Raw genomic sequence first — 56,836 nt, forward strand, 5'->3', positions numbered from 1 at the left:
CAGGACCGTGAAACGCCTTCGCGCCGATGATAGTGGACGTACGTCTGTGAAAGTAGGTCATCGTCAGGCTCTTATTGTGCAACACCCCCCGCCCCTCCATAGGCGGGGGGTGTTGTTTTTTATGCGGCCGAAAAACAATCAACCCGCCCCGATGGCCGTGCCCCGGCTATATATAACAGCGGCAAGTCAGGGGGCTTGGTCTGAGCCTTCCGCGTAGACAGCCTGGCCGGGAGCCCGTTGCACCAGTTCGTCCAGGCGGCGAATGATGAAGCTGGAAAATTGTTCGATGGCGTCGGGCAGTATCCGGCCGCGCATGACCTGAACCTGCACGGTTCGAGCATGCATCTCGGGGTTCTTCAGTGGAACCGCCACCAGCCTGCCTGGTTTCAGGCGTTCGGCGATCGATACATAGCTTGCAAACAGAATGGCCTGGCTTTCGCGCACATAGGCGTGCAGGGCTTCGGCGTAATTGCTATAGACCTGGGGCTCAACCCAGGTACCGGTCATATTGGAAGCCAGTTGATAAAGCTTGTAGGTGGACGACAGTTCATCGGTCAAGGCTATGGGGTAGCCGGACAGATCGCGGATATCCAGACGGCGTCTACGCGACAAGGGATGATCCCGCGACATGACGGCCAGGGCGGGAGCGGGGCGGGCATACAGGACCTTCACTCCGCTTTCGCTTGCGTTGGGCGCAATGCTGAAGGTCAGAGCCATGTCGACTTCGCCCGCCTCCACGCGCTGGGTCGCCGGCTTTGCGCTATCCACCCAAATGCGGAAGCGGACCGAAGGCAACTGGCGGCCAAATGCCGCCAGCGCCGCGGGGACGAGCTCGTTGGCCAAACCTTGGGTGCAAGATATCCGTATTGGGTTTTGCTCGCCGCCTTGCAAGGCGGCGATGGATTCGAGCACGGCGCCTGTCTCGAGCACGGATCGTCTGACGTGTCTTAACAGGATCTGGCCCGCCTCTGTCAGGACCATTCCCCGGGCGCTACGTGTGAACAGACTGGCGCCCACCTCTTCTTCCAGGCCCGTGATCTGTCGGCTTATCGCAGATACGGCAACATGTAAAGAGTCCGATGCAGCCGTAAGGCTGCCTTTCAAAGCGACTTCATAGAAGTATTTTGTGGCCAGGCTTTGCATTGATACGACTCGCGTTCAAAGGTTTGTTTAGGAAAGATGACGGGTAATATTAAGGGTTAACCCTGATCTATCGTGCTAATTTAAGCAAAGAGTTCTCGATTTATTCTAATTGTATAGAAAGGTTTGAGTGTCTAGAATGGCCGCTTCGTCGAAGGGCGTAAATGCCCGCGATTGCAGCCGCCGCACAGTAAGGCACGCGCGATCTTGCGGCGAATGCACAACGCGGTATCGAGCTTTCGCTCCGCGTCGATTCAGAGACAAACCTAAAGGAATTACAGAATGCCGACGGTAAACCCTATGATCAAAACAATCGCTGTCGCCCTGGCCTGCGCATTCGCGGGACTGTCCCAGGCTCAGACATTGAAGATAGGCCTGGCTTCAGAGCCCACCGCAGTAGATCCGCACTATCATCAGACCACGCCCAACGAGGCGCTGATCTATCATATATTTCAACCGCTGGTCGCGATGGATGCCGATCAGAAGCTTCAGCCGGCGCTGGCCAAATCCTGGGAAGCCACAGACGACACCACCTGGACGTTCAAGCTGGATGAGAAGGCCCGTTTTTCCAACGGCGAACCCTTCACCGCGCAAGACGTGGTGTTTAGTTTCTGCCGGATCCTGAACAACGAAACAGGCATAGGCAGCGGCGGAACCAACACCGTACGCCGCATTGCCTCCATCGAGACTCCCGACGAACGCACGGTGCTGCTCAAGACCGCGGCGCCTCAGCCCGTCCTGCCCAATGAGCTGGCCCGCATACCCATGATCTGGAGCGGCATCGTCAAGCACGGCAAATTGACCTATGCGCCCAAGGAAGGTTGCGGCGTGACTTCCCCCTGGCCGGCCGTCAACGATTTCAACAGCGGAAAGGATGTCATCGGTACGGGTCCTTACATGCTGAAGTCCTATGTCAAGGGCTCGGGCATCGTGCTGGAACGCAATGAGAAATATTGGGGCGAACTGCCCGCCTGGAAGGAAGTCAGGATGACGGCCGTGCCCAGCGCGGGTCCGCGCTTGACGGGTTTGCTGGCCGGCGACTTCGACCTGATCGAGAACCCTGCCGCGCGCGACCTGAAGCGCATCAAGGAAAGCGGATTCGGCCATACGGTGAAGCCGTCGGTACGTATCATGTTCTTTCAACTGGATGCCGGCCGCGAGCAAAGCCCGCTGGTCAAATCCCCCAAGGGCGACAACCCCTTGCAAAATGCCAAGGTGCGCCAGGCCATGTCATTGGCCATCGATCGCAAGACCATTGTGGAACGCATCATGGACGGCGTAGCGCTGCCCGCGAACCAGTTCATCCCGGCCGGCATGTTCGGCTCCATCGACCAGGCCCCTGCGCTGGAATACAACCCCAAGAAGGCGAAAGAGCTGCTGGCCGAAGCGGGCTATCCCGACGGTTTCGAACTGACGCTGTCGGCCACCAACGACCGCTATATCAATGATGCGCAGGTGACGCAGGCTGTGGCGCAATACCTTAGCCGCATCGGCATCAAGACCCAGGTCGATACCGTGACCAGTTCGGTGTACTTTCCCAAACGCGCCAAGCGTGAAATGAGCGCGGCCCTGGGCGGCTGGGGCCAGGAAACCGGTGAAGCGGGCAATTTCCTGCAGTATTGGGTAGCCACCAACAACAAGGACCGCGGCGTCGGCAGCAGCAACTACGGCCGCTATTCGAACCTCGAGCTGGATCAGCTGTATTTTCAGGCCATGGGCACGCTGGACGATGGCAAGCGCAGCCAATTGCTGCAGCAGGCCGTGAAGATTGCACTGGCCGACATGCCGAATATTCCGCTGCATTGGGAAAGCGGTGTATGGGCTTTCCGCAGGGGCATCGCCTATGAAGGCCGCGCCGACCAGCGCACCATGGCCACCGCCGCGACACCGGTCAAGTAAGCCGGCCCAAGGTTGACGAAGGAGTAAGATTTTGGCTCTGTTCATTGTGCGCAGGTTGCTGCAAAGCCTGCTGGTCGTCCTGGCCGTATCGGTGGTGGTGTTTTGCGCCGTGTACGCGATCGGGGATCCCATCGAACTCCTTGTCAGCCCCGATGTGGCCCAGGCCGAGCGTGACGCGCTGATCGCCCGGCTGGGCCTGGACCTGCCCTTATGGCAGCAGTACGGCGTCTTCCTTTGGCGCGCCCTGCACGGCGACCTTGGCAATTCCTTCGTGCATGGAATGCCGGCTGTGCAGTTGATACTGCAACGTTTTCCGGCCACGCTGGAACTGGTCTTCGTGGCGATTACGCTGACCTGCGTCATCGGCATATCCATGGGGCTGATCGCGGGCCTGTACCGCGATCGCTGGCTGGGCCGGGGCATCATGGCCGGTTCCATCTTCGGCTTTTCCGTGCCGAATTTCTGGCAGGGCATGGTTTTCATTCTGTTCTTCGCGGTATGGCTGGGCTGGCTGCCCGCATCGGGTCGCGGGCCCACCACGGAATTCCTGGGGGTGCCGCTCAGTATCTTCAGCGCCGACGGTTGGCGCCACATCGCATTGCCGGCGGTCAATCTGGCCATCGCCAACATTGCGCTGGTCCTGCGGATGACCGCCACCGGCGTAAGCGAAGCGCAAAGTCAGGACTATGTGCGTTTTGCGCGTGCCAAGGGCGTGAAGCCCGGCCGCATCGTGCGTCGCCATATTCTGCGCAATATCCTGATTCCCGTCGTCACCGTGATCGGCATGGAGTTCGGCACACTGATCGCCTACTCCACCATTACCGAGACTGTATTTTCCTGGCCCGGCATGGGCAAGCTGCTGATCGACAGCGTCTACAAGCTGGATCGCCCGGTGATCGTGGCCTACGTGATGCTGGTGACCTTGCTGTTTGTGATCATCAATCTGGTGGTCGATTTACTGTATGCCGTGCTGGATCCGCGCGTGCAGCTTGTGGAGGCGCGGGCCTGATATGTTTTTTTCTATGTTCTCATTGTTCAAAAGGGCTGTGATGCCGGGCCAGCCCTCGATCCAGGCCGCCGGGCCGTTGGCAGCGACCTCCATGGAAGCGTCTCCCGAAGCGGCCGCGCCGCTGTCCGGAGTAGCTGTGCCCCATGTGGCGCCGCTGCTTGAAACGCCGGCCCGGAAGAAAATTTTGCGCAAGCTGCGTTCCCGGCCGTCCACCAAGAAGTCGCTGCTGGCGCTGGGCCTGTTGATTTTGGCTATCGTGGTCCTGCCGTTCTTCGCACCGCAGAATCCCTACGATTTGATGGCTCTGGACATCATGGACGGACGGCTGCCGCCGGGCGCCACCAATTTCGACCAGAGCATGACCTACTGGATGGGCACCGATGCGCAGGGACGCGACATGCTCAGCGCCATTCTTTACGGCCTGCGCATCAGCCTTTTCGTCGGCCTGGGCGCGGTGCTGATTTCCGTGGCCATAGGCGTGACACTGGGCCTGGCGGCGGCCTATCGGGGCGGTTGGGTCGACACGCTGGTAATGCGGGCCGTGGACTTCATCCTGGGTTTTCCGACCATACTGGTGGCGCTGGTGCTGCTGGCGGTGCTGGGCCGGGGTATCGACAAAGTCATTGTCGCGCTGGTGGTGGTGCAATGGGCGCACTATGCGCGCATCATGCGCGGCCGCGCGCTGCAGGAGCGCCGCAAGGAATACATCGAAGCCGCGCAGAACCTGGGCTTCCCGGCGTGGCGCATCATGCTGCTGCATCTGATGCCCAACTGCATCGGCCCCGTCATGGTGTTCGCCACCATACAGATCGCCACGGCGATCACCCTGGAAGCAACACTGTCCTTCCTTGGCGTCGGAGTGCCCGTGACCGAGCCATCGCTGGGCCTGCTGATTGCCAGCGGCTTCGAATATTTGCTGTCGGGCGATTACTGGATCAGCATTTTTCCGGGTGTCGCACTGCTATTGCTCATTCTTTCCATCAACATCGCCGGCGATCGCCTGCGAGACAGTCTGGACCCACGACGATAATGGATGATTCTCACGTATTACTGGAAGTGCGAGGCTTGCAAACCGCATTTCACACCGAAGCCGGGGCATGGCTGGCGGTCGACGGCGTCGATCTGACGGTCGGTCGCGGCGAGATATTGGGCCTGGTGGGCGAGTCGGGTTCGGGCAAGTCCGTCACCGGGTTTTCGCTGGTAGGCTTGATAGACCCGCCGGGCGAAGTGGTGGCCGGCTCTGTGCGCTTCGACGGCATGGAATTGTGCGGCATGGACGAGGCGCAGTTGCGCACCCTGCGCGGCAACCGCATCGCCATGATCTTCCAGGATCCGCTGATGACGCTCAATCCTGTGCTCAAAGTCGGCGAGCAGATGGCCGAGGCCATCTACACCCACGATCCGGCCGCAAGCCGGGCGCGGATACGCGAGCGCTGCGTGCAGGCATTGGCGCAGGTGGGCATACCTGCGCCCGAAAGCCGTCTGGACAATTATCCCCATGAGTTCTCGGGCGGCATGCGGCAGCGGGTGGCGATTGCCATCGCCATGCTGAACAAGCCCGACCTCATCATTGCGGACGAGCCGACCACGGCTCTGGACGTGACCATACAAGCCCAGATTCTTTTCGAGATGCAGAAGCTGTGCGCCGAGCAGAATACGGCCCTGATCTGGATCACGCACGACCTGGGCGTGGTGGCGGAATTGGCCGACAAGGTGGCGGTCATGTATGCCGGGCGCATCGTCGAGTACGGGACCGTTGAACAGGTATTGTCCCAACCCATGCATCCTTATACTCGTGGCCTGTTAAGTTCCATGCCGGGCCAGGCGGCGCCGGGCAGCAGGCTGGCGCAGATCGACGGCATGGCGCCCACCTTGACGGGACGCGAAACGGGTTGCGCATTTCGTCCGCGCTGTTCCCGAAGCGCCGATGTCTGTGCACGCCAGTCGCCTGATATAGATCGGCAAGGCGAACGGCAGTATCGCTGCCATTTTCCGATACTGGAGCTTGCGGCATGAGCAACACGATCACACCCGAGCGCGATGCCGTCCACCATGCCGGGGACGGCGTTCAGGAGTCCCCGGTTATTGCATTGCAGGGGCTATTCAAGCAGTTCCGCAGCAAGCCCGATCTTGCACAGCGCCTGCTGAGCCTGGCTGGCCGGAATGCGGAGCCTCCCACCGTGCATGCGGTCAACGGCGTGGACCTGGAGATCAGGCACGGAGAGGTACTGGGCCTGGTGGGCGAGTCGGGCTGCGGCAAATCGACGCTGGGACGCATGGTCGCCGGACTGATCAAGCCCAGCCGGGGCAAGATACTGTTCAACGGCCAAGATACCGCCGGCTTGCGCGGCGCGCAAAAGCGCGACTACACGCTGGGCGTGCAGATGATCTTCCAGGATCCCCAGGCATCGCTGAACCCGAAGCAGAAGCTGAAGCAGATCCTGGCCGAAGCGCTGTATGTGCACAAGCTGGCGCCGCGTGCCCAGATTGCGGGCCGCGTCGAACAGGCGCTGCTGGAAGTGGGGCTGGATCCGGAATACAGCACACGGCTGCCGCACCAGATTTCCGGCGGCCAGCGCCAGCGCATCGGCATTGCCCGGGCGCTTATGGTGCAGCCGGCTTTCCTGGTATGCGACGAGCCCGTGGCGGCGCTCGACGTATCGATACAAGCGCAGGTGATCAACCTGTTCATGGATTTGCGCGACCGGCATCGGTTCACCTATCTGTTCATCAGCCATGATCTTGGCGTGGTGCGCCATATTTCGGACAGAGTCGCCATCATGTACCTGGGCCGCATTGTCGAGATTGCATCGACGCGCGACATCTATGGCCATGCCGTGCATCCTTACACGCAGGCGCTGCTGGGCGAAATGCCCGATGTGCAGCGCCGCCGGCGCACATTCGTTCCGATCAAGGGAGAGATTCCCTCGCCGCTGGCCCCCCCGCCGGGTTGCACCTTTCATCCGCGCTGCCCGCATGCCATGGATATCTGCCGGCGCCAGGCGCCCGAACTGCGCCAGGTCGCCCCTGGACATCAGGCCGCATGCCATCTCAACTTTAGCTGAACTCTCGACGATACAGACACAGGCCATGAACCGCTCAGAAAATACGATGAAAGAATCCTCCGGCTCCGCGCAGATTTCCAGCCAGCTGTTGCCCATGATCGAGCGCTGGGTGCGCTTCGAGTCGCCGTCCTACAGCGAAGAAGCATTGTGCGGGATGGCGCGGATCATCGTGCAGGATGCGGTGAACCTGGGCTTGCGGGCCTTGACGCAGCCGCTGTCCACAGACGGCGCACCCCTGGTGCATATCCATAATCGGCGCGACGGCGATACGCGGCCAGGCATTCTTGTGCTGGGCCACTACGATACCGTGCACCCCATCGGGACGATAGAAAAAAACCCCTTCCGCATTGAAGGCGACAAGCTGTACGGTCCGGGCATTTACGACATGAAGGCGGGCATCTGCCTTGCTTTGGAAGGGCTGGCACAGGTCCAGGCCGACACGCAGTTGCCCGTGGACCTGGTGATACTGCCGGATGAGGAAACAGGCAGCCACCGTTCACGCCAGGTGATCGAGGATTTTGCGCGGCGCTCGCTTTATGCCTTGGTGTGCGAACCTGCGCGAGCCGATGGAGGCCGCTGCGTGACGGCGCGCAAGGGCACCGGCTTCATCACTGTGAAGGCGCACGGCCGTCCCGCCCATGCCGGCATGCAGCATCAAAAAGGCCGCAATGCCATCGAGGAAATTGCCCATCAGGTCTTGGCCCTTCAGGCCATGACGGACTACGAGCGCGGCATCACTGTAAGCGTGGGCGGGATTCAGGGCGGCACCACGGTCAACGTGGTTCCTGAGCACTGCCGGATCACTGCGGATTTCCGCTTGCCCGATCCGCAGGCAGCGGACGAATTGAGGGCCAAGGTGGAAGCCTTGAAGGCCCGCGTGCCCGATGTGACGCTGGATGTGGACTTCAAGCTGAATCGTCCGCCCATGCCGCGCACCGAGGCTGGCGCCAAGCTGCTGCGCAGCTGCCAGGCGTTCGCCGTGCGCGCCGGCTTTGTCCTGGACGAGGCGCCCATGACGGGAGGCGCCAGCGACGCCAATTTCACGGCCGCATTGGGCCTGCCTACCCTGGATGGGCTGGGCGCGGATGGCGATGGCGCGCATACGCTGCATGAGCATATCTTGCTGTCCACCCTGAATCTGCGCCAACGGTTTTGGGCGGAAACGCTGCAAGGGCTGGCATAAGGCGCAACGCGCCATTGACGCCGGGACGTTATTCAGCCGTCGCGCAGCGCCCTCTGCAGTACGCGGGCGACATGCTCGGCGCGCAGGCCGCCTTCGGGCTGGGTGCCGTCGGCGATCTGGTGGCGGCAACTGGTGCCGTCCGCGACCAAAAGCGTATCGGGGCCGGCCTTGCGCACGGCCGGCAATAACGAAAGCTCGGCCATCTTCATGGACGTTTCATAGTGCGAGGCCTCGTAGCCGAAGCTGCCGGCCATGCCGCAACAGCTCGATTCGATCAGCTCGACCTTCAAATCAGGTATCAGCGCGAGTACCTGCTGGATCGGCTTGACGGCATCGAAAGCCTTTTGGTGGCAGTGGCCGTGCAGCAGGGCGCGCTTTTCAGGCAGAGGCCCCAGCTTGAGGTTGAGGCGGCCGGCCTTCAGTTCGCTTGCCAGGAACTCCTCGAACAAATAGGCATTGCCGGCCAGCGCGCGCGCTTCCTCGCCCAGGCCCATGACCAGGAATTCATCACGCAGCGTCAGCAGACAGGAGGGCTCCAGGCCAACGACCGGAACGCCGCGGGCGATGAAGGGACGCAGGGCGTCGATGATCCGGCGGGCCTCGGCCTTGGCCTGATCGACCATTCCAGCCGACAGATAGGTCCGTCCGCAGCATAAGGGCCGCTTGGCCTCGGCATCGTTCGCCGCCGGTCTGGCAATGTGGACCTTGTACCCAGCCGCCTGCAACACCTGCAGGGCGGCGCGTGGATTCTCGGAGTCAAAATAATTGTTGAAGGTGTCGGCAAACAGGACGACGTCCGCTGTGTCGGCCTGCGACGGGGCGTCCTGGCGGGTGAAGATGTCGCTGCGCCATTTCGGCAAGGATCGTTTGGCGGAAAAGCCCAGCAGGCGTTCCGACAGCCACGCGGCGCCGGGCAGAGTATCGCGCAGGTTGAACAGGAAAGGCAGGCGCGCCGCCCACGGCGCCCAGCGCGGCATGGTGGCGATAAGCCGGTCTTTCAGGGCCAGGCCGCGCTTTTGCCGCCATTGATTCAGGAATTCGATTTTCATGCGCGCCATATCGACGCCCGTGGGGCAGTCGCGCTTGCATCCCTTGCAACTGACGCATAAGTCCATGGTCGCGCGCATTTCGTCGGAGGTGAAGGCATCGGGCCCCAACTGGCCTGACAGGGCCAGCCGCAACGTGTTGGCCCGGCCTCGGGTCAGGTGCTGTTCGTCGCGCGTGACCCGATAGCTGGGACACATGGTCCCTGCATCGAACTTGCGGCAATGCCCGTTGTTGTTGCACATTTCGACGGCCTTGGCAAAGCCTTGGGCGGGATCGCCGCCCGTGCCCGGCGCGCCGATCGAGTCGGCGGCGGGGTCGTTCTGAACATTCCAGGCCGACCAATCCAGCGCCGTCTCCAGGGGTTCGGCGCGGTAGCCGGGCTTGAAGCGGAACAGCGAGGCGTCGTCCATTTTGCTGCTGCGCACGATCTTGCCGGGATTCATGAGCCGGTCGGGATCGAAGAGGTCCTTGATCTCTTCGAAGGCGCGCGTCAGCCGGGGGCCGAACTGCCAGGCCACCCATTCGCTGCGCACCAGTCCGTCGCCGTGCTCACCGGAAAACGCGCCCTTGTATTCGCGCACCAGGGCGCCCGCCTCTTCGGCAATGGCCCGCATTTTCTCGGCGCCGTCGGTGCGCATGTCCAGGATGGGACGCACATGCAGCGTGCCCACCGAAGCGTGGGCATACCAGGTGCCGCGTGTGCCGTGCCTGCTGAATACGTCGGTCAGCTTGCTGGTGTACTCGGCCAGGTGTTCCAGCGGGACGGCGCAATCCTCGATGAAAGAAACGGGCTTGCCGTCTCCCCGCATGCTCATCATGATGTTCAAGCCGGCCTTGCGCACCTCCCACAAGGCTTTTTGGGCCGCGGCGTCGGGCATTTCCACGACGGAGCCCGGCAGGCCCAGTTCGCCCATCAGATCCACCAACTGCGCCAGCAGGGCCAATTGTTCGTCTTTCGATTCGCCGGCGAACTCCACCAGCAGGATGGCTTCGGGTTCGCCGATGAGCGCCTGGTCTATGACCGGACGGAAAGCGGGATTGCCGCGCGCCAGATCTATCATGGTGCGATCGACCAGCTCCACCGCACAGGGGCCCAGCTTGACGATATGGCGGGTCAAGTCCATGGCCTGGTAGAAAGTGGGGAAATTGACCACGCCCAGCGCCTTGGCGGCGGGCAGGGGCGCCAGCTTCAAGGTGATCCTCCGGGTATAGGCCAGGGTTCCCTCGCTGCCGACCAGGATGTGCGCCAGATTCACCTTGCCGTCGGGATCGTAGGGCCGGGGGCTTTGCGGATGGAATACATCCAGGTTGTAGCCGCCCACGCGGCGCATGACGCGCGGCACGGCGCGCTCGATTTCATCCCGTTCGCGCTTGGCGATCAGCCGCAGCCGCGCTGCGATGTCGCGCAGGCGGACCGGCTCGTTCGCCATTTGGCCTTCGTCGGCGAATCGGGCCTCGGTGCCATCCAGCAAGAGCGCATCGATGCTGATGACGTTGTGGACCATATTGCCGTAGGCGATGGAGCGCGAACCGCAGGAGTTGTTGCCGGCCATGCCGCCCAGCGTGCATTGGGCCGCCGTGCTGACATCGACGGGAAACCAGACGCCATGCGGTTTGAGCCATGCGTTCAAGTGATCGAGCACGATGCCCGGCTCCACCGTGACAGTCATGGCGTCCAGGTCGAAGTCCAGGACGCGGTTCAGATATTTGCTGTTGTCGATGACCAGAGCCGCGCCCACCGTCTGGCCGCATTGCGAGGTGCCGCCGCCGCGCGCCAGCACGGGCACGGACATTTCCCGGCAGATGCCCAGCGCGGCGGCGACGTCCGCAACCGTCCTGGGTACCAGTACGCCCACGGGTTCGACCTGATAGATGGAGGCATCGGTGGAGTAGCGTCCGCGCGCGCCCCGGTCGAACAGAACCTCGCCTTGAGTTTCTTTGCGAAGCCTTGCGGCCAGCTCCAGGTGTATGGGATTCAGGTCGGCGTGAGCCTGATGGGGCAGGGGCGCGTTCATGAGTTTCCTGTGTGGGGCGCGGCGGAGGGCATCAGGCCTCGCCGGCGGGTTTGGAAGAAGAAAGCCTCAAGGTTTCAAGCACGGCTTCGCCCTTGCGCCGCAAGTGCGTCCGCATGATGTCGGCCAGGCGGGGGCCGTCGCGCGATGCCAGCGCGTCGACCATGTCCAGGTGCTCCTGCATGGCCTTGTCCCATTTGTCATGGTTCAGATTGGAGCGGAACCGCAGATTCTGCAGCCGCAGGTTGATCGTTGTATAGACCTGGGACAGGAGATTGTTGTGGCCGGCCGCGTTGATGCGTTCGTGGATGGCGCGATTGACGTGATAGTAGGAGGAAAGATCCTGCCTGGCATGGCAGGCCTGCATTTCGAATGTCAGCGCCCTGATCTCGGCGATTTCCGAGTCGCTGATCCGTTGGCAGGCCAATTCGCCCGAAAGGGCTTCCAGCGCGCCCATGACTTCGAAGCTTTCGCGTATGTCTTTTTCCGACAGGGCCACGACCTGCGCGCCGCGGTTGGGCTTGATTTCCACCAGGCCGTCGGCCGACAGCAGGCGGAAGGCTTCGCGCAAGGGCGTGCGTGAAACATGAAGCCTGTCGCACAGCGCGCGTTCATTCAGGCGTGTGCCGGCGGGCAGTTCTCCTTCGATGATCATTTCGCGCAGGCGGTCGGCGACAGCGGTGGGTAGCGTGCGCCGGTCCACGGCTTCCGAAGGAAGCGCCGGCGGCGATGGCGCCTGATCACGGCTGCTGATGTCGCTGGCGTTGTCAATTTTCATTTGGTATACAAAATAAGCATTTCGTTTTTGAAGCCGGCCCTATAAGCCCGCTTTGCCCCGGAAGGTAGCGTGTTTCCTATTCTAACCGCATTCCAGCTGAAGGTAATGCTGTGCCGCCGCATAAATATCGCTTGCACAAGAGCCGGGTTGCTGCTTATTATTCCTGAATCATTGTATTTTGTATACCAAAAAGTCAGGAGCGCTTTTATGATCCCCTTGCATTCCCATCCGTCCGGCCGCCATTTTTTGCAAATCCCCGGACCCACCAATGTGCCGGATCGTGTGCTGCGCGCCATCGATAACGTCACTATCGATCACCGGGGGCCTGAGTTCGGCATGTTGGGCAAGTCGGTGCTGGCGGGGATGAAAAAGGTGTTCAAGACGCAAGGCCATGTCGTGATCTATCCTTCGTCGGGCACCGGGGCCTGGGAAGCGGCGCTGGTCAATACGCTGTCGCCGGGAGACCTGGTGCTGATGGCGGAGACAGGGCATTTCGCCGCGCTGTGGAAGAAGATGGCGGTCAAGCTGGGGCTGGAAGTCGAATTCCTGGATGGGGATTGGCGGCATGGGGTCGATGCGGCGCAGGTGCAGTCGCGGCTGGCGGCCGACACGCAGCATCGCATCAAGGCTGTCTGCGTCGTGCATAACGAAACCGCCACCGGCGTGACCAGCGACATCGCGGCGGTGCGCAAGGCCATCGATCGGGCCACGCATCCGGCGCTCCTGATGGTCGACACCATTTCATCCTTGGGCTCGATCGACTATCGGCACGATGAATGGGGGGTCGACGTGACTGTGGCGGGCTCGCAAAAAGGCCTGATGCTGCCGCCTGGCCTGTCCTTCAATGCCATCAGCGACAAGGCCCTTGCGGCGGCCGAGAAGGCTGGATTGCGCCGCTCGTATTGGGATTGGAAAGAAATGATCGCGATCAATCCGACCGGCTATTTCCCGTACACGCCGGCCACCAACTTGCTGTATGGCCTGCATGAAGCCCTGGACATGCTATTTGCCGAAGGCCTGGAAAATGTTTTCGCGCGTCACAGGCGCCATGGCGAAGCGACCCGCAGCGCCGTTCGGGCCTGGGGCCTGGAGATCCTTTGCAAGAAGCCCGAGGAATACAGTCCGGCGCTTACCGCCGTCCTCATGCCGGAAGGGCATAGCGCGGATGCTTTCCGCAAGATCGTGCTGACGCATTTCAATATGTCCTTGGGCCAGGGCCTGAGCAAGCTGTCGGACAAGGTATTTCGCATTGGACACCTTGGCGATTTCAACGACTTGACCTTGTGCGGCACGCTGGCCGGCGTTGAAATGGGCCTGGAACAGGCCAAGGTGCCGCATCGGAAGGGCGGGGTGCAGGCCGCCATGGACTACCTGGCGCAGACCAGCGCGCCGATTGCCGCCAAAGAGGTGAAGGCCGCCTAAGGCAACGATGAAATTTGGCGCTGGCCCGGCGTGCGCGTGTAGCGGCCCTGGCCTTTGCCGAACACGAGGGGGAAAACAACAGGGCCGGCAGTATCGACAGGAAGGCTCAGACAACAGGCGTTCGATATCGGACGTTTTCGTAGCACCAACCGGAGGAGATACAAATGAAGCAATTAGCTCGCAGGCTGTTAAAGAAATCTTGCCTGGTGACGCCGCTGGCCGCCCTGGCCGCGTTCGGCGCCATGCCGGCCAATGCCGCGGGGTGGGAGCCTACCCGCTCGGTGGAGATCATCGTGCCGGCAGGCGCCGGTGGCGCATCCGATCAGATGGCGCGCACCATCCAAAGCATTATCCTCAAGCACAAGTTCATGGACCAGTCCACGCTGGTGCTGAACAAAGGAGGCGCCAGCGGGGCCGAAGGCATCATGGACACCAAGGAGTCGGCGGGCAACCCGCACAAGCTGATGGTGGCGTTCTCGGCCATCTATACATTGCCCATCGCCGTCAGCCTGCCGTTCAACTGGCGCGACCTGAACCCGGTCGCCATGATCGCGCAGGACGAGTTCCTGTTGTGGACCAATGCCGAAGCGCCCTACAAGACGGCGGCCGATTACCTGAAGGCGGTGAAAGCGGCTGCGCCGGGCACCTTCAAGATGGGCGGCACCGGGGCCAAGCGTGAAGACCAGATCATCACCGTGGCGCTTGAAAAGGCCGCTGGAGTGAAGTTCACCTATGTTCCCTACAAGAGCGGCGGCGAGGCGGCGACGCAATTGGTGGGCAAGCATACGAACTCCAACGTCAACAATCCCAGTGAAAACATCGCCCAGTGGCGTGCGGGGCAGGTGAACGCGCTTTGCGTCTTCTCTGAACAGCGCATGGTCTACAAGGACAAGATCACCAAGGATCAGTCCTGGGCCGATATCCCCACCTGCAAGGAAGCCGGCTATGACGTGCACTACCAGATGCTGCGCGCTTTCTTCCTGCCGCCCAAGACCACCGCGGAACAGGCCAAGTACTACGCCGACCTGATGAAGAAAGTCAGCGAAACCCAGGAATGGAAGGACTACCTGGCCAAGCAGGCGCTAAAGGGCGATTATCGGACCGGGGCCGATTTCGTCAAGTTCCTGGAGAAGGACGAGGCGAATCACAAGACGCTCATGCAGGAAGCCGGTCTGGCTGCCAAGAAATAAACCGGAGGGTCATGCATGGATAAGGATCAACCACAAGCCAGTCCGCCGGAAGGCGGGCTGTCCTACAGCAACGTCGACGCCATCGCCGCGGCGGCCGTCTTCATCATCGGCGTCGTGATGATGGTAGACAACCACCGCATTGGCGTCTCCTGGGCCGTGGATGGTCCGGAGTCCGGTTATTTTCCGTATCACATCGGACTCATTCTGTGCATCGCCAGCGTGGCCGTGCTGTTCAAGTCGCTGTTCGGCAAAAGCCGGAACCACGAGGTCTTTGTCAGTTGGGAGCGGTTCCGGCTGGTGTTGCTGGTACTGGTGCCCACCGGGGTGTATGTGCTGTTGATACAGTTCCTGGGCATTTATGTCGCCTCGGTGCTGTTCATTGCAGGCTTCATGCGCCTGCTGGGCAAAATCGGCTGGCTGAAGACCGTGCTGGTCAGCGTCGGCGTCAACGTACTGCTGTTCTGGATGTTCGAGGTTCAGTTCATGGTACCCCTGCCGAAAGGGCCGCTAGAAGCCCTGTTCGGCTACTGAAACTGGGCAGGAGAACATAAGTGGATGAACTCAACGCTTTATTCCAAGGCTTTTCCACGGTACTGAGCTGGTACAACATCGGCATGATGTTCATCGGCCTGGTGCTGGGGGTGGTCATCGGCGTGCTGCCCGGACTGGGCGGCCCGAACGGGGTGGCCATCCTGCTGCCTCTGACCTTTACCATGCCCCCCACGTCGGCCATCATCATGCTGTCGTGCATCTATTGGGGCTCGCTGTTCGCGGGGGCCATTACCTCTATTCTTTTCAACATTCCGGGGGAAACCTCGTCGGTGGCAACCACCTTCGATGGCTATCCGCTGGCCCAGCAAGGCAAGGCGGGCAATGCGCTGACGGCGTCCTTCACGGGCTCGTTCTTCGGCGCCCTGTCGGGCGTCCTGCTCATTACCTTCCTGGCGCCCATGGTGTCGCGCTTCGCCTTGCGCTTCGGTCCGCCCGAGTTCTTCGCCGTCTTCCTGCTGACCTTCTGCAGCTTCGTGGGCACGGACAAGAAAACGCCCTTCAAGACCATCATCTCCATGATGCTCGGTTTCGGCCTGGCGGCCATCGGCATGGATACGGTCAGCGGCGGATTGCGCATGACCTTCGGCTGGTCGGAGCTGTTGCGGGGCATCGATTTCCTGGTGGTGGTCATCGGTTTGTTCGGCATCGGCGAGATCCTGGTCAGCATGGAAGAGGGCCTGAAGTTCGAAGGCAAGAGCGGCAAGATGAACTTGCGGGTCGTATTGCAGACTTGGGCCCAAATGCCCAAGTATTGGATGACCCTGATCCGCAGCACGCTTGTCGGCTGCTGGATGGGCGTGACGCCTGGCGGAGCAACGGCCGCATCGTTCATGGGCTATGGCCTGGCGCAGCGATTCTCGCGCAACGGCCATAAGTTCGGCACCGGCGAACTTGAAGGCGTGATCGCGCCCGAAACGGCCGCCCACGCATCGGGCACTTCGGCCCTGCTGCCCATGCTTGCGCTGGGCATACCGGGGTCGGCGACGGCGGCGGTGCTGCTGGGCGGCCTGATGATATGGGGCTTGCAGCCCGGACCCTTGCTGTTCGTCGAACAGAAGGAATTCGTCTGGGGCCTTATCGCCAGCATGTACCTGGGCAATTTCGTGGGCCTGATCATCGTGCTCAGCACGGTGCCCCTGTTCGCGGCCATATTGCGCATACCGTTCGCCATTGTGGCGCCCATCATCATCGTGGTTTGCGCGATCGGCGCGTATTCGGTCCATAACGCCATGCTGGACGTATGGTTCATGCTGCTGTTCGGCGCGATCGGCTATGTGCTCAAGAAGCTGTCCTATCCCCTGGCGCCCATGATACTTGCGCTGGTGCTGGGCGACCGGATGGAGGACGCTTTCCGCCAGTCGATGTTGGGACCGGGGACGGGCCTGCATGTCTTTTGGTCGAACTCGCTGGTCGGCACCATCACGACCCTGGCGCTTATCATGCTGTTCTGGCCCCTGGTTCCGCTGGCCTGGCGCGGTGTCCGAAAATTGGCATCGAACCAGGGCGGCGGCGGTGGCCATGCCGAAGAAGCGGATACAAGAGCGGCTAAGTGAGCGATTTTGCCTGGCCGGCGGGCGAGACTGGGGAGGCCATGGATTGCAGCAATCGCCCGGTTTCGAATATGGGCAATCCCATGACGCCGGTATAGCTGCCCGAGATATGCTGGATGAACATGCCGGCCTTGCCTTGTATGCCGTAGGCGCCGGCTTTGCCCATGGGCTCGCCGGTGGCGCAATAGTTGTCGATCTCGGTTGGGGTAAGCGGCTTGAAGCGCACTTCGGTGATGGAAACGTCTTCCAGCAACTTGCCCTTGCCGGCCAGGGCCACGGCGGTATGCACGGTGTGGCTTTGGCCGGACAGGCGCGCCAGCATGCGCCGCGCATCGTCAGGGTTTTCAGGCTTGCCCAGAATGTCGCCGTCCAGGATGACCGTGGTGTCAGCCGATAGGATCGGGGCGTTGGCATCAAGTTGCAGGCCCCGGCCCGCTTCCCTTTGCGCGGCCAGCCAGGCGGCCGCGCGCAGGGCTTTCTCGCGGGCTGTGCGGCGCACGTAGAGCTCGGGAGACTCACCCGCCAGACGGGGCTCATCCTCGCCGGGCGGAGCGGGCACGTTCAGCACCTCGTGCCTGACACCCATTTGCAGCAGTATCTCGTGGCGGCGCGGGCTGGCCGAAGCCAGGTAGACGAAGGGCAGGGTAAGCGTCCAGGGCACTACGACACCTTGAGTATTTTCATCCCGTTGGTGCCGCCGCTGTTGCTATAGAAATCGCCCTTGGTAAGGATGATCCAGTCGCCTTTTTTAAGCAGGGACTGTTCTTTCAGCAGTTCGATCGCCTTGTCGCTGACTTGCGCAGGGTCGATCTTGGCCGCGTCGAATGGCACGGTGTAAACACCGCGGAACATGGCGGCCCGACGCTGGGTGGCGGGATGGCGGGTATAGCAGTAGATGGGCACGCCCGAACGTATGCGGGACATGATCAGCGGCGTGTGGCCGCTTTCAGTCAGGCTGATGATGGCCTTGACGCCCGGGAAGTGATTGGCGGCATACATGGTGGCCAATGCGATGGTTTCATCGCAGCGCGTGAAAGTTTCGCCCAGGCGATGCTGGGACCGCGTGGATGTGGGCTCCTGCTCGGCGCCCAGGCAGACGCGGGCCATGGCGGCCACGGCCTCGACGGGGAACTGGCCGGAAGCGCTTTCGGCTGACAGCATGACCGCGTCGGTATAGTCCAGCACGGCGTTGGCCACGTCCGATACCTCGGCCCGCGTCGGCATGGGGCTGGAGATCATGGATTCCATCATCTGCGTGGCGGTGATCACCAGCTTGTTGTGCGTGCGCGCGTGCTGGATGATGCGCTTTTGTATGCCCACCAGCCGGGCGTCGCCGACTTCCACGCCCAGATCGCCGCGGGCGACCATGACCCCGTCGCTGACCTTGATGATGGCGTCCAGCGCGCGGTCGTCGGCCACGGCTTCGGCGCGTTCTATCTTGGCGATGATCCAGGCCTTGCTGCCCGCGGCCTGTATCAGCTTGCGCGCCTCCTGGATGTCGCTGCCATAGCGGGGGAAAGACACGGCCACATAGTCCATGTCGAGCTCCGCCGCCAGCTTGATGTCTTCCCTGTCCTTGTCGGTCAGGCTGGGAGCCGAAATGCCGCCTCCGCGCCGGTTGATGCCTTTGTTGTTGGACAGGGGGCCGCCCACGGTAACCACGGTATGCACCGCGTGTTCATCGACGTTCTCGACCACCAGGACGACCCGGCCATCGTCCAGCAGCAGCTCGTCGCCGGGGTGGCAGTCCTGCACCAGGCTGGGATAGTCGATGCCGACTATGGTTTCATCGCCTTCGTCGTTGGGATGCTTATTGGACAAGGTAAACGCCTGTCCCACCTTCAAGGTGACCTTGGTGTCCTTGAAGCGTGCGATCCGGATCTTGGGGCCTTGCAGATCTCCCATGATGGCCACGTACTTGCCATGCTTTTCAGCCAGGGAGCGGACCAGCTCGGCCCGTTCGCGATGATCCTCCGGCTTTCCGTGCGAAAAATTCAGGCGGGCCACATCCATGCCGGCCAAGATCAATTGTTCGATTTTTTCAGGGCTGGTGCTGGCTGGCCCCAGTGTGGCGACGATTTTGGTGCGGCGTTTTGTCATGGCGGGAAGTTAAGGTGTTATGTGCTCAAGCGCGGTGATAGGGATGCCCGGTCATGATAGCCCAGGCTCTGTAAAGCTGTTCGGCCAGCACGATCCGGACCATGGGGTGCGGCAATGTCAGGGACGATAGCCGCAGCAGGCCCTGGCAATTACGTTTCAGGTCGGCATCCAGGCCGTCCGGGCCGCCTATTAAAAAGGCGATATCCTGCCCGCCGCCACGCCACTTTTCAAGCTCGTGGGACAGGTCCATGGTGCTCATGTCTTTGCCGTGCTCATCCAGCGCGATGCGCAAGGAGCCGGATGGGATGGCGGCATCGATGCGCCGGGCTTCGGCCTGCATCATCTGGGCGGGCGTCTTGCCCGATGTGCGCGGTTCGGGCTTGACTTCCTTGAGCTCGAGCACGCAATCCTGCGGAAGACGCCGCGCATAATCGCGCCAGGCGGTCTCGACCCAGTCCGGCATCCGCGTGCCCACGGCGACCACGATCAGTTTCACCAGCCCCGCCCCATTCCTATTCGTCGTCGTAGCTGTACGATTCGGGAATGCCGGGCTGAGTCGATTGAGGCAGTAGCTTCACACGTACAGGCTTGCCTCCCCAGATTTCCTCCAGATTGTAGTACTGGCGAACCATGGGTTGCATGCAGTGCACGACGATGTCGCCCAGGTCGACCAGCACCCATTCGCCGGTATCCTCGCCCTCGAAGGCGATGATGGGAATCTTGTGCTCGCGCGCGCGATCGGCCACGCTGGATGCAAGGGAGCGGGTCTGGCGATTGGAGGAGCCGCTGGCGATGACGACGCGATCGAACAGGCCGGTGATATGAGACGTATTGAAGACCTTGATGTCTTGCGCTTTCACGTCTTCCAGAGCATCTATGACCAGGCGTTGCAGTTTTTGAATATCCATGTAATGACTATACCGTGAGACGTTAGGCGACAGGGGCTTGGTAAAGCCCATTTTGTTCAATATAGTGCGCGACAGCAACATCCAGCAGCCCGTCGGTGGGTTCGCCGCGCGCAATTCGTTGGCGTATGAGGGTGGAAGAGATGGCGACGGGCTCGAAAGGCAGGGTCACCAGGCTGCGCTTCAAGCCGTCCAGGTGCCGCCGCAAGGGCAGAGGAGGCTCCAGGGAGGCGCCCGGGCGCTGGGCCACTACCAGCCGGACCCGTTCGGTGATTTCCCGCCAGTCGCGCCAGGAGCAGAAATTATCCAGCTGATCGGCACCCAGTATCCAGTAATAGTCGGCGCCCGAAGGCAGGCTTCTTAAGGTGTCGATGGTATAGGTATGCCCGCCGCGCCGGATTTCCATCGGGTTCGCATGCAGGCCGGGATGCCCGTCCACCGCCAGTTCCAGCATGGCCAGCCTGTGCTCGCCGCTTGCCGCCAGGGGGCGGCGCTGCCAGGGCTGGGCTGCCGGTATCAATTCGACGCCAGCCAGGCCGAGCGCCTGCATGGCGGTGTCGGCCAGCGCGATATGGGCCAAATGGATGGGGTCGAAGCTTCCGCCCAGCAGGCCGGTCTTTATAGCCATTCGCGCGGTTTCAGGTAATCGGAAAGCGCCGCCTCGGGCGTGCCTTCCTTGGGCGTCCAGTTGTAGCGCCAGTTGGCCGCGGGCGGCATGGACAGCAGGATGGATTCGGTCCGTCCGCCCGATTGCAGGCCGAACAGCGTGCCCCGGTCGAAAACCAGATTGAATTCCACATAGCGGCCGCGCCGATAGGCCTGGAAATCGCGCTGCCTGTCGGTGTATTCCATGCGCCGGCGTTTTTCGACGATGGGCATGTAGGCGTCCAGGAAGCAATCGCCCACCGAGCGGGTAAGGGCGAAGCAATGGTCGAATCCGCTTTCGTTCAGGTCATCGAAGAACAGCCCGCCCACGCCGCGTGTTTCGTCGCGGTGCTTCAAGTAGAAATAGTCGTCGCACCATTTTTTGTAAGCCGGATACTTGTCCTCGCCGAAAGGCTGGACGGCGTCGTGGCAGACTTGGTGGAAATGGCGGGCGTCTTCCTCGAAGGGGTAGAAAGGCGTCAGGTCCAGCCCGCCTCCAAACCAGAACACGTCCTGGTCCTTGCTGCCGGAAGGCGCATGAGCCACGAACAGCCGCACATTCATGTGGCTGGTGGGCACATAGGGATTGCGCGGATGCAGCACCATGGAGACGCCCATGGCTTCCCAGGAGCGGCCCGCCAATTCTTTGCGGTGGGCGCTGGCCGATGCGGGCAAGGTCTTGCCCTGCACATGGCTGAACAGCACGCCCGCCCGTTCGAACAGCGGGCCGCCTTCCAGATAGCGCGACAGTCCGCCGCCGCCTTCGTCGCGGGTCCATTGATCGGATTGGAAACGGCTGCCATCGGAACTTTCCAGGGCTTCCACGATGCGTGCCTGAAGATCCAGGAAATAATCGTATGCGGTGGAAATGGGTACGGTCATTCAGCTTCCTTGCCGCTCGTGGCGCGGAGCGGCGCTTGTATTCAGGCGGCCGCGCCCGGCAGGGCGCGCCACCCGATATCGTTGCGGTATTGCCGCCCGTCGAAGTGTGTCTGGGCGACAGCGGCGTAAACGGTGGCCTGGGCGCGCTTGACCGAATCGGCAAGCACCGTCACGCAAAGAACACGCCCGCCGGATGTCTTGAGCACACCATTATCCAGGGTCGTGCCGGCATGGAACACCATGCATTCGTCGGTGTCCTCGGGTAAAGAGCTGATGACATCGCCAGTGCGGGGCTTGCCCGGATAATCCTTGGCGGCCAGGACCACGCCCAGCGCGGTGCGGCGGTCCCAGTCTATGCTGGCCTGGTCCAACCGGCCCGAGACGGCCAGCTCGAAGACCTGGGTCAGGTCGTTCTTGATGCGCATCATGATAGGCTGGGTTTCGGGATCGCCCATGCGGCAGTTGAATTCAAGCACCTTCAGCGATCGCGTCGAATCGGCGCCCGGCCCGATCATGAGCCCGGCATACAGAAAACCGGTGTAGGGAATGCCGTCTTTGGACATGCCGGCCGTCGTGGGCTGTATGACTTCGCGCATGATGCGGTTATGCAGGGCCGGCGTGATGACCGGGGCGGGAGAATAGGCGCCCATTCCGCCGGTATTGGGGCCCTGGTCGCCGTCTTTCAGGCGCTTGTGATCCTGGCTGGTGGCCAGCGCAAGCACGTGCTGGCCATCGCACATCACGATAAAGCTGGCTTCTTCGCCCATCAGGCATTCTTCGATGACGACGCGGGCGCCCGCGTCACCGAGCGAGCCGTCGCCCAGCATTTGATCGATCGCCTGCTGCGCTTCGGCTACGGTTTCCGCGACCACGACGCCCTTGCCGGCGGCCAAGCCGTCGGCCTTGACCACAATGGGCGCTCCCTGGTCCTGCACATAGGCTTTGGCAAGGATCGGGTCGGTGAAGGTCTGGTAGGCCGCGGTGGGGATGTTGTGGCGCACCATGAAAGCCTTGGCGTAGTCCTTGGAACTTTCCAATTGCGCCGCCGCCTGGGTCGGGCCGAATATTTTCAGGCCCGCCGCGCGGAACGCGTCGACCACGCCGGCCGCCAGCGGCGCTTCGGGGCCGACCACGGTGTAGGCAATGCTTTCTTGCTGTGCGAAAGCCACGAGCTCGTCAATGGCGGTGATGTCCACATTCTTGATATGCCCCGATCGGGCGGTACCGCCGTTGCCGGGGGCGACATATACGGTTTGAATGCGGGGGGATTGCGCCAGGCGCCATGCCAGCGCGTGTTCGCGGCCACCGCCACCGATTACCAGTAATTTCATAGTGAGGGCCAAAGTTTCCGTAAGGCGAAGTAAAGTGGAAAAGAAACGTGCGGAATCGCTTGGGTCAGTCGGATTCGTCGAATGCGGCGGTAGTGTATACCTCTTGCACGTCGTCCAGCCCTTCGAGCGCGTCCAGCATTTTCTGCATCTTGACCGCATCCTCGCCGGCCAGCTCGGTTTCGCTCAGCGCCTTCATGATGACGCCTTGCACTTCCGGCGTCAGTGATGCCTGCTCGAAGGCCTCCTTGACGGCGGCATAGTCTGCCGGGGCGCAAACGACCTCGATCATGCCCTCGTCGTCAGTCTGGATGTCTTCGGCGCCGGCTTCCAGGGCGGTTTCCATGACCTGCTCTTCAGAGGTGCCGGGCGCGAACAGGAATTGGCCGCAGTGCTTGAACATGAAGGCGACCGAGCCTTCCTGGCCCAGGTTGCCGCCGTTCTTGCTGAGCGCGTGGCGCACTTCGGCCACCGTGCGGATGCGGTTGTCTGTCATGCAGTCGATGATCACGGCGGCGCCGCCCACGCCATAACCCTCGTAGCGGACTTCCTCGTAATTGGCGCCGTCGGCCCCGCCCGCGCCGCGCAGGACCGCGCGCTGGATGTTTTCCTTGGGCATATTGGCCGCCATGCCCTTGTCCCAGGCCATGCGCAGGCGTGGATTGGAGTCGGGGTCGGCGCCGCCGGCGCGGGCCGCAACCGTGATCTCACGAATGATTTTTGTCCAGAGCTTGCCTCGTTTGGCGTCTTGGCGACCTTTTCGGTGCTGGATGTTCGCCCATTTACTGTGACCGGCCATAAAGTGTCATCAATTAAAGATAAAGAAGCTCATTTTACCCGTGCAGAGTAGAGAGCGTCGAATTACACTTGGGCTTCCCTTCAGCCCGCGTCCGGAAAGGTAAGAATATGGCCGACCCCATCCTCATTGCAAAAAATGCAAGCACGGCATCGATGCTGCTTCCTGAATTGGCGAATCGCCACGGCTGCATTACCGGTGCGACCGGAACCGGCAAGACCGTAAGCCTGCAGGTCCTCGCCGAGGCCTTTTCCCGCCTGGGAACGCCGGTGTTCATGGCAGACGTCAAAGGCGATCTCAGCGGCATATCGCAGCCGGGCGCCAGCAGCGCAAAGCTGCAGGAGAGGCTGGTCAAGCTGGGCCTGCCCGAACCCGCATGGGGGAACTGCCCCACCGTCTTGTGGGACATCTTCGGCGAGCAGGGACACCCTGTGCGGGCCACGGTATCCGATATGGGACCTTTATTGCTGTCCCGCATGCTGGAATTGAACGACACCCAGGAAGGAGTCCTGGCGCTGGTCTTCAAGGTGGCCGACGACGAGGGGCAATTGCTGCTCGATCTGAAAGATTTGCGCGCCATGCTGCAGAACGTCGCCGACCGCTCGTCCGAGCTGCGCACGCAGTACGGGAATGTGTCGTCGGCTTCCATCGGCGCCATACAGCGAAGCTTGCTGCGGCTGGAATCCCAGGGCGCGGCCCAATTCTTCGGCGAACCCATGCTTGATATCTTCGACCTGATCCGCGTCGATGAAAAAGGCCGGGGCATCGTCAATATCCTGGCTGCCGACAAGCTGATGCAATCGCCGCGCCTGTATGCGGTTTTCCTGCTCTGGATGCTGGCGGACCTGTACGAAGGCCTGCCCGAAGTGGGCGATCCCGAGAAACCGAAATTCGTCTTCTTTTTCGATGAGGCTCATTTATTATTCAATGATGCCCCCAAGGCGCTGCTCGAGAAAATCGAGCAGGTCGTCAGGCTGGTGCGCTCCAAGGGGGTCGGGGTCTACTTTGTGACCCAGAACCCGCTGGACATTCCCGAGACCGTGCTGGGGCAATTGGGCAACCGGATTCAGCATGCCTTGCGGGCGTTCACGCCGCGTGACCAGAAAGCGGTCAAGACGGCGGCCCAGACGATGCGGCCCAATCCCGGCCTGGACATCGAGGCGGCCATCACCGAGCTGGGCGTGGGCGAGGCGCTGGTTTCCCTGCTCGACGCCAAGGGGCGCCCCACGGCCACGGAGCGCGTCTGGATGATGGCGCCAGGCAGCCGCATAGGCCCGGCCTCGGAAGCGGAGCGCCAGGCCTTGCGTTCGGCTTCGGTGCTGGGCGGCAAGTACGAGCAGATCATAGACCGCGAATCCGCTTACGAGGTTTTGCAGAAACGCAACACGGCCGCGGTGGCGGACTCCGGACAAGGGGCGGCGGCCGGCGGCGGAAAAGGTGATCAGGGCGATGCCGGGCTGATGGGCACGGTCAACGATTTCCTGTTCGGTTCCACCGGCCCGCGGGGCGGGCGCCGCGAGGGCGTCGTGCAATCCGCCGTGAAAAGCGCCATACGCAGCACCGCCACGCAGTTGGTCCGGGGGGTGCTGGGTTCCCTTATAGGCCGCCGCAGGTAGGGCGGAAATTTTTCATTCATCGAGGATGCTGTGTCGATCAGGATAGTTGTTGCAGGAAATACGCCCGAAGTTACCCGGAAATGGCATGAACGCTTCGTTCGAGCCAGCAAGGCGGCGCAATTCATTGAATGGGCGGATGGCCAGGCGCCGGTGGATGCCGATTACGCCATCGTCTGGAAACCGTCCGGCGCGCTGTTCCGACAAGAGCGCCGCTTGAAGGCCGCGTTCAACCTTGGAGCCGGCGTGGACAGCGTCATGCGCCTGCCGGAACTGCCCCGGGACCTTCCCGTGGTGCGCCTTGAGGACGCCGGCATGGCCCGGCAAATGTCGGAATACGTGCTGCACGGCATCGCCCACGCCTCGCGCCGGTTTTCCGATTACGCCGACTTGCAGCAGGCGGGGCAGTGGCGGCAATTGACGCCCATTTGCTACGATGATTGGCCGGTCGGCGTCATGGGTCTGGGCGCCATTGGCAGCCAGGTCGCGCAAGCGATCGCGGCAGCCGGTTACCCAACGGCGGGCTGGTCGCGCAGCGTCAGGCGGATCGACGGGGTCCAGGCCTTTGATGGATCCGATCAGCTGTCGGCTTTCCTGGCTCGTACCCGTGTGCTGGTCAATGTGCTGCCTTTGACGCCCGATACCGAGAACATACTGGATCGGCGGAATCTGCAACAATTGCGTCCCGGCGGTTATGTCATCAACGTTGCGCGGGGTCCGCATGTGGTCGATGAAGACCTCCTGGCCCTGATCGACGAAGGGCATTTGCAGGGGGCGCTGCTGGACGTGTTTCGCGTCGAGCCTCTGCCCGCCGGCCATCCCTATTGGAAGCACCCAAAGATCCGTATTACGCCGCACGTTGCCGCCATGACCCTGGAGCAGGAAACCGTGGGGCAGGTTTTGCGCAAGATCGATCTCCTGGAGCAAGGCCGTCCGGTGACGGGTGTCGTATCCAGAGGCCAGGGATATTGATTACATCATCAATCAGATAAAAAGGAATCACGTGTCCGATATTCATAAAATAGCCGTCATAGCCGGCGACGGTATTGGTAAGGAAGTCATGCCCGAGGGCTTGCGGGTGCTGGATGCCGTCGCCAGCCGCCACGGCATTCGTTTCGACTGGGATGTCCTCGACTGGAGTTCCGATTACTACGCGCAGCACGGGCGCATGATGCCCGTGGACTGGAAAGAGCGCATAGGCGGTCACGAAGCCATCTTTTTCGGCGCCATCGGATGGCCGGCCACCGTGCCGGATCACGTCGCATTGTGGGAATCCCTGTTCAAGTTCCGCCGCGAGTTCGATCAGTACATCAATTTGCGGCCTGTGCGGCTGATGCCAGGCGTGACATCGCCGCTGGCCGGCCGCAAGCCGGGCGATATCGACTTCTATATCGTGCGGGAGAACACCGAGGGCGAATACTCCAACAGCGGCGGGCGGCTGTTTGAAGGCACCGAGCGCGAAGTGGTGATCCAGGAAAGCATCTTTACCCGCATCGGCGCCAATCGCGTCCTTAAGTTCGCTTTTGAACTGGCGCGGAAACGCGGCAAGCACCTGACGGCCGCCACCAAGTCCAACGGCATTTCCATATCCATGCCCTGGTGGGATGACCGGGTGGCCGAGATGGCCGGCAATTATCCCGATGTGCGCTGGGACAAATACCATATCGACATCCTCTGCGCGCATTTCGTGCAGCATCCCGATTGGTTCGACGTGGTGGTCGCATCGAATCTTTTCGGCGATATCCTGTCCGACCTGGGGCCGGCTTGCACGGGCACCATAGGCATAGCGCCATCGGCCAACCTGAACCCCGACCGACTGTTCCCTTCGCTGTTCGAGCCGGTCCACGGATCGGCGCCCGATATCTACGGCAAAGGCATCGCCAACCCCATAGGCCAGATCTGGAGCGGTTCCATGATGCTGGATTTCCTGGGCTATCCGCAGGCGGCGGCCGATGTGCTCAAAGCCATCGAGACCGTGTTGGAGCAAGGCCCGCGCACGCCCGACATGGGCGGCAAGGCCACCACGCAAGACGTGGGGCGCGCCGTGGCCGAGTTGGTCGCGCGCGGCTGATGCGGGCTCAGGCCGGCTTCTTGCCGGCCTGGCGCAAGCCCGACCATACGATGGCGCCCACCATCAGCGCGCCGCCGAACAGCGCGCGCAGAGAGGGGTATTGGGCGAAAAGCACCGCCGCAAAGAAGATCGCATAAACCGGTTCCAGGGCGATCACGATGCCTGCGCTGCGGGCTTTCAGCACCATCAGGCTGGACACCAGCAGGTAATGCGAGAGGGCGGTGCAAAGTATGCCCAGCATGGCCATCCATACCCAGTCCAGGGCACCCAGCTGGGTGATGGCCGGAAAGGCGAAGGGCAGGGTCATCAGGGCCACGAACAGGTTCTCCCAGCATGCCACCTGCTGGGCAGGTATGCGCGAGGCCGCGCGCCGGTTGATGAGCGTGAAAAGCGCGAAGGTCAGTCCCGACAGGATCGCCCACGCCAGACCCAGGGTGGCGTCGTCCTGGAAATCGAAGGAAGGCGTGACCAGCACAAGGCCCAGCGTGACCAGCAGCAGGATCAGCCATTCGCCCATGCTGATCTTTTCCTTGAAGAACACGCATTCGCACAAGGTGATGAAGGCGGGAAAGCTGGCAAAGCCCAGGGTGGCGATGGCCACTCCGCTGATCTTCACGGCCAGGAAAAAGGTCACCCAGTGGACGGCCAGCATGAAGCCGGCCAGGGCGAGCACTTTGATGTTCTTGCGCGTTACGCCCAGAAAGGGGGAGGCTCCCATGGAACGCATGACGGCCAGCAGCGCCAGAACGGCGAAGCTGGCGCGGCCCGCGGTGATGACCATGGCATCGGCCTGGATCAATTCGCCGAAAATGCCAGTAAGGCCGAACAGGATGGCAGCGATATGAATCGCAAAAACGGCACGCTGACGATTCATATTTTCAGGTACGGATAGGCAATAAGGATTTAAACTAGGCGCAATTGTCGAGCACGCATTATTTCACGCAAGGAGTCAGTCTTGGAAAACCAGGTCAAAGCGATACGTATCGAGAAAAACGGCGGTCCCGAAGTGTTGAAGCTCGTTTCGGTCGATGTCCCCGCGCCCGAGAAAAACGAGGTAACTATACGTCAAAAAGCGGTGGGCCTTAATTTTATCGATATCTATTTCAGAACCGGCCTTTATGCCCATCCATTGCCTCATGGCCTGGGCTTCGAGGCCTCGGGCGTGGTTCAGGCCGTGGGCGCCGATGTCAAGCACCTGAAGGTCGGCGATCGGGTGGCCTATGGCCAAAGCCCCATAGGCTCCTACGCCGAAGCGCGCAATGTTCCGGCCAACCGGGTCGTGAAGCTGCCCAAGGGCGTGGATTTCGACCAGGCGGCGGCCATGATGCTAAAGGGCCTTACCGTTCAATACCTGTTTCGCCAGACCTACCGCCTGCAAGGCGGCGAGACCATCCTGTTCCACGCGGCTGCCGGCGGTGTGGGCCTGATCGCCTGCCAATGGGCCAAAGCCCTGGGCGTCAAGCTGATCGGCACGGCATCCACGCCCGAAAAGGCGGCCTTGGCCAAGGCTCACGGCGCCTGGGAAGTCATCGACTATTCCCGTGAAAACGTGGTCGAGCGCGTCAACGAGCTGACCGGCGGCAAGAAGGTGCCGGTGGTTTACGACGGCGTGGGCAAGGACACCTGGCTGACATCCCTGGATTGCCTGGAGCCGCGCGGGCTGATGGTCAGCTTCGGCAATGCGTCGGGTCCCGTCGAAAATGTGAATCTGGGCGTGCTGGCCAGCAAGGGTTCTTTGTTCGTGACCCGGCCCACTCTGGGAACGCACGTGGCCACCCAGGAAAAAATGCAGTCGGCCGCCGACGAGTTGTTCGGTCTGGTAGTCAAAAAGAAAATCGGCATCACCATAGGGCAGCGCTTTCCGCTGGCCGCCGCGGGCGACGCACAGGAAGCCCTGGCCGGCCGCAAGACCACCGGCGCAACCATACTGACGCTGGAGTAAGCCTGCCCGGCCCCGGCGCCGGCCGGGGCCAGGCCAGGATCAGGCTTCCTGGTGGTAGCGCTGAACCCGTTCCACTTCTTCCTTTGATCCCAGGACAACGCCGATGCGCTGGTGCAGCGCGTCGGGCTGGACATCCAGGATGCGCCGGCTTCCATCCGTGGCGGCGCCGCCAGCCTGCTCCACAATGAAGCTCATGGGATTGGCCTCGTACATCAGCCTCAGCTTGCCGGCCTTTCCGGAGGGCCGCTCGTCCCGGGGATACATGAATATCCCGCCGCGCGTCAGGATGCGATGCACATCCGCCACCATCGACGCGATCCAGCGCATGTTGTAGTCCTTGCCCAGCGGGCCCGTCTTGCCGGCCAGGCAATCGTCTATATAGCGCTTCACCGGCGCTTCCCAGTGGCGCATGTTGGACATGTTGATGGCGAATTCGGCGGTCTGCTCGGGAATGCGGATGTCTTCGTCCGTCAGCACCCATGAACCCATTTCGCGGTCCAGCGTAAAGCCGACCACGCCGTTGCCCACGGTCAGCACCAGCATGGTTTGCGGGCCGTACACCGCGTACCCGGCGGCCACTTGTTGCGAGCCGGCCTGCAGGAAATCGTTTTCGTCGACGTCGCGGCCCGACGCGTGATGCGGGGCGTGCAGCACCGAAAAAATGGTGCCTATGGACACATTGACATCGATGTTGGACGAGCCGTCCAGGGGATCGAACAGCAACAGGTTCTCGCCCTTGGGGTAGCGGTTGGGGATGCGGTGTATGGTTTCCATTTCCTCGGAGGCCATGGCGGCAAGATGGCCGCCCCATTCGTTGGCCTCCAGAAGGATTTCATTGGATAGAACGTCAAGCTTCTTCTGCACTTCGCCCTGTACGTTTTCAGTACCCAGGCTGCCCAGAACGCCGCCCAGCGCGCCTTTGCTGACGGCGTGGCTGATGGCCTTGCAGGCGCGCGCGACGGTTTCGATAAGCAGGCGCACTTCGGCCGATACCGCCTGTTTCTTTCTTTGTTGTTCGACCAGATACTGGGTCAGGGTTTTGCGTTTCATCTACATGCTCCGGGACTAGATGTTCAATGCTTTGGAAATGATTTCCGACACGTTGCGCGACAAGTCGGGGTGTTGCTGGATTCGCTTCAGAGCGTCATGGATGGCGTCGCGATAAGCCGGCGCGTATCGCGCCCAATTATCGAAAGTACGCGCCAGGCGCGCCGCTATCTCGGGGTTCAGCTCATCCAGCGCCAGGACTTGCTCGGCCCAGAAGGCATAGCCTTCCGGATGGTGTATGCCGCGTAAATTGTTCATGCAGAATTGGAAGACCAGCGAACGCGCCCGGTTGGGATTGCGCAGCGAGAAAGCGGGATGCAGCATCAGGGCGCGAACCGTTTCGACGGTGGTCGTGGGCGCGGTGGCTTGCAATGCAAACCACTTGTCCATGATCAAGTCGTCCTGCTGCCATTGTTCATAGAAATGATCCAGCGCTTTGGACGCTTCGGCGGACGAGCCATGATGCACCAGCGCCGACAGTCCGCCCATGCGGTCTGTCATGTTGCTTGCCTTGTAGTATTGGTCCAGCGCCAGCGCTTCAGCCTGCGGATGCGCCGCGGCCATCAAATAGGAAAGCGCCAGGTTCTTGAGCGAGCGGCGGCCCGCCGATAGCGGGTCCGGCTGGTAGTGCCCGCCATTGTCCGTATTGGCCTGATAGGTATCCAGCCACAACGAGGCCAGCGCCTTGCCCAGTTCCGCACGCATGCGCCTGCTGGCCTGGACCGCATTCAAGGGATCCATGGGAACGGTTTTTTCAAGCAGCTCTTTTTCGCTGGGCAGAGTCAGTACGCGCGCCTGGTAGGCGGGGGTCAATAGCGGATCGGTGAGCAGATCGCGCCACGTGTCGATGAGCTGCGTATCGGCTGCCGGCATTTCGTTGGCGGCGTATGCCTGCACCATCGCCAGCAGCGCCCGGAAGGCCAGCTCCTGACCCGCCTCCCAACGGGCAAAGGGATCGGTGTCGTGCCTGGCCAGCAGCATCAGGTCGGCGTTGCCGCGCTCGAATTCGACGATGACCGGCGCCGAGAAATTGCGCAGTAGCGAAGGAATCGGCTCTTCCGGTATGTTGGTGAGTATCCAGGCATGCTCGGTGTCGGAAAGCTCCAGCAGGACGGTTTCGGATGTTCGGCCGCCCAGCGTGATCGGCAGCGGCCGGCCCTGCCGATCCAGCAGGCCCAGCGCAAATGGAATATGCAAAGGCGGCTTGCGCAGGGGCGGCTGCTGCAGTTTTTCCACGCCCACCGGGTCGCAGCGCTGGCTCAGCGTAATGGCGCAGCTTCGTTGGGACTCGTCATAGGCCAGCCGGACCGAGACGCGCGGGGTGCCCGCTTGCGAATACCAGCGCCGGAATACCTCCAGCGTCTTGCCGGGATTGCGCTGGGCGTACACGGACTCCATGGCGCTGACGAAATCGTCGCAGGTGACGGCCTGGCCATCGTGGCGGCGAAAATATTCATCCAGGCCGGCGCGGAATCCCTCTTCGCCCAGCAGAGTGTGCTGCATGCGTATGACTTCGGCGCCTTTCTCGTAAACGGTCGCGGTATAGAAATTGCCGATTTCCTGATAGCTTTCGGGCCGGATGGGATGTGCCATGGGACCGGCGTCTTCAGGGAATTGCGCAATGCGCAAGGTGCTGACATCGTCGATGCGCTTGACGGCGCGCGCGCTGGCGGCCTCGGGTCCCGACAGGCCGCTGGCCAGCATGTCGGCCGAGAATTCCTGGTCGCGGAACACCGTCAAGCCTTCTTTAAGCGAAAGCTGGAACCAGTCGCGGCAAGTAACGCGGTTTCCCGTCCAGTTGTGGAAATATTCGTGTCCGATAACGGCCTCGATGGCGCGATATGCGGAGTCGGTGGCGCTGTCGCGGTCGGCCAGTACATAGGCCGAATTGAAGATGTTCAGGCCCTTGTTTTCCATGGCGCCCATGTTGAAGTCGCGTGCGGCGACAATCATGAAACGGTCCAGATCCAGTTCCAGTCCGAAGCGCTGTTCGTCCCATTGCACTGAACGGGCCAGGCAATCCAGGGCCCATGCGGTCTTGTTCCGGGAGCCCAGGTCGCTGTACACCTGCAGCAAGGCCTGGCGCCCGCTGCCGGTTTGCACAGTCTGCTCGCGGCAATCGAAGTCGCCCGCGACCAGCGCGAAAAGGTAGCAGGGCTTGAGTTGCGGATCTTCCCACAGCGCTTCGTGCCTGCCACCGGGCAGGCCGCCTTGCGAAAGCAGGTTCCCATTGGATAGCAGCAGGGGATAGCGTTGCTTGTCGGCGCGCAGCCGCACGCGATAGCGCGACATGACATCGGGCCGGTCGGGAAACCAGGCAATGCGCCGGAAGCCTTCGGCCTCGCATTGGGTAAACAGCTTGCCGCCCGATACATACAGGCCCATCAAGCTGGAATTGTCGGCGGGCCGGCACAGGCTGGTGATCTCGATCGTAAAGCGTTGCGCGGCCGGAAATAACGTAAGGCTTCCGTCTTCCAGGCGATACTGGGTCTCGGGCAGGGCCTGGCCGTCAAGCAGCAGGGACACAAGCTCGAGATCCTGTCCGTTCAGCACCAAGGGCTGGGCCTGCTCCGTTTTTCTTTCGAATTCCATGCGTGCGTGCACACGCGTTTGCGCCGGGTCCAGATCGAATGTGAATTCGACGCTTGGCAGACTGTAGGGGTAGGGCAGATAATCGTGGCGGGAAATCGTGGGGGCGCTATCGGTACGCATGGTCGATCTTCAAAATATTCTGGGATTTGCCTATTGTAGTGTTTGCGCCATGTTGCGGTTTTTACAAGAAGGATGCAACCTTCCGGCGCATGCGATGGTCTTATGTCGTATAAAAGGGCGGTCCGACGTAGGAACGCATTATGCTGGCAACGTAGGCAATCAGGCAGAGGGATATATGTGGAATAAATCTGGCCGGCTATTCGGCACACTGTTGCGGTTCTTGGCCGTTATGGCAAGCACGGCGCTCCTTGCGGGCTGCGCCTCGACGATATCGGCAAGGGTTACCAGCTTCCAGCAATGGCCCGCGGATGCATCGGGGCAGAGCTACCGTATCGTCCCGGCGGCTTCCCAAGTCAATAATCTGGAGTTCGATAGCATTGCCGACACGGTACGCGCGGCCATCGGGCCCACCGGCCTGGTCGAGGCCGCGGCGGGAAGCTCGCCCAGATTCGATGTGCATATCAGTTACGATAATCCGGTCACGCAGACTTGGGTGCAGCGTTATAACGACCCATACTTGAACGATGGCTGGGGATTCGGTCCGGCTTTTGGGGGATACTACGGCGGTTATCGCGGCTGGGGCGGCGGCATCTACATGACGCCTTCCGTATCGAATGTGCCGGTTGATGTGTATAAGAACACATTAACCGTGACCATAAAAGATAATCGGAATCAGGGCGCCGAAGTATATCGATCGAGCGCGGTGAATGTCAGTGCCGGAGAAAATCTGCTGCAGGTCATGCCTTATTTGGCACAGGCGGTATTTGATGGTTTCCCGGGCAATAACGGCCAAGTGCGCGAGGTCGAGTACGATCATCGGCGCTGACGGAAAGCCGAACCCGTATTAATGCATGGAAATCGACGGCCGGTAATGTTTGCGGCCTTGGTTTGCGTGCGGACCGTGGCGCCAGCGGCGCCACGGTCCGACTGGAGGTTTATTTGTTTATCAGGTAATCGTCGCGGCTTTTTCCCTCGGCCTCGGCAGCGGCGATCCAGCGCGGAGCCTTGCCGCGCCCCGTCCAGGTGTCGCCCGTGTCGGGATGCCGATATTTGGCCGGCACAGTCCGTTTGACCGCGGTTCCCGATGGTGCCGAGGGCTTGCGTGCAACGGTGCGAGTGGTTTTTTTGCTATACGCGGCCGCAATGTCTTCCGGAGTGATATCGTATTCCCGCATGGAGCGGATTATTGATGCAATAACGGGGCCTCGGCGCTTTGTTTGCAGATTCTGAGCCTGCTTTTGCAGTTTCAGGATTTCTTTTTCAATTTTTTGTTTAAGAGCGGTGTAAGAATCGCGAGTCATTCGATATTCCTGGTTAAATGGTTTACAGGCGCTTACCGGTTATGGCTTGCCGCATACTAAGCCTGCAAATTCTAACGTACTTTTTATTTTAATAAGCTAAATCGGCGCCCCGATTTGGATTTAATTCTTTTCCCCAATTGTCATTTTGCTAATGAATGCACTAAATAGTAATTTCCGGATCGCGGCCGTACAAACAGTATCGTCCACCGATCTGGCGCATAATCTGCAAGAGGCGGCGAAACTCATCGCCCAGTCCGCAGGCGAGGGCGCCCAGCTTATTGCGCTTCCTGAGTATTTCTGCCTAATGGGCCGTAAAGATACGGACAAGCTGGCGCTGAAGGAAATCCCCGGTAAAGGCCCTATCCAGGATTTCCTTGCCGAACAAGCCAGCCGTTACGGCGTATGGCTGGTGGGTGGAACCTTGCCGCTGGATAATGACGAACCCGATCGCATTTATAATACGAGCCTGGTTTACGATCCGTCCGGAAAGCAGGTCGCCCGTTACGATAAAATCCATTTATTCGGATTTAATAAAGGCGCCGAATCCTTCGATGAATCCGTGACCATACGGCCCGGAGATAATCCTCCCCAGACTTTCACGGCGCCTTGCGGACGGATCGGACTTTCGATTTGTTACGATTTGCGGTTTCCCGAATTTTTCAGGGCTTTGGGCGATATAAACCTTTTAATATTGCCAGCCGCCTTCACCTATACAACGGGGTCGGCGCATTGGGAAGTCCTTCTGCGCGCCCGAGCCATCGAGAATCAATGCTATGTACTGGCTGCGGCCCAGGGCGGCAAGCACGAGAACGGCCGGCGTACCTGGGGGCATTCTGTTCTAATTGACCCTTGGGGCGAAATCGTGGATTGCCTTGCCGAAGGCCCGGGCTTCGCCATAGGCAATATGAATCTTGAACGGCTGGCAGAAGTGCGCGCCTCTTTACCCGCTCTTAAACATCGGACGATGTAAACACATCACGGTTACTACATATATGAAAATTGTTGATCCAGGCATTAATGCGTTGGCCACCGCTAAATCGGTTCTACTGGACCCCTGGGGCCTTGGCGAAGCCGACATGGCGAGGGCCCTGGGTGAAATATTCACGCACAAGGTCGATTATGCCGACCTTTATTTTCAATACACTCGCAGTGAAAGCTGGAGCCTTGAAGAAGGTATCGTCAAAACGGGCAGTTTCTCCATCGAGCAGGGCGTAGGCGTACGCGCCATCAGCGGGGAAAAAACGGCATTCGCCTATTCCGATACCTTGTCCCCTGATGCGTTGCTGTCCTCGGCGCGCGTGGTGCGCACCATAGGACGCCAGGGGGCGGGCCGGCAAAAGGTGATCAGCGGCCATCCGCCCAAGGGGCATGATCTTTATCCCGCCATCGATCCGGTCAATACCTTGTCGGCGCCCGACAAGGTGGCCTTGCTGGAGCGCATCGAGGCGATGGCGCGCGCGGCCGATCCGCACATCATCCAGGTCATGGCTGGACTGGGCGCCGAATACGACGTGGTCCTGGTTGCCGGCAGCGACGGCCGCCTTGCGGCCGACGTTCGGCCGCTGGTGCGTTTGTCGCTGACGGTGATAGCCGAACGCGACGGCCGCCGCGAGATGGGACATGGCGGGGGCGGCGGCCGCAGCGGCCTGGCCTATTTCACCGACGATATCTTGCGCTCCTACGTGCAGCGTGCCACACACGAAGCCCTGACCAACCTTCAGGCTCGACCCGCGCCAGCGGGTGAAATGACGGTGGTCCTGGGTTCGGGCTGGCCCGGCATCTTGCTGCACGAGGCCGTCGGACACGGCCTGGAAGGCGATTTCAATCGCAAGGGTTCCAGCGTGTTTTCCGGCCGCATCGGCGAAAGAGTGGCCTCCAAGGGCGTTACGGTGGTCGATGACGGGACGATTGCCGACCGCCGCGGCTCGCTGAACATTGACGATGAAGGCAACGCCACGCAGCGCAATGTGCTGATCGAGGACGGCATCCTGAAGGGCTATATGCAGGATTCCATGAATGCGCGCCTGATGAAGATGCCTGTTACCGGCAATGGCCGCCGCGAGTCGTACGCCCACCTGCCCATGCCGCGCATGACCAATACCTATATGCTGGCTGGCAAGGTGCCTCCGGCGGAAATCATCGCTTCGGTCAAGAAAGGGCTGTATGCGGTGAATTTCGGTGGCGGACAGGTGGACATCACCAGCGGCAAGTTCGTCTTTTCCACATCGGAAGCCTACATGATAGAAAACGGCAAGGTGACGTATCCGGTGAAGGGCGCGACGCTGATCGGCAACGGTCCGGATGCGATGAACCGCGTCAGTTTCATCGGGGACGACCTGCAGCTGGATTCCGGCGTGGGTACATGCGGGAAGGAAGGCCAGAGCGTGCCTGTCGGAGTAGGGATGCCGACGGTTCGGATGGATGGTCTGACGGTGGGCGGGACGGCCTGAGGTTTTTTGGAAGCTGCTTTGCTTGTAGCGGTTCGTCCAGTGGTTATGGAAGACGTGCCGCGCCGTCCCTGAGGGGCTCCCTTGCGGAGCCCCTCAGTGGCATTCAGCCAGTTCATCCGCATGCGCAGCACTCTGGCGGAACCGAACGCTTCCCCAAGAGCGATGCTGTACCACGCGCGGATATCAAAAAAACCGATTCAAACACCGCGTCGGCCGCTGCCTTGCAGCCAATGGCCATCCATTTCCGAATGCTCCCGTCGGCCCGGCAGGCGGGCCGATGGGAGCGGCGCGCCAGGTTTTTCTCTTTTCCCTGTATTTGGCAAAAAGGCCAAGCGCGTTGACCGTCCCGGCGGCGTGGCGTCGACGTTCTATGCAGCGGTGGGGGTGGCGGGAGGGGGCTGGAGCCCTTTCGGGGCCGAGCGAGTCGTAGGCGAAGGGAGCCCGCATGGGCGGACGAGCAAGACGATGCGGCGTTCGGCGCGCTGGGCGCCGAACCGGTCACGGGGGGCGCTCAGTCCCCTCCCGCCACCCCTGACGCGTGTAAAGCACCACACCGCACCACACCGCACCGCACAAACGTTTCCAAAATCATCTCGACCTTCAGCAAATCCACTTGCCAAAAACAAGTTTGACACAATCCATCATCGGGCTTATGATTTCAATAGAAATTAATTTAACTGAATCGTTTTCTACCTGAATCATCATGACTAACGCCTCTTCAGCGGACCAGCATTACGACTTGCGCATACTTCGCGCCTTGCGGCGCATCACGCGTTCGGTCGCCTTGCATTCCCGACAGCTTGCCGCGTGCAGCAACATTACCGCCCCGCAACTGGTGTGCCTGCGCGCGGTCATCGATCGGGGCCCGCTTACCGCCACGGCTATCAGCCGCGAAATCCACGTCAGCGCCAGTACGGTCGTGGGCATACTCGACCGCCTGGAAGACAAAGGCCTGATACGCCGTGAACGCGGCCGCGAAGATCGCCGCATCGTTTTTGTCACCGCCACCGAGGCCGGCATCAGGCTTGCCAGCGAAACCCCTTCGCCCTTGCAGAAAAAGCTGTCCGATGCCCTGAACGCCCTGCCCGAACGAGAACGGGCCATGATGACCGTATCGCTTGAACGTATTGTCGACTTGATGGAATCGGACGGCGTTGCGCCGGCCGAGGCGCCTGGCGAGCCTGCTTCGCCTATCCTGGACGTCCCTATAAATGGGGCGCTTCCCGAATCGGGACTGGTGGTGTGACAGATTGCGCGACCCTTACACTCCCTCTTGATTTTCCTCATGCCCGCGCGGATTCCAAGGTCCGCGCCGCCACGCAAACGTGGACCAGAATGCCGTGCAAGACCGATGCGGCAGCCATCCACCGACTGATTTCAGAGTGCCCGCCACTCGACCTCAATTCCGTCTACACCTATCTGCTTTTAAGCGAACATTTCCCGCAAACCTGCATCCTTTCGGGTAGCGGGGATACGTTCGACGGCTTCGTGTCCGGCTACATCCCTCCGGGTCGGCCCGAGACCTTGTTCGTCTGGCAGGTGGCTGTCCATGAACGCGCCAGAGGGCAAGGCTTGGCGCGTTCCATGCTAAGCCAACTGCTCCAGCGCCCAGGCCTGGGTGCCGTCCAATACATCGAAACCACCGTCGGCCCGGACAACGCGGCTTCCCGCGGCATGTTCGCGGGGCTGGCGCGCCAGTTGTCCGCTCCCATACACGAAGAACCTTGCTTCCAGCCCGCGCTGTTCGGCGCCGAAAGCCATGAAGATGAGCCTTTGCTGCGTATAGGGCCCTTCGGGGCCGCCTAGCTTTTACGGTCAGGCGTTTGCCGGAAGCTTTAACAGAAGCGTCCGCCGCGGAGCTTTTTTCCGTTCCGCGGGCATGGCGTTTCATAACCACGAGAGGAAGAAAAAATGATGGATTTAAAAATATTTGACCGGATGGAGTCGGAAGTGCGTGGCTACATCCGGTCTTTCCCTGTCATTTTCAAACAGGCCAGAGGGTCTGTGCTGATCGATGAAAATGATCGCGAATACATCGATTTTTTCAGCGGCGCGGGCACGCTCAATTACGGCCACAACAATCCCGTGCTGAAGCAGAAGCTGATCGAGTATCTGGACACCGACGGGTTGGTGCACGGGCTGGACATGGCGACCAGCGCCAAGAAATATTTTCTGGAAACCGTGGACCAGGTTTTGCTGAAACCGCGTTCATGGCAATACACCTTGCAGTTCACAGGCCCCACCGGCACCAACGCGGTCGAGGCGGCATTGAAAATTGCGCGCCAGGTGAAAGGCCGGCAAAACATAGTTTCCTTCACTCATGGGTTTCACGGCGTCAGCGGCGGTTCGCTGGCCGTAACCGCCAATGCCAAGTTCCGCAAGGCGGCCGGCGTGGCTTTAGGCAATACGACCTTCATGCCGTTCGATGGTTATCTGGGGCCGGATGTGAATACCATGGCCTATCTGGAGCGCATGCTGGACGACCCCAGCAGCGGCATGGACCATCCCGCCGCCGTCATCGTCGAAACGGTGCAGGGCGAGGGCGGTGTCAATGTGGCTTCCAAGCGCTGGCTGCAGGAACTCGAACGCCTGTGCCGCCGGCACGACATGCTGCTGATCGTTGACGATATACAGGTCGGTTGCGGCCGAACGGGCGGCTTTTTCAGCTTCGAAGCGGCGGGCATCAAGCCGGACATCATTACCTTGTCCAAATCGCTGTCGGGCTTTGGCCTTCCCATGTCGCTGGTGCTGATGAAGCCCGAGCTGGACGTATGGAAGCCGGGGGCGCACAGCGGCACATTCCGCGGCAATAACCTGGCTTTCGTCACGGCGGCGCAGGCGCTGGACAGCTACTGGCGCGACGATGCGTTCGCCGACGCCACGCAGCGCAAGGAGCGGCTGGTGCGCGACTGGCTGGAGAACCTGGTGCACAGCTATCCGGGCTCCGGCCTGAGCGTGCGCGGCCGCGGCCTCATCCAGGGTCTGGTTACGCCCGCCGATGACGATATCGCCGCCCGCGTGGCCCAAAAGGCATTCGAGCATGGCGTGGTCATCGAGACATCCGGCGCCAACGACGAGGTCTTGAAGGTATTGCCGGCGCTCACCATAGAAGACGAGCTGCTGCAGCGTGGCCTGGAGGTCATAGAGCGCAGCCTGTCCGAAGTGCTGAGCGGCAAGGGCGCGCGCGCCCAGGTTTTGAAATTTGGAGGAAGAGCGGGATGATCGTAAGAAATGTGAAAGATGTGATTGGCACGGATCACGAAGTCAAGACGAATAATTGGCTCAGCCGCAGGGTGCTGCTGCAGAAAGACGGCATGGGCTTTTCTTTTCATGAAACCGTGATCTTTCCCGGAACCGAAACGCACATTCATTACGTGAACCACCTGGAAGCCGTGTGGTGCGTCGAGGGCGACGGGGAGATCGAGACCATAGCGGACGGAAAAAAATACGCGCTCGGCCCCGGCGTGGTGTATGCCCTGGATAAGAACGACGAACACTGGCTGCGCGGCGGCAAAGAACCCCTGCGTGTGATCTGCGTGTTCAATCCGCCGCTGACCGGCTTCGAGGTTCATGACGAGAAGGGCGTCTATCCCGCCGAGGCGCAGAATGTGGCGTAAGCCGCAAGGAGAGTAAATGAATACCTTAGCGAGTGATTTATATGTTTCCCGCAACGACCGGTCCTCGGCCATCATAGCCAGGCGGGATCCGGTCATTTATGAACAAGGGCAGTACGCCGACGCCTTGACCAGCGAGCAGGCTCAGTCCTACGAACGCGATGGTTTCCTGATGCTGGAAAACGTGTTCGGACCGGACGAGGTGCAGGCCTTGCTGGACGAGGTCGGGCGCATGAGCGCGGATCCATCCATCACGGGCCTGGAAGAGGCGATCACCGAACCGGGCAGCGATGCCGTGCGCTCCATCTTCAGGGTGCACGAGCTTAGCGATAGGCTGGCCAGGCTGGCCCGCGATCCTCGTCTTATCCATATTGCACGGCAGATACTGGGTTCCGAAGTCTATATGCATCAGTCCCGGGCCAACATGAAGCCGGGCTTCAAGGGCAAGGAGTTCTATTGGCATTCCGACTTCGAAACCTGGCACGTCGAGGACGGCATGCCCAGCATGCGGGCGCTTAGCTGCTCTGTCCTGCTGACCGACAATAACGAATGCAACGGGCCGCTGATGCTGGTCCCGGGTTCGCATCGGCAGTTCGTGTCGTGCCAGGGGCGGACGCCCGACGAGCATTACAAGAAATCGTTAAAGCAGCAGGAATACGGTGTTCCGGACCCCATCAGCCTGCGCTTGCTGGTGGAGCAGGGCGGCATACGGCCCATGGTGGGCAAAGCGGGATCGGTGGTGTTTTTCGACTGCAACACCATGCATGGCTCCAACGGCAATATATCGCCGTGGCCACGCGCCAATGTGTTCATGGTGTACAACAGCATGGAAAACACGCTGCAGCCGCCCAAGTATGGACTGACGCCGCGTCCCGAGCACATAGCCACGCGACGCCGTTTCGACGCATTGACACCGCTGGCCGCCGAGGCGCTTGCCGCGGCCTAGGGAAATGGGGTCAGGCTGGATTGATGAAGCCCTTCAGGAACTCACCCGTGCGTTCCTGTTCGGGCTCGGCCAGCACCTGTTCGGGCGGCCCTTCTTCCACAATCCGGCCCTTGTCGAAAAAACACACCCTGTCTGAAATCTGCTTGGCGAACTGCATCTCGTGGGTCACCAGCAGCATGGTCAGATCGTGTTCCTCGGACAGGCGCTGTATGACCGTGAGCACTTCGCCCACCAGTTCGGGATCGAGCGCCGACGTGGGTTCGTCGAACAGCATGATATTGGGCCGCATGGCCAGGGCGCGGGCTATGGCCACGCGTTGTTGCTGGCCGCCCGACAACTGGCTGGGGAACTTGTCGGCCTGATCTGAAAGGCCGACAAGTTCCAGGTATTTTTCAGCACGCTCATTCGCCTTGTCCTTGGACAGGCCCAGCACCTGCACCGGCGCCTCGGTAATATTGCGCCGCACGGTCATGTGAGGGAAAAGGTTGAACTGCTGGAACACCATGCCCATTTCCTTGCGCATCTGGCGTAAATGTTCTTCGCTGGCGGGCACCAGGCGGTCATCCTTGTACTGGTGCCACAATGGCTTGCCGGCGACGTGGATGACGCCCTCATTGATGGTTTCAAGCGTCATCAGTATGCGCAGCACGGTCGACTTGCCCGATCCGGATGGGCCGATGATGGTGACCTTCTCGCCTTTTTGCACTTCAAAGTCCAGCTCATCCAGGACGGTGACGTCGCCGAAGCGCTTCACCACCTTATCGAATTTGATAATGGGTTCTGTCATCGCAGGGGTAATCCTTGCTTGGGCAGGCGCGTGTCAAGATAGCGCACGGCGGCGGAAGCCACCAGCGTCAATATCAGGTACAGGCCGCCTACCATGGAGAGGGGGATCAGGTAATTGAACGTGCGGTCGCCGATGATCTTGGCGACATTGAGCATCTCCAGGACCGATACGACCGACAGCACCGGCACGTCCTTCATGATGGACACCAGGTAATTGCCCAGCGCGGGGATGATGCGTGGAATGGCCTGCGGCACGATGATGGCATTGAAGGTGCGCAACGCCGAAAGATCCAGCGCCCGCGCCGCTTCGGTCTGCCCATGGGCGATGGATTCTATTCCCGCCCGGTAGACTTCCGATGTGTAGGCGCTGTATTGCAGGCCCAGGGCCAGCGCGCCGGTCAGGAAGGCCGGCAGCACGATGCCGTATTCCGGCAGGACGTAGTACAGGAAAAAAAGCTGCACCAGCAGCGGCGTGTCGCGGATGAATTCCGTGAACAGCCGCGCGGGCCAGGAAATCAGCCGGATGCGAGACGCCTTCAGGGCGGCCAGGATCAGGCCCAGCACCGCCGCCACGACGAATCCCAGCACGGTGGCCTGCAGGGTAACCACCAGGCCTTTCAGCAGTATGGGCAGTATGGAGCCCGCGAACAGCCAGTTGTTGGCCGTGTCCCACTCTATGCCGAACAGCATGTCAGGTTCTCCCCGCGCGCCAGCGTCCGACCGACCGTTCCAGCAGCTTCATGATGGCGGTCAGCACCAGCGCCATGCCGAAATACATCAGCAGCAGCAAGGTATAGACCGTAACGCTGTCCTGCGTGAAGTTGCGGATCTGCTCGGCCCGGAATGCCAGGTCGCCCAGGCTGATCAGCGACACCAGCGCGGTGTCCTTCAGGTTCTGGACGGCAAGGTTGCCGAAGCTGGGCATCATCTCGGGAATGGCCTGAGGCAGGGATATGCGCCATAGCACCTGTCTGGGTGTGAAATCCAGCGCCTTGGCCGCCTCGTGCTGGGACAGCGGCACGGCCTGGATGGCGCCTCGGACCACTTCGGCTCCATAAGCGCCGATATTCAGGCTAAGGGCCAGCGTGCCGGCAATCACCGGCGGAAGACGCAGGTCCAGGCCGATTGCCTGCCCCAGAATGGGCAGTGCAAAGTACAGCCAGAACAATTGCACCAGCAGGGAGGTGCCGCGAAAGACTTCGATGAAGACTATCGATACGCCCCGCGCCAGCCAATTATGCGACAGTTTCCCCAGTCCGAAGGCAAAGGCGAAGAACGCTCCCAGTATGGTGGAGTAGACCGTGAGCTGTATCGTTACCCAGGCGCCTTGCAGCAGCGGGGTGCTGTAGCTTAACCATTCCATGGCCGACTCAGCGCTTTATTCGGCGCACAACTGCTCGGTGGTCTTGCTGAATGATTCCTTGGCGTCCGCATCGCTGAATCCGTACTGGGAGAGGATTTTTTTCCATCCGTCCGTCTTTTTGAACTTCGCCAGCTCCGTGTTCACGGCATTGCGGAAATCTTCGGAGTCCTGGCTGAAGGTGAATGCGCCCCAGCTGCGGGCAGGAACGCCATTGATGACGGGGTCGGTAAAGTTTGCGGCGGGCTCCACTTTCTTGCTCTTTTGGGCCAACTGGCTGACGGTAAGGCTGGTGGCGGCATAAGCGCTGGCTCGACCGGTCGATACCGTGGAAATGGCATCGGCGTTATTCGATATCGTCACCATGCGATCAGGCGGCACGTTCAGCGCCTGCAGCATTTCCAACTGGTCCGCTCCCGCCATGATGGCCACCTTTTTGTCGGACTTCGCAAAGTCCTGGTAGGTGTGGACATTGTCGGGATTGCCCTTGGCAACCAGGAGGCCTTCGCCGTAGGAACTGTTCGGTTCGGAAAACAGCACCTCTTTGCAGCGCTGGGGCAGGATGGCCATTTCAGCGGCCACCATGTCAAAGCGGTTGGCCCGAAGGCCCGGGATCAGGGAGCCGAAATTCGTGGTGACCCATTCGATTTTCTTGATGCCCAGCTGTTCCATGATGTGCTTGGCGACATCGGGGCCGGCGCCCTTGGCCTGGCCGTCCAGATCCATATACCCATAAGGGATTTCATTGGCAACCGCGATGCGTACCTGGCCGCGGCTCTTGATGTCCTGCAGGCTGGCGGCATGGGCCAGCGTGGCGGCGCCTGTGGCGAGCACGGCGGCAACGGCGTATAGGGCGACTTGATGAGTCTTGTTCATTGCTTGTCCTTTTTAGGTGATTGGCACGACGAGGACTCCCTCAGCGATATTGTTTTGCTATAAAACGATAGCTACAAAAATCATACACCATATAATTATTTCTATTCAAATCAATATAAACATAATGAATCTATTGCGCATGGTTTTTTACAGAGGGAGGGTGCTGGGTTTGAAAGTAATCGTTGGCAGCATGGCAAGTCTGTGCTAGGATTGACGACTATGTATCGCGCTTTCCAATTTTTCTTTTTTTATTTTTTTGCTTTTCCAAAACCGCTGGTGGAGGAAGGGAAGCGTTGTACGCAGTAAAAAAGAACCAAATTCCCAAAAAGCCGCCAGCTCAGCTAGGCGGCTTTTTTTGTACCGCCCGCTACGTTGGACACCTACTCTGGAGTTAAGCCGTGTTGCACAATACTGATGATTTACGTATCCGGGAAATCAAGGAACTTAGCCCTCCGTCGCATGTCATGCGCGAATTTCCCTGCACCACCGGGATCTCGGCCACCGTTTACGGCGCCCGCCATGCGCTGCATGACATCTTGCAGGGCAGCGATGATCGCCTTGCGGTGGTGATCGGCCCGTGTTCCATACACAATCCCGTCGCCGCCATCGAGTATGCCAATCGCCTGGTCGCCCAGCGCGACCGCTACAAGGGCGAGCTGGAAATCATCATGCGTGTGTATTTCGAAAAGCCGCGCACCACCGTGGGCTGGAAAGGGCTGATCAACGATCCCGGTTTGGACGGCAGCTTCAATATCAACCAGGGCCTGCGCACGGCGCGTGAATTGCTGATCGAGGTCAATAAGCTTGGGCTGCCCGCCGGTTGCGAGTTCCTTGACATGATTACACCCCAATATATTGCCGACCTGGTGTCCTGGGGCGCCATCGGTGCGCGTACTACCGAAAGCCAGGTTCACCGCGAACTGGCTTCCGGCCTTTCGTGCCCGGTCGGCTTCAAGAACGGCACCGACGGCAATATCAAGATCGCCATCGACGCCATCAAGGCCGCATCGCAGCCGCATCATTTCCTGTCGGTTACCAAGGGCGGCCACTCCGCCATTGTTTCCACCGTGGGCAACAACGATTGCCACGTCATCCTGCGCGGCGGTAAAGTGCCTAATTACGATGCCAAGAATGTGGAATCGGCAAGCCAGACACTGGAAAAATCCGGCCTGCGCCCGCGCATCATGATCGACGCCAGCCATGCAAACAGCAACAAGGACTATCGCAACCAGCCCCTGGTCCTGGACGACGTTGCCCGGCAGATGGAAACCGGCGACGAGCGGATATTCGGCGTGATGGTGGAAAGCAATCTGGTGGGCGGCCGCCAGGATATGGTGCCCGGACAGCCTCTGACCTATGGACTGAGCATTACCGACGGCTGCATAGACTGGGATGCTTCCTTGCAGGTGCTTGAGCGCCTGTCGCAGGCTGTCAAGAATCGGCGTCAACTGCGGACGCAATCGGCAAATGCCCTGATCGGCAATCAGGCTTAAAAACCGTTAGTATCAAGATGGAAACATCGGAAAGTTAAGGAGTCCAGGCATGAATGCCCCCGTCGTTACGCAAGCCATGCGCCGCATGATTCCCGCTGGCTTTCTCGAAGCGCTTCAAGAGCAGTTCGGCTCCCGGTTCTCCACGGCCCACGCCGTGTGCGAGCATCACGGACGCGACGAGTCTCCTTATCCGCCCATGCTGCCGGACGGCGTGGTTTTCGCCCTCAGCACCGAAGATGTGGCTTGGGTGGCGCGGCATTGCCATCGGCATAAAGTGCCTTTGATACCGTTTGGCGTGGGCTCCTCGCTGGAGGGCCACCTGCTGGCCATACAAGGCGGCATCAGCCTGGACCTGTCAGGCATGAACCAGTTGGTGGCCGTGCATCCGGGCGATTTCACCGCCACGGTGCAGGCGGGCGTCACCCGCAAGCAGTTGAACGACGAGATTCGCGATACCGGCTTGTTTTTCCCGATCGATCCAGGGGCCGACGCCAGCCTGGGCGGCATGGCGGCCACGCGCGCCTCGGGCACCAATGCGGTTCGCTACGGAACCATGCGCGAGAACGTCATGTCGCTGAAAGTCGTGACCGCGGATGGCCGCGTCATCGAGACGGCGAACCGGGCCAGGAAATCGTCCGCCGGTTACGATCTGACGCGTATCTTTGTGGGCAGCGAAGGCACCCTGGGCATCATTACCGAAGTCACCGTTCGCCTGTACCCGCAACCCGAGGCCATATCGGCCGCCATCTGCAACTTCCCCACGCTGGATGCCGCCGTGCAGAGCGTTATCGAGGTCATACAGATGGGCGTGCCGGTGGCGCGCGTGGAGTTCATGGATGCCTGGGCGGTCAAGGCCACCAATGCCTACAGCAAGCTGGCCCTGAAGGAATCGTCGCTCTTGCTGTTCGAATTCCACGGCAGTCCGGCCGGCGTCAAAGAGCAGGCCGAGATCGTGCAAAGCATTACCCACGATAACGGCGGCATGGACTTCGAATGGGCCGACAGGCCCGAAGATCGCAGCCGGCTATGGACAGCCCGCCACAATGCTTATTTCGCGGGCTTGCAATTACGCCCGGGCTGCCGCTCCAGCACCACCGATGTATGCGTGCCCATTTCACGATTGGCCGAGTGCGTATCCGAGACGGCGGCCGAATTGGACCGTGCAAGTTTTCCCTATACCATCGTGGGCCATGTCGGCGACGGCAACTTCCATGTGCTGATGCTGCTGGACCCCGACAACCCCCAGGAATGGGAGGAATCCGAAAGGCTTAACCAGCGCCTGGTGGAGCGCGCCATCCAAATGGATGGAACTTGCACCGGCGAACATGGCGTGGGCCTGCATAAAATGGAATTCATGCTTGCCGAGCATGGCCAGGATGCCCTGGACTTGATGGACAGCCTGAAAAAGGCGTTCGATCCGCACAATATCCTGAATCCGGGTAAGATCATCCCGCACGTATAAATGCGCCTGCGCCGGAAGGGGCGCAGCAATAACAAAAGAGACACATGAACGATACTTCGATAGCGCCGGCGCAGGGGACTTTGCCGGACTTTGCAGGCCTTATCGCTCGGATCAGGCACAGCGTGCCCCAGCATTGCATATTGACCAAGGTTGAGGATACCCGGCCTTACGAGTGCGACGGCCTCTCGCTGTACCGGGCCTTGCCGCCGGTGGTCGTACTGCCCGAGACCGAAGAGCAGGTTGTGGCGGTTTTGCAGGCTTGCAAGGCCTTCAATATTCCCATCGTCGCCCGCGGCGCGGGCACCGGCCTTTCGGGCGGCGCCATGCCGCACGCGCAAGGCATTTTGCTGGGCTTGGCCAAGCTCAACCGAATCCAAAAAATCGACCCCAAAACGGCAACGGCGGTGGTCCAGCCCGGCGTGCGCAACCTGGCCATATCCGAGGCCGCCGCGCCCTACGGTTTGTATTACGCGCCGGATCCATCCAGCCAGATAGCTTGTTCGATCGGCGGCAACGTCGCCGAAAACTCCGGCGGAGTGCATTGCCTGAAATACGGCCTGACCGTGCACAACATCCTGCGGGTCCGCGTGGTGACCATAGACGGCGATGTCCTGGAGCTGGGCTCCGAAGCGCCGGACAGTCCCGGGCTGGATCTGCTGGCGGCCTTCATCGGTTCCGAAGGCATGCTGGGCGTTGTTACGGAAGTCACCGTCAAGCTGATACCCAAGCCGACCTGCGCACGCGTCATCATGGCCAGTTTTTCCAGTGTCGAGACGGCCGGCCAGGCCGTCACCAACGTCATTGCCGCCGGCATCATCCCCGCTGGCCTCGAGATGATGGACAAGCGGGCTGTCCACATGGTCGAACCGTTCGTCAATGCCGGCTACGACCTGGACGCCGCCGCCATCCTGCTGTGCGAATCGGACGGCACCGACGAAGAAGTCGATGACGAAATCGCGCGCATGCAGGCGGTTTTCCAGCAGGCCGGCGCAACCCGGCTGCAGGTATCCAGCTCCGAGGAGGAAAGGCTGCTTTTTTGGGCGGGCCGCAAAAACGCCTTTCCGGCCGCGGGGCGTGTATCGCCCGATTACTATTGCATGGACGGCACGATTCCGCGCCGCCATCTGGGGCGTGTGCTGAGCGCCATCGAGCAAATGGAAGACGAGTACGGCCTGCGTTGCGCCAACGTCTTCCATGCGGGCGACGGCAATCTGCACCCCCTGATCCTGTTCGATTCCAACCAGCCCAATGAAGTCGAACGCGCCGAGAAATTCGGCGCGGCCATTCTGGAACTTTGCGTGCAGGTCGGCGGTACGATTACCGGTGAGCATGGGGTGGGCCTGGAAAAGATCAACCAGATGTGTGTGCAGTTCACCCGTGAAGAGCTGGATTTCTTCAGCGCCCTGAAAAAGGCTTTCGATCCCTATGGGCTGCTGAACCCCGAAAAGCTCATCCCGACGCTGGTGCGTTGCGCCGAGTACGGCAAGATGCATGTTCACAGCGGTGAAATCCGCTTTCCCGATCTGCCTCGTTTTTAAGGATCAAGCATGGATTTCGCGTTATCCGAACTTTCGCAGCAAGTGATGGCCGCTCGCGGAGCCGAGCGTCCCGTTTACATACGGGGCGGCGGAACCAAGAATTTCTATGGCGAGCCTTTCGACGGCGAAGCCATCCCCGACTTTGCCGTGCTGGACCTGTCCGGCTATCACGGCATAGTCAACTACCAACCCTCCGAGCTCGTGGTCACCGTCAAGGCAGGCACGCTGCTCAGCGACCTTGAAAAAGTGCTGGACGAGCAGAACCAGATGCTGGCCTTCGAGCCCCCGCGTTTTGGCGCGGCTTCCACCATAGGTGGCTGTGTGGCTAGCGGACTCTCCGGTCCCAGGCGCATGGCGGCCGGCAGTGTGCGCGACTTCGTGCTGGGGGCCAAGCTGCTGGACTCATCGGGGCTTACCCTGAGCTTCGGCGGCGAGGTAATGAAAAACGTAGCGGGCTATGATGTTTCGCGGCTGCTGGCCGGCTCGATGGGCATCTTCGGCGCGCTCATCGAAGTCTCCATCAAGGTCGCGCCCAAGCCTTTCCAGGAAAAAACCGTATTGATCGAGGTCGATGAGGATGGCGCCCTGGAGTATTTCAATACATGGCGAGGCCTGCCCCTGCCCATTACCGGGACGGCCTGGCTCGCGCAGCCCGATGTGCCCGGGGGACTGTTGCATGTGCGGCTGTCGGGCAGCGAGCCCGCGGTATTGAACGGCATCAAAAGGCTGGGCGGCGATGTGCTGCCCGAGCCGGCGGCGCGGGCGTTCTGGGACAGCATGCGCGACCAGACTCATCCTTTCTTCCAGGCGCGGCCTTTGTGGCGCGTGGCGCTGCCGCCCCAAGCCCCGGCGTTGGAAGCCGGCTCGACGCTGATTGAATGGAATGGAGGGCAGCGCTGGGTCTGCGCCGTCGATTCCCCCGCCGACTTCCGTGCCGCCATCGCCCGGCGCGGCGGGCATGCGACCCTGTTCCGTTTCGATTCCAGGCCGGCCAATGTGCCTGTATTCCACCCCCTGGAGTCCGGCCTGAAGAATATCAATCGGCGCCTGAAGCAGGAGCTCGACCCGGTGGGTATATTTAATCCTAAACGCCTGTTTCCCGATTTTTGAGAGTAAACCGTGCAAACAAATCTAGCGTCTTGGGCGCAGGAATCCGAGCTGGGGCAGGATGCCGATGAAATACTGCGCCGCTGCGTGCATTGTGGTTTTTGCCTGGCCACCTGTCCCACCTATCAAATACTGGGCGATGAGCGCGACAGCCCGCGCGGGCGCATCTACCTGATCAAGCAGGTGCTGGAAGGCGTGGAGCCAACCGCCGCCACGCAAGAGCACCTGGACCGTTGCCTGACATGCAGAAACTGCGAAACCACCTGTCCTTCGGGCGTGGAGTACGGCGCCCTGGTCGATATCGGACGCAATCTGGTCGACCAACGGGTCGAGCGGCCGCTTGCCCAGCGGATGACGCGCGCGCTGCTGCGCCGCATGCTGAACTCTCGCTTGTTCGGCCCGGCGCTGGCCCTGGGCCGCATGCTGCGCCCCGTGCTGCCCACTGTATTAAAAAACAAGATTCCATCCTTCCGGCCAGCGGGCGCCGTCCCGTCGAACGGGGCGCGCCACGCGCGCCAGGTCCTGATGCTGGCCGGCTGTGTGCAGCCGGCCATGATGCCCGCCATCGATGCCGCCACCATACGTGTCCTTGACGCGCTGGACATAGGTACCCGGGTTGTTCCGGGCGCCGGCTGTTGCGGGGCGATCAATTTCCACCTGGATGCACAAGAGGCCGCGCTTGATCAGATGCGCGCCAATATCGACGCATGGCTGCCGCTGCTAGATAGCGGCCAGGCTGAATGCATCATCATGAACGCATCCGGTTGCGGCGCCATGGTCAGGGAATATGCGCATCATCTGCGCCACGATCCCGATTATGTTGCCAAGGCGCTGCGCCTGGTCGACAAAGTGCGCGATGTGGCCGAGGTCGTCGCCCCCCACGCGGCCCAGCTCAAAGCCAGGCTGGACGGCTTGCCGGGCAAGACGGCGTTTCATCCGCCATGCACTTTGCAGCATTGGCAGGGGCTGCGCGGCGTCAGCGAACGCATGCTGGCCGACCTGGGCTTTTCGATGCAGCCCTTCACCGAATCGCATCTGTGCTGCGGCTCGGCCGGCACTTATTCGGTTACCCAGCCCGAATTGGCCAAATCCTTGCGCGACCGCAAGCTTGACGCCATACAGGCAACGCAGCCCGATTGCATCGTTTCATCCAATATAGGGTGCATCACGCATTTGCAAAGCGGCACGGAAATTCCCGTGCGCCACTGGGTGGAAATCGTCGATCAGGCCTTGTCCCGCGCCAGCGTCTAAAATACGGGAATGTCTAAAACATCTGTATCGAAAGGACGCGTCGTGGTCGGCATGTCCGGCGGGGTCGATTCCTCGGTCACCGCGTGGTTGCTGAAAGAGCAGGGCTACGACGTGCTGGGCCTGTTCATGAAGAACTGGGAAGACGATGACGACTCGGAGTATTGCTCCACACGGCAGGATTGGCTGGACGCCGCCAGTGTGGCGGACCTGATCGGTGTCGACATCGAAGCCGTGAATTTCGCGGCCGAGTACAAAGACCGGGTCTTTGCCGATTTCCTGCGCGAGTATTCCGCCGGCCGTACGCCCAACCCCGACGTCCTGTGCAATGCCGAAATCAAGTTCAAGGCCTTCCTGGACCATGCCATGGCGCTGGGCGCGGAGCATATCGCCACCGGCCACTACGCCCGTGTGCGCGGCGTCCAGACGGCCAGCGGCTCGCAATATCAATTGCTGAAGGCGCTGGACCTGACCAAGGACCAAAGCTATTTCCTGCACAGATTGAATCAGCAGCAACTGGCCAGGACGCTATTCCCCTTGGGCGAAATCCCCAAGACCGAAGTCAGGCGCATTGCGCAGTCCTTGCAACTGCCGAATGCCGCCAAGAAAGATTCGACCGGCATTTGCTTCATTGGCGAACGGCCTTTCCGCGAGTTCCTGAATCGTTACCTGCCCACCAAGCCCGGCCCCATCAAGACGCCCGAGGGCCAAGTGCTGGGCCAGCATCAGGGCTTGTCCTTTTACACGCTGGGCCAGCGCAAAGGCCTGGGTATAGGCGGGGTAAAAGGACAGCAGCGCGACGATGGCACGGCCGACGCCTGGTATACGGCTCGCAAGGATCTGGAAAGCAACACCTTGTATGTGGTGCAGGGGCACGACCATCCTTGGCTATTGGGCCAGAGCCTGCGGGCGCAGGATGCCAGTTGGGTGGCCGGCCATCCGCCGGAGCCGGGCGAATATTCGGCAAAAACCCGCTATAGGCAGGCCGATTCGGCCTGTGTCCTGGAAGGCATTGCCGACGATGCCTTCTCTTTGTCGTTCGCCGAGAACCAATGGGCGGTCACGCCTGGGCAATCCGCCGTGCTCTATGCCGGCGATGTCTGCCTGGGCGGCGGTATTATCGTCTAGGTGGATCGGGGCGGAAAGGCGCCGGAGCTTCAAACGCATGGCAGGCCGCCGGAATCGGCGCGCCTGCATGTGCGTTTCATCAGGCGTTGATGCCTTTCAAGAACATATAGATGGCCAGGGCGTACAGCATGCCGGCAAAGACACGCTTGAGCTTCTTGACGGGAAGGTTATGGGCGGCCTTGGCTCCCAGGGGAGCGGTAAAAACGCTGGCTGCCGCAATCAATCCCAGAGCCGGCAGTGAAATATAGCCGAACGCGCCCGCCGGCAGGCCGGTAACGGACATGCCCGAAACGATATAGCCGGCCACATTGGCCACGGCAATGGGAAAGCCCAGTGCGGCGCTGGTGGCCACGGCTGTATGGATGGCGATGTTGCACCAGGCCATGAAGGGGACGCTTATGAAACCGCCTCCCGCGCCGACCAGGCCCGAAAAAAAACCGATGACTCCGCCCGCAAGCAACTGCCCGCCGGTGCCCGGCATCTGGCGTGTGGGTGGCGGCTTCTTGTCCAGGAACATCTGCGTGGCTGAAAAGGCGACGAAGACGCCGAAGAAGATGGCCAGATAAGCGCCCTTGAGCACGGAGAATACCCCTACGCTGCCTATCATGCTGCCGATGACAATGCCGGGAGCGAGCTTGCGCACGATATCCCAGCGCACCGCGCCGCGTTTATGGTGGGCCCGGACGCTGGAGATGGATGTGAAAATGATGACTGCCATGGACGTGGCAATAGCCATTTTGACCGCCAGCTCGCTGTCCACGCCTTGCAACGAGAACATGAAGGTAAGGAATGGGACAAGGACCATGCCTCCGCCTATTCCGAGCAGCCCGGCCAGGAAGCCGCTGCCGATTCCAAGTAGAAGTAGTTCGATGATGTGGAAGGTATTCATAAGCTTATGCTGGGTCGGCGTGGCGCCGAAGTGGCTGGGCGCTTAGCCAATAAAAAGAATGCCCCTGGCAGGCAGTGCCAGGTACCGGAATAAAAGCACCGGTATCATGACACATTCCGCCGTTTAAGGTGGCGTCAAGCTTGCAGATTGCTGAAACGCTTGAATTGAAGGCGTATGCCCTCGGCCGTTTCATTGCTCCCCATTAATGTCCCAAGCAGAAGGCGCGCCTTCAATGCGTCAAGCAGGCCGGCTGGTATCAAGCCCCGGTTTATCAGGTCGATTTCCGAGCCCGGGAATCCGTATGTATTGGTGAACACGGGTCCAGCTGGCGTTCGTACGGCAAGCACGACCGGCATTTTTTCCACCAGGTCGGACAGCTCCGGAACCCAGCTTTGCGGAACGTGTCCTGCGCCCATCGCTTCGATGACAGCTCCGGCATAACCCATGCCGGGCAAGGCGCCAAGCAGGCGGCCGTCATCGCCCAGGCATGCCTTGACGATTGCGATGTCCGGCAAGGCGCCGGGTCGGGATATCGCAAGACGGGGCATGGCGGGGGATGAGGTGAACAGCACGCGCTGCTCGCAAACCAATCCGACGGGGCCGGCGCTGGGCGACATGAAGGAGGATGTCAGGCCGGTATGTCCCTTTCGGATAAAGGCGGCGGCATGCACCTCGTCGTTCAGCACGACCAGGGTGCCGCGGCCGGCGGCATGGGGCGAGCCGGCCACCACGATCGAGGCCAGCAGGTTGGCGGGGCCGTCAGCGCCGGCTGCCTGGGCGCCGCGCATGGCGCCCGTGACGATAACCGGTTTCTTGTCGGCGACGAGCAGGTCGAGCAGGAAGGACGTTTCCTCGATGGTGTCCGTGCCCTGGATGACGATGGCGCCATCGATGCCGCCGTCGAACCGTTGTTGAATCAGCTGCGCGAGGTCCACGATATGGTTCGTTGTCAGTGAAGCGCCGGGCATGCTGCTGAAGGTCAGGGCCTCGATGTCGGCTTGCTGCCCAATTTGGGGAACGGCGTTAAGGAGATCGGCGGCGGTGAGCGTAGGCGCGATGCCTTTCGACCCCTGGCCGCTGGTCATGGTGATGGTGCCGCCGGTGGAAACAACAATGAGCTTGGGCTTGGACATACGGTGGATTCTATGTTTGATGGTTGCTGTATATGCTGTAAGGGGCGCGCCAGGGCGCCCCTGGTCCCTGGGCTGCCTGCCCGGTCAATCTATGGTGATGCCGGTTTCCTGTACGACCTTGCCGTAGCGGGATATTTCCGACTCCAGCAGCTTTGCGATTTCCGCAGGCGGGGTATTCAGCGGCTTGGCGCCCAGATTGCCAAAGGTCTGGATTATCTTGGGACTTTGCACGGCTTTGCCGAAGGCCTCGTTCAGACGGGACACGATCTCGTTGGGCATGCCTGCAGGCCCCAGGATTCCGCTGTACAGCGTGAGTTCGGCGGCGGGTACACCTGCTTCGCGGATGGTGGGAACATCGGGCAATGCATCGATGCGGTCGGGGGTGCTGACGGCCAGAGCGCGCAACTTGCCGGCCTTGACCTGCGTAATGGCGGGAGGCATGCTGCTGAATGCATATTCGATGTCTCCGGAAATGATGGAAGTCACCAGCGGCGCGCTGCCCTTGTAGGGAATATGAACGATGTCGTTCTTGACGGCCTTGTTCATCATTTCGCTGGCTAGATGGATGATGGTGCCGTTTCCGGACGAGCCATAGGAATAGGCGCCGGGTTTCTCTTGTATGCGGCTATTCAATTCTTTGACGGTCTTGACGGGTGACTTCGCATTGATCACCAACAACAAGGGGGTGGACGACACCATCGCCACCGGGGTGAAGTCCTTGATGGTGTCGTAGGGCAGCTTCTTGTAAAGGCTGGCGTTGATCGCATGCGTGGTCAGGTCCTGGAACAGCAGCGTATAGCCGTCCGCTTTGGAGCGCGCCACGACATCCGACGCAATGGTCGTACCCGCGCCGGGACGGTTCTCCACCACGATGGTCTGCCCCAGTACTGTGGATGCTTCGCTGGCGACGGCTCGCGCCACGACGTCGGAAATGCCTCCGGGCGGGAAACCCACGACCATGCGTATGGGCTGCGTGGGATAGCTGCCCTGTGCCAGCACAGGGCTGGCCGCCAGCGCCAGGGCGCAAAGCAAGGGTCGGGAAAGTCGTGCAATTTTTTTCATGTATGTCTCCGGTTATAGCAACGTAAAAGTTGAGGGGGTAGGTTATTTGGCGAGCGCCTGCAGGGATTGCCAGTAGCCTTCGATCTGCGCGCGCTCGAGATTGCGGGCGATGAATACCAGCGCCGATTGCCCGGTTCCACCCGGGTCGCGCTCCAGAGCCACGGGCCGATCGTAGACATGGCATACGCCCTGGATCAGTTGCGCTTGGCTCTCGCCTTCGAAATAGACGATGCCTTTCACGCGTAGAAGGTCCTGGCCCCGCAGGCGCAGCAGCGTGGACATGAACAAATCGAACAAGGAGCGATCAAGCGGCGCATCAAAACGCAGGGCGAAGCTGGCGATGCCGGCGGGATGGATGGAGCGCTGCCGGGCAAGATAGGCGCCCTCGGCGCCTGGCGAGGCGGTTTCATCGGACGGCCGCCCGTCGGACGCGTCGTTTTGCCTGAGAGCGTGAATATCGCCGAACAGGCCGCCGGCATTTCCCGGCAGGAAGGCGGGATGATCGAACGGCGTGGCATTGGCCAGCAAGGCAATGTCGATATCGCCCTGCGTTGCGGCGATGCCGTTGGCATAGCTATTGATCGAGCGCGCCCAGGCCCAGGCGGCGTCGGCCTGGATGGGCGTGGACAGGTCGGACTTGCTCAGGATGATCAGGTCGGCTGCCGCCACCTGCGCGTCGGCTATGGCCTGTGCGGCCTGGCGCGCCTGTGCATTGACCGGGTCGATCAAGGCGACGACGTGGGCAAGCCGATAATCGCGTGCCAGCGGGCCGTCGCCATACAATGTTTGGGCGATGGGGCCCGGTTCCGCAAGGCCGCTGGTCTCGATGATGACGCGGTCGAAGCTGGGCAGTTCCCCGCGATATCGACGCATGCCCAGGTCGACGAGCAGCGCCTGAAGGTCGCCGCGCAGTTGGCAGCACATGCAGCCGTTATCGAGCAGCACCGTCTCGTCATCGGATCGCTCGAGCAACTGGTGATCTATGCCGATTTCGCCGATCTCGTTGACGATGAGCATGGAATTCGATAGCTCGGGCGTGGCCAGTACTTTCTTGAGCAGGGTGGTCTTGCCGCTGCCCAGAAAGCCCGATACGACAATGACGGGTGTGCGTGCATCCGTCCGCATGGCTACACCGTCATTTCGATTGCATACAGTCCGCCCGCATGGCGGTCGACGGCGAATACGATGCCGCGGTCGTCGACGAACACGTCGTTGAACTGTATGGAACCGGCCGGCGAGCCCGCCGGCGCGTCCGGCACGAAATAAGCGACCTCCTGCGGGCTGTAGGGATCGCGGATATCGTAGGCCCGTATGCCGCCGTTGAAGTATGAGCACACGAGAATGTCTTCTGATTTCCAGGATCCCGGCACCGGCGTGTTTTCGTGCACATTGTGCGCGCCGTAGCGGCCGCCCCTTTGCTTGTGTATTTCCACCGGCGGCATGGGCAGCGTGGATATGCTGATCGGATGCTTTTCGTCGCTTATGTCCACGAGCCAGACCAGCTTGGGCCAGTCCGCGGCGTTGTCCTGCACGGTTTCATCGCTGACCACCATCA

The 56,836-nt window shown here is 61.0% G+C and carries 52 protein-coding genes (1 of these 52 cut by a window edge); 28 read left to right on the forward strand and 24 right to left on the reverse strand.

Annotation, left to right across the window (positions count from 1 at the left end; translation table 11 throughout):
* Positions 1–186 precede the first annotated feature (186 nt).
* Positions 187–1,143, reverse strand: a complete 957-nt coding sequence (locus V0R37_RS18190) for a LysR family transcriptional regulator (protein ID WP_420375882.1) — start codon at positions 1,141–1,143, stop codon at positions 187–189.
* A 297-nt stretch (positions 1,144–1,440) separates the two neighbouring features.
* Between V0R37_RS18190 and V0R37_RS18195 the strand changes: the two genes are divergently transcribed.
* The 6 genes from V0R37_RS18195 to V0R37_RS18220 all read left to right on the forward strand — a co-directional run bounded on the left by V0R37_RS18195 (position 1,441) and on the right by V0R37_RS18220 (position 8,296).
* Positions 1,441–3,039 carry an ABC transporter substrate-binding protein gene (locus V0R37_RS18195; RefSeq protein ID WP_420375883.1) on the forward strand — a complete coding sequence of 533 codons (1,599 nt, stop codon included), beginning with the start codon at positions 1,441–1,443 and terminating at the stop codon, positions 3,037–3,039.
* Between the two features lie 31 nt (positions 3,040–3,070).
* Positions 3,071–4,048: an ABC transporter permease gene (locus tag V0R37_RS18200; protein WP_420375884.1), complete on the forward strand. Its 978-nt coding sequence runs from the start codon at positions 3,071–3,073 to the stop codon at positions 4,046–4,048.
* Between the two features lie 91 nt (positions 4,049–4,139).
* Positions 4,140–5,078 carry an ABC transporter permease gene (locus V0R37_RS18205; RefSeq protein ID WP_420375885.1) on the forward strand — a complete coding sequence of 313 codons (939 nt, stop codon included), beginning with the start codon at positions 4,140–4,142 and terminating at the stop codon, positions 5,076–5,078.
* Positions 5,078–6,064, forward strand: a complete 987-nt coding sequence (locus V0R37_RS18210; protein ID WP_420375886.1) for an ABC transporter ATP-binding protein — start codon at positions 5,078–5,080, stop codon at positions 6,062–6,064. The genes V0R37_RS18205 and V0R37_RS18210 overlap by 1 nt, the downstream gene beginning before the upstream one ends.
* Positions 6,061–7,113 carry an ABC transporter ATP-binding protein gene (locus tag V0R37_RS18215; RefSeq protein WP_420375887.1) on the forward strand — a complete coding sequence of 351 codons (1,053 nt, stop codon included), beginning with the start codon at positions 6,061–6,063 and terminating at the stop codon, positions 7,111–7,113. Before V0R37_RS18210 ends, V0R37_RS18215 begins: the two co-directional genes overlap by 4 nt.
* A 46-nt stretch (positions 7,114–7,159) precedes the next feature.
* Complete coding sequence (locus tag V0R37_RS18220) at positions 7,160–8,296, forward strand: M20 family metallopeptidase (protein ID WP_420375888.1); 1,137 nt, start codon at positions 7,160–7,162, stop codon at positions 8,294–8,296.
* A gap of 32 nt (positions 8,297–8,328) precedes the next feature.
* Here V0R37_RS18220 and V0R37_RS18225 read toward each other — a convergent pair whose 3' ends face one another.
* Positions 8,329–11,358, reverse strand: coding sequence for an FAD-binding and (Fe-S)-binding domain-containing protein (locus tag V0R37_RS18225; RefSeq protein WP_420375889.1), 3,030 nt, complete (start codon positions 11,356–11,358; stop codon positions 8,329–8,331).
* A 31-nt stretch (positions 11,359–11,389) separates the two neighbouring features.
* Positions 11,390–12,133 carry a GntR family transcriptional regulator gene (locus V0R37_RS18230; protein WP_420375890.1) on the reverse strand — a complete coding sequence of 248 codons (744 nt, stop codon included), beginning with the start codon at positions 12,131–12,133 and terminating at the stop codon, positions 11,390–11,392.
* 207 nt (positions 12,134–12,340) lie between these two features.
* On the opposite strand from V0R37_RS18230, the gene V0R37_RS18235 reads away from it, so the two are divergent.
* From V0R37_RS18235 to V0R37_RS18250, 4 genes are all read left to right on the forward strand, one after another.
* Positions 12,341–13,555, forward strand: a complete 1,215-nt coding sequence (locus V0R37_RS18235; protein WP_420375891.1) for a pyridoxal-phosphate-dependent aminotransferase family protein — start codon at positions 12,341–12,343, stop codon at positions 13,553–13,555.
* A gap of 164 nt (positions 13,556–13,719) precedes the next feature.
* On the forward strand, positions 13,720–14,745 hold the full coding sequence (locus V0R37_RS18240; protein ID WP_420375892.1) for a Bug family tripartite tricarboxylate transporter substrate binding protein: 1,026 nt from the start codon (positions 13,720–13,722) through the stop codon (positions 14,743–14,745).
* A gap of 15 nt (positions 14,746–14,760) precedes the next feature.
* Positions 14,761–15,276 carry a tripartite tricarboxylate transporter TctB family protein gene (locus V0R37_RS18245; protein ID WP_420375893.1) on the forward strand — a complete coding sequence of 172 codons (516 nt, stop codon included), beginning with the start codon at positions 14,761–14,763 and terminating at the stop codon, positions 15,274–15,276.
* Positions 15,277–15,296: 20 nt separating this feature from the next.
* Positions 15,297–16,850, forward strand: a complete 1,554-nt coding sequence (locus V0R37_RS18250) for a tripartite tricarboxylate transporter permease (protein ID WP_420375894.1) — start codon at positions 15,297–15,299, stop codon at positions 16,848–16,850.
* On the opposite strand, the gene V0R37_RS18255 is transcribed toward V0R37_RS18250, so the two are convergent.
* The 8 genes from V0R37_RS18255 to V0R37_RS18290 all read right to left on the reverse strand — a co-directional run bounded on the left by V0R37_RS18255 (position 16,843) and on the right by V0R37_RS18290 (position 23,506).
* On the reverse strand, positions 16,843–17,508 hold the full coding sequence (locus tag V0R37_RS18255; RefSeq protein ID WP_420375895.1) for a Maf family protein: 666 nt from the start codon (positions 17,506–17,508) through the stop codon (positions 16,843–16,845). The genes V0R37_RS18250 and V0R37_RS18255 overlap by 8 nt on opposite strands.
* Positions 17,508–18,947: a pyruvate kinase gene (gene pyk / locus V0R37_RS18260; protein WP_420375896.1), complete on the reverse strand. Its 1,440-nt coding sequence runs from the start codon at positions 18,945–18,947 to the stop codon at positions 17,508–17,510. Before pyk ends, V0R37_RS18255 begins: the two co-directional genes overlap by 1 nt.
* A 25-nt stretch (positions 18,948–18,972) precedes the next feature.
* Complete coding sequence (rlmH, locus tag V0R37_RS18265; protein WP_420375897.1) at positions 18,973–19,443, reverse strand: 23S rRNA (pseudouridine(1915)-N(3))-methyltransferase RlmH; 471 nt, start codon at positions 19,441–19,443, stop codon at positions 18,973–18,975.
* A 16-nt stretch (positions 19,444–19,459) separates the two neighbouring features.
* A complete protein-coding gene (rsfS, locus tag V0R37_RS18270) occupies positions 19,460–19,855 on the reverse strand; it encodes a ribosome silencing factor (protein WP_420375898.1) in 396 nt (131 codons plus the stop codon).
* Positions 19,856–19,877: 22 nt separating this feature from the next.
* Positions 19,878–20,480 carry a nicotinate (nicotinamide) nucleotide adenylyltransferase gene (gene nadD / locus V0R37_RS18275; RefSeq protein ID WP_420375899.1) on the reverse strand — a complete coding sequence of 201 codons (603 nt, stop codon included), beginning with the start codon at positions 20,478–20,480 and terminating at the stop codon, positions 19,878–19,880.
* Positions 20,471–21,379, reverse strand: coding sequence for an oxygen-dependent coproporphyrinogen oxidase (gene hemF, locus V0R37_RS18280; protein WP_420375900.1), 909 nt, complete (start codon positions 21,377–21,379; stop codon positions 20,471–20,473). The genes nadD and hemF overlap by 10 nt, the downstream gene beginning before the upstream one ends.
* 41 nt (positions 21,380–21,420) lie before the next feature.
* Entirely contained in the window at positions 21,421–22,710 is a 1,290-nt protein-coding gene (gene purD, locus V0R37_RS18285) for a phosphoribosylamine--glycine ligase (protein WP_420375901.1), read from the reverse strand.
* Between the two features lie 64 nt (positions 22,711–22,774).
* A complete protein-coding gene (locus tag V0R37_RS18290) occupies positions 22,775–23,506 on the reverse strand; it encodes a YebC/PmpR family DNA-binding transcriptional regulator (protein ID WP_420375902.1) in 732 nt (243 codons plus the stop codon).
* Between the two features lie 107 nt (positions 23,507–23,613).
* Between V0R37_RS18290 and V0R37_RS18295 the strand changes: the two genes are divergently transcribed.
* The 3 genes from V0R37_RS18295 to V0R37_RS18305 are packed head-to-tail and all read left to right on the forward strand — an operon-like array spanning position 23,614 to position 27,187.
* Complete coding sequence (locus V0R37_RS18295) at positions 23,614–25,119, forward strand: helicase HerA-like C-terminal domain-containing protein (protein ID WP_420375903.1); 1,506 nt, start codon at positions 23,614–23,616, stop codon at positions 25,117–25,119.
* A 36-nt stretch (positions 25,120–25,155) separates the two neighbouring features.
* Positions 25,156–26,088 (forward strand): 2-hydroxyacid dehydrogenase, encoded by a 933-nt coding sequence (locus V0R37_RS18300; protein WP_420376123.1) that lies wholly within the window; start codon positions 25,156–25,158, stop codon positions 26,086–26,088.
* Between the two features lie 31 nt (positions 26,089–26,119).
* The gene (locus tag V0R37_RS18305) at positions 26,120–27,187 is read left to right on the forward strand and encodes a tartrate dehydrogenase (protein WP_420375904.1); all 1,068 of its coding nucleotides are present in this window, start codon (positions 26,120–26,122) and stop codon (positions 27,185–27,187) included.
* Positions 27,188–27,194: 7 nt separating this feature from the next.
* On the opposite strand, the gene V0R37_RS18310 is transcribed toward V0R37_RS18305, so the two are convergent.
* The gene (locus V0R37_RS18310) at positions 27,195–28,061 is read right to left on the reverse strand and encodes a DMT family transporter (RefSeq protein WP_420375905.1); all 867 of its coding nucleotides are present in this window, start codon (positions 28,059–28,061) and stop codon (positions 27,195–27,197) included.
* Positions 28,062–28,142: 81 nt separating this feature from the next.
* On the opposite strand from V0R37_RS18310, the gene V0R37_RS18315 reads away from it, so the two are divergent.
* Positions 28,143–29,129, forward strand: coding sequence for a quinone oxidoreductase family protein (locus V0R37_RS18315; RefSeq protein ID WP_420375906.1), 987 nt, complete (start codon positions 28,143–28,145; stop codon positions 29,127–29,129).
* Between the two features lie 39 nt (positions 29,130–29,168).
* Here V0R37_RS18315 and V0R37_RS18320 read toward each other — a convergent pair whose 3' ends face one another.
* Entirely contained in the window at positions 29,169–30,179 is a 1,011-nt protein-coding gene (locus tag V0R37_RS18320; protein WP_420375907.1) for a class 1 fructose-bisphosphatase, read from the reverse strand.
* Between the two features lie 15 nt (positions 30,180–30,194).
* Entirely contained in the window at positions 30,195–32,888 is a 2,694-nt protein-coding gene (gene pepN / locus V0R37_RS18325) for an aminopeptidase N (protein ID WP_420375908.1), read from the reverse strand.
* Here pepN and V0R37_RS18330 point away from each other — a divergent pair.
* Entirely contained in the window at positions 32,887–33,714 is an 828-nt protein-coding gene (locus tag V0R37_RS18330) for a DUF4136 domain-containing protein (protein WP_420375909.1), read from the forward strand. The genes pepN and V0R37_RS18330 overlap by 2 nt on opposite strands.
* Before the next feature lie 109 nt (positions 33,715–33,823).
* On the opposite strand, the gene V0R37_RS18335 is transcribed toward V0R37_RS18330, so the two are convergent.
* Complete coding sequence (locus V0R37_RS18335; protein WP_420375910.1) at positions 33,824–34,189, reverse strand: H-NS histone family protein; 366 nt, start codon at positions 34,187–34,189, stop codon at positions 33,824–33,826.
* Between the two features lie 151 nt (positions 34,190–34,340).
* On the opposite strand from V0R37_RS18335, the gene V0R37_RS18340 reads away from it, so the two are divergent.
* From V0R37_RS18340 to thpD, 7 genes are all read left to right on the forward strand, one after another.
* On the forward strand, positions 34,341–35,159 hold the full coding sequence (locus tag V0R37_RS18340) for a carbon-nitrogen hydrolase family protein (RefSeq protein WP_420375911.1): 819 nt from the start codon (positions 34,341–34,343) through the stop codon (positions 35,157–35,159).
* 22 nt (positions 35,160–35,181) lie between these two features.
* Entirely contained in the window at positions 35,182–36,639 is a 1,458-nt protein-coding gene (gene tldD, locus V0R37_RS18345; RefSeq protein WP_420375912.1) for a metalloprotease TldD, read from the forward strand.
* Between the two features lie 703 nt (positions 36,640–37,342).
* Positions 37,343–37,885, forward strand: coding sequence for a MarR family winged helix-turn-helix transcriptional regulator (locus tag V0R37_RS18350; RefSeq protein ID WP_420375913.1), 543 nt, complete (start codon positions 37,343–37,345; stop codon positions 37,883–37,885).
* Between the two features lie 89 nt (positions 37,886–37,974).
* Entirely contained in the window at positions 37,975–38,445 is a 471-nt protein-coding gene (ectA, locus tag V0R37_RS18355; protein WP_420375914.1) for a diaminobutyrate acetyltransferase, read from the forward strand.
* Between the two features lie 108 nt (positions 38,446–38,553).
* Positions 38,554–39,861 (forward strand): diaminobutyrate--2-oxoglutarate transaminase, encoded by a 1,308-nt coding sequence (ectB, locus tag V0R37_RS18360; protein ID WP_420376124.1) that lies wholly within the window; start codon positions 38,554–38,556, stop codon positions 39,859–39,861.
* Positions 39,858–40,256 carry an ectoine synthase gene (locus V0R37_RS18365; RefSeq protein ID WP_420375915.1) on the forward strand — a complete coding sequence of 133 codons (399 nt, stop codon included), beginning with the start codon at positions 39,858–39,860 and terminating at the stop codon, positions 40,254–40,256. Before ectB ends, V0R37_RS18365 begins: the two co-directional genes overlap by 4 nt.
* A gap of 16 nt (positions 40,257–40,272) precedes the next feature.
* Positions 40,273–41,199 carry an ectoine hydroxylase gene (gene thpD, locus V0R37_RS18370; RefSeq protein WP_420375916.1) on the forward strand — a complete coding sequence of 309 codons (927 nt, stop codon included), beginning with the start codon at positions 40,273–40,275 and terminating at the stop codon, positions 41,197–41,199.
* 10 nt (positions 41,200–41,209) lie between these two features.
* Here the strand turns inward: thpD and ehuA are convergent, their stop codons facing one another.
* The 4 genes from ehuA to ehuB are packed head-to-tail and all read right to left on the reverse strand — an operon-like array spanning position 41,210 to position 44,221.
* A complete protein-coding gene (ehuA, locus tag V0R37_RS18375) occupies positions 41,210–41,986 on the reverse strand; it encodes an ectoine/hydroxyectoine ABC transporter ATP-binding protein EhuA (RefSeq protein ID WP_420375917.1) in 777 nt (258 codons plus the stop codon).
* On the reverse strand, positions 41,983–42,675 hold the full coding sequence (gene ehuD / locus V0R37_RS18380) for an ectoine/hydroxyectoine ABC transporter permease subunit EhuD (RefSeq protein ID WP_420375918.1): 693 nt from the start codon (positions 42,673–42,675) through the stop codon (positions 41,983–41,985). Before ehuD ends, ehuA begins: the two co-directional genes overlap by 4 nt.
* A 1-nt stretch (position 42,676) precedes the next feature.
* Positions 42,677–43,348: an ectoine/hydroxyectoine ABC transporter permease subunit EhuC gene (gene ehuC / locus V0R37_RS18385; RefSeq protein ID WP_420375919.1), complete on the reverse strand. Its 672-nt coding sequence runs from the start codon at positions 43,346–43,348 to the stop codon at positions 42,677–42,679.
* A 15-nt stretch (positions 43,349–43,363) separates the two neighbouring features.
* Positions 43,364–44,221 (reverse strand): ectoine/hydroxyectoine ABC transporter substrate-binding protein EhuB, encoded by an 858-nt coding sequence (gene ehuB / locus V0R37_RS18390; protein ID WP_420375920.1) that lies wholly within the window; start codon positions 44,219–44,221, stop codon positions 43,364–43,366.
* A gap of 398 nt (positions 44,222–44,619) precedes the next feature.
* On the opposite strand from ehuB, the gene aroG reads away from it, so the two are divergent.
* From aroG to mnmA, 6 genes are read left to right on the forward strand one after another with little or no spacing between them, the layout of a single operon-like run.
* Positions 44,620–45,714, forward strand: a complete 1,095-nt coding sequence (gene aroG, locus V0R37_RS18395) for a 3-deoxy-7-phosphoheptulonate synthase AroG (protein WP_420375921.1) — start codon at positions 44,620–44,622, stop codon at positions 45,712–45,714.
* Positions 45,715–45,763: 49 nt separating this feature from the next.
* Entirely contained in the window at positions 45,764–47,176 is a 1,413-nt protein-coding gene (locus V0R37_RS18400) for an FAD-binding oxidoreductase (RefSeq protein WP_420375922.1), read from the forward strand.
* A gap of 44 nt (positions 47,177–47,220) precedes the next feature.
* Positions 47,221–48,714, forward strand: coding sequence for an FAD-linked oxidase C-terminal domain-containing protein (locus V0R37_RS18405; RefSeq protein ID WP_420375923.1), 1,494 nt, complete (start codon positions 47,221–47,223; stop codon positions 48,712–48,714).
* A 9-nt stretch (positions 48,715–48,723) separates the two neighbouring features.
* Positions 48,724–49,824 (forward strand): glycolate oxidase subunit GlcE, encoded by a 1,101-nt coding sequence (gene glcE, locus V0R37_RS18410; protein WP_420375924.1) that lies wholly within the window; start codon positions 48,724–48,726, stop codon positions 49,822–49,824.
* A gap of 9 nt (positions 49,825–49,833) precedes the next feature.
* A complete protein-coding gene (glcF, locus tag V0R37_RS18415; RefSeq protein WP_420375925.1) occupies positions 49,834–51,072 on the forward strand; it encodes a glycolate oxidase subunit GlcF in 1,239 nt (412 codons plus the stop codon).
* Positions 51,073–51,081: 9 nt separating this feature from the next.
* A complete protein-coding gene (gene mnmA / locus V0R37_RS18420) occupies positions 51,082–52,197 on the forward strand; it encodes a tRNA 2-thiouridine(34) synthase MnmA (protein ID WP_420375926.1) in 1,116 nt (371 codons plus the stop codon).
* Between the two features lie 79 nt (positions 52,198–52,276).
* Here the strand turns inward: mnmA and V0R37_RS18425 are convergent, their stop codons facing one another.
* From V0R37_RS18425 to V0R37_RS18445, 5 genes are all read right to left on the reverse strand, one after another.
* A complete protein-coding gene (locus tag V0R37_RS18425; RefSeq protein ID WP_420375927.1) occupies positions 52,277–53,086 on the reverse strand; it encodes a sulfite exporter TauE/SafE family protein in 810 nt (269 codons plus the stop codon).
* A gap of 134 nt (positions 53,087–53,220) precedes the next feature.
* Positions 53,221–54,219: an asparaginase gene (locus tag V0R37_RS18430; protein ID WP_420375928.1), complete on the reverse strand. Its 999-nt coding sequence runs from the start codon at positions 54,217–54,219 to the stop codon at positions 53,221–53,223.
* An 84-nt stretch (positions 54,220–54,303) separates the two neighbouring features.
* Positions 54,304–55,281 carry a Bug family tripartite tricarboxylate transporter substrate binding protein gene (locus V0R37_RS18435; RefSeq protein ID WP_420375929.1) on the reverse strand — a complete coding sequence of 326 codons (978 nt, stop codon included), beginning with the start codon at positions 55,279–55,281 and terminating at the stop codon, positions 54,304–54,306.
* Positions 55,282–55,323: 42 nt separating this feature from the next.
* Complete coding sequence (locus V0R37_RS18440; protein WP_420375930.1) at positions 55,324–56,406, reverse strand: CobW family GTP-binding protein; 1,083 nt, start codon at positions 56,404–56,406, stop codon at positions 55,324–55,326.
* A 2-nt stretch (positions 56,407–56,408) separates the two neighbouring features.
* Positions 56,409–56,836, reverse strand: partial view of an LVIVD repeat-containing protein gene (locus tag V0R37_RS18445; protein WP_420375931.1) — the 3' end only. Its footprint extends 799 nt past the window's final position; only the last 428 of its 1,227 coding nucleotides appear in the window; its start codon lies off the right edge, out of view; it ends in the stop codon at positions 56,409–56,411.

This window comes from Pollutimonas rozaliensis (assembly GCF_048751585.1).
GTDB lineage: Bacteria > Pseudomonadota > Gammaproteobacteria > Burkholderiales > Burkholderiaceae_B.

What these genes read in the sequence shown, in the direction of transcription:
- V0R37_RS18190 (WP_420375882.1), bottom strand. Translation starts at nt 1,143, where the DNA reads ATGCAAAGCCTGGCCACAAAATACTTCTATGAAGTCGCTTTGAAAGGC.
- V0R37_RS18195 (WP_420375883.1), top strand. Translation starts at nt 1,441, where the DNA reads ATGATCAAAACAATCGCTGTCGCCCTGGCCTGCGCATTCGCGGGACTG.
- V0R37_RS18205 (WP_420375885.1), top strand. Translation starts at nt 4,140, where the DNA reads ATGGAAGCGTCTCCCGAAGCGGCCGCGCCGCTGTCCGGAGTAGCTGTG.
- V0R37_RS18210 (WP_420375886.1), top strand. Translation starts at nt 5,078, where the DNA reads ATGGATGATTCTCACGTATTACTGGAAGTGCGAGGCTTGCAAACCGCA.
- V0R37_RS18215 (WP_420375887.1), top strand. Translation starts at nt 6,061, where the DNA reads ATGAGCAACACGATCACACCCGAGCGCGATGCCGTCCACCATGCCGGG.
- V0R37_RS18220 (WP_420375888.1), top strand. Translation starts at nt 7,160, where the DNA reads ATGAAAGAATCCTCCGGCTCCGCGCAGATTTCCAGCCAGCTGTTGCCC.
- V0R37_RS18225 (WP_420375889.1), bottom strand. Translation starts at nt 11,358, where the DNA reads ATGAACGCGCCCCTGCCCCATCAGGCTCACGCCGACCTGAATCCCATA.
- V0R37_RS18230 (WP_420375890.1), bottom strand. Translation starts at nt 12,133, where the DNA reads ATGAAAATTGACAACGCCAGCGACATCAGCAGCCGTGATCAGGCGCCA.
- V0R37_RS18235 (WP_420375891.1), top strand. Translation starts at nt 12,341, where the DNA reads ATGATCCCCTTGCATTCCCATCCGTCCGGCCGCCATTTTTTGCAAATC.
- V0R37_RS18240 (WP_420375892.1), top strand. Translation starts at nt 13,720, where the DNA reads ATGAAGCAATTAGCTCGCAGGCTGTTAAAGAAATCTTGCCTGGTGACG.
- V0R37_RS18245 (WP_420375893.1), top strand. Translation starts at nt 14,761, where the DNA reads ATGGATAAGGATCAACCACAAGCCAGTCCGCCGGAAGGCGGGCTGTCC.
- pyk (WP_420375896.1), bottom strand. Translation starts at nt 18,947, where the DNA reads ATGACAAAACGCCGCACCAAAATCGTCGCCACACTGGGGCCAGCCAGC.
- rsfS (WP_420375898.1), bottom strand. Translation starts at nt 19,855, where the DNA reads ATGGATATTCAAAAACTGCAACGCCTGGTCATAGATGCTCTGGAAGAC.
- nadD (WP_420375899.1), bottom strand. Translation starts at nt 20,480, where the DNA reads ATGGCTATAAAGACCGGCCTGCTGGGCGGAAGCTTCGACCCCATCCAT.
- hemF (WP_420375900.1), bottom strand. Translation starts at nt 21,379, where the DNA reads ATGACCGTACCCATTTCCACCGCATACGATTATTTCCTGGATCTTCAG.
- purD (WP_420375901.1), bottom strand. Translation starts at nt 22,710, where the DNA reads ATGAAATTACTGGTAATCGGTGGCGGTGGCCGCGAACACGCGCTGGCA.
- V0R37_RS18290 (WP_420375902.1), bottom strand. Translation starts at nt 23,506, where the DNA reads ATGGCCGGTCACAGTAAATGGGCGAACATCCAGCACCGAAAAGGTCGC.
- V0R37_RS18295 (WP_420375903.1), top strand. Translation starts at nt 23,614, where the DNA reads ATGGCCGACCCCATCCTCATTGCAAAAAATGCAAGCACGGCATCGATG.
- V0R37_RS18310 (WP_420375905.1), bottom strand. Translation starts at nt 28,061, where the DNA reads ATGAATCGTCAGCGTGCCGTTTTTGCGATTCATATCGCTGCCATCCTG.
- V0R37_RS18320 (WP_420375907.1), bottom strand. Translation starts at nt 30,179, where the DNA reads ATGAAACGCAAAACCCTGACCCAGTATCTGGTCGAACAACAAAGAAAG.
- V0R37_RS18330 (WP_420375909.1), top strand. Translation starts at nt 32,887, where the DNA reads ATGGTCGATCTTCAAAATATTCTGGGATTTGCCTATTGTAGTGTTTGC.
- pepN (WP_420375908.1), bottom strand. Translation starts at nt 32,888, where the DNA reads ATGCGTACCGATAGCGCCCCCACGATTTCCCGCCACGATTATCTGCCC.
- V0R37_RS18335 (WP_420375910.1), bottom strand. Translation starts at nt 34,189, where the DNA reads ATGACTCGCGATTCTTACACCGCTCTTAAACAAAAAATTGAAAAAGAA.
- V0R37_RS18340 (WP_420375911.1), top strand. Translation starts at nt 34,341, where the DNA reads ATGAATGCACTAAATAGTAATTTCCGGATCGCGGCCGTACAAACAGTA.
- tldD (WP_420375912.1), top strand. Translation starts at nt 35,182, where the DNA reads ATGAAAATTGTTGATCCAGGCATTAATGCGTTGGCCACCGCTAAATCG.
- V0R37_RS18350 (WP_420375913.1), top strand. Translation starts at nt 37,343, where the DNA reads ATGACTAACGCCTCTTCAGCGGACCAGCATTACGACTTGCGCATACTT.
- ectA (WP_420375914.1), top strand. Translation starts at nt 37,975, where the DNA reads ATGCCGTGCAAGACCGATGCGGCAGCCATCCACCGACTGATTTCAGAG.
- ectB (WP_420376124.1), top strand. Translation starts at nt 38,554, where the DNA reads ATGGATTTAAAAATATTTGACCGGATGGAGTCGGAAGTGCGTGGCTAC.
- V0R37_RS18365 (WP_420375915.1), top strand. Translation starts at nt 39,858, where the DNA reads ATGATCGTAAGAAATGTGAAAGATGTGATTGGCACGGATCACGAAGTC.
- thpD (WP_420375916.1), top strand. Translation starts at nt 40,273, where the DNA reads ATGAATACCTTAGCGAGTGATTTATATGTTTCCCGCAACGACCGGTCC.
- ehuA (WP_420375917.1), bottom strand. Translation starts at nt 41,986, where the DNA reads ATGACAGAACCCATTATCAAATTCGATAAGGTGGTGAAGCGCTTCGGC.
- ehuD (WP_420375918.1), bottom strand. Translation starts at nt 42,675, where the DNA reads ATGCTGTTCGGCATAGAGTGGGACACGGCCAACAACTGGCTGTTCGCG.
- ehuC (WP_420375919.1), bottom strand. Translation starts at nt 43,348, where the DNA reads ATGGAATGGTTAAGCTACAGCACCCCGCTGCTGCAAGGCGCCTGGGTA.
- ehuB (WP_420375920.1), bottom strand. Translation starts at nt 44,221, where the DNA reads ATGAACAAGACTCATCAAGTCGCCCTATACGCCGTTGCCGCCGTGCTC.
- V0R37_RS18400 (WP_420375922.1), top strand. Translation starts at nt 45,764, where the DNA reads ATGAATGCCCCCGTCGTTACGCAAGCCATGCGCCGCATGATTCCCGCT.
- V0R37_RS18405 (WP_420375923.1), top strand. Translation starts at nt 47,221, where the DNA reads ATGAACGATACTTCGATAGCGCCGGCGCAGGGGACTTTGCCGGACTTT.
- glcE (WP_420375924.1), top strand. Translation starts at nt 48,724, where the DNA reads ATGGATTTCGCGTTATCCGAACTTTCGCAGCAAGTGATGGCCGCTCGC.
- mnmA (WP_420375926.1), top strand. Translation starts at nt 51,082, where the DNA reads ATGTCTAAAACATCTGTATCGAAAGGACGCGTCGTGGTCGGCATGTCC.
- V0R37_RS18425 (WP_420375927.1), bottom strand. Translation starts at nt 53,086, where the DNA reads ATGAATACCTTCCACATCATCGAACTACTTCTACTTGGAATCGGCAGC.
- V0R37_RS18430 (WP_420375928.1), bottom strand. Translation starts at nt 54,219, where the DNA reads ATGTCCAAGCCCAAGCTCATTGTTGTTTCCACCGGCGGCACCATCACC.
- V0R37_RS18435 (WP_420375929.1), bottom strand. Translation starts at nt 55,281, where the DNA reads ATGAAAAAAATTGCACGACTTTCCCGACCCTTGCTTTGCGCCCTGGCG.
- V0R37_RS18440 (WP_420375930.1), bottom strand. Translation starts at nt 56,406, where the DNA reads ATGCGGACGGATGCACGCACACCCGTCATTGTCGTATCGGGCTTTCTG.